This is a genomic window from Caballeronia grimmiae (genome assembly GCF_000698555.1).
In the GTDB taxonomy this organism is placed as follows: Bacteria; Pseudomonadota; Gammaproteobacteria; order Burkholderiales; family Burkholderiaceae; genus Caballeronia; species Caballeronia grimmiae.
On sequence record NZ_JFHE01000018.1, the window covers coordinates 56,221 to 102,729 of the forward strand.

Sequence of the window (46,509 nt, forward strand, 5' to 3'; positions counted from 1 at the left end):
TGTACTTGCGCGCACGGCCGCGGATCGCGTCCGGCCACCAGAACGCGGCTTCCAGATAGATGTTCGTGGTATCGAGCGAGACGGCCGTGCTGTCGCCGCCCATGATGCCCGCGAGGCTTTCGACGTGCGAGTCATCCGCGATGACGCCGACGGTTTCATCGAGTTCGACGATGTTGCCGTTCAGAAGCTTGAGCGACTCGCCCTTTCTGCCCCAACGCACTTCGATTCCGCCGTGAATCTTGTCGAGATCGAACACGTGCGACGGACGGCCGAGTTCGAGCATCACGTAGTTCGAAATGTCGACGAGTGCCGAGATGCTGCGCTGGCCCGAACGTTCGAGGCGCTCGACCATCCATTGCGGCGTCTTCGCGCGTGCGTTCACGCCGCGAATCACTCGGCCCGAGAACCGTCCGCACAGATCCGGCGCGAGCACCTTGACCGGCAGTTTCTCGTCGAGCGTGACCTTCACTGGGGGCATGTCCAGCGCCTTCAGCGGCGCGCCGGTGATGGCGGCCGTCTCACGCGCGACGCCGAACACCGAGAGGCAGTCCGCCTTGTTCGGCGTGAGCTTGATCTCGAAGACGGTGTCGTCGAGATTGAGCGCCTCGCGGATGTCCTGGCCGACCTTCGCATCGGCGGGAAGGATCAAGAGACCGCTGTGATCTTCCGACAGCTTCAGTTCGCGCGCCGAGCACAGCATGCCCTGGCTGTCGACGCCGCGCAGTTTCGTCGGCTTGATCGCAAACGGCTCGCCGCCCGCTTCGGCCGGCGGCAGCACCGCGCCGATCAGCGCGACCGGCACCTTGATGCCCGGCGACACATTGGGCGCGCCGCACACGATGTTCAATTGCTCGCCCGTGCCGGCATCGACCTGACAGACGTTGAGCTTGTCGGCGTTCGGATGCTTTGCCACTTCCAGCACTTGCCCGACAACGATCTTCGTGGTCGGCGGCGCCACCGGGCGCAGGTCTTCGACCTCGAGACCAGCCATCGTGAGCGCGTGCGCGAGTTCGCCGGTGGAGAGCTTGGGATCGACGAAGCTACGGAGCCAGGATTCGGGGAATTGCATGTGTGTCTACGTTCGAAATGTTTGGAGTCTCTCGTTCGGCCGCCTTCGCTTCTTTCGCAGCCGAACGCCGCGGGACGTGCGTCTTTAAGCGAACTGTCGCAGGAAACGCAGATCGTTTTCGAAGAACAGGCGCAGGTCCTGCACGCCGTAACGCAGCATCGTGAGACGCTCGAGGCCGCTGCCGAATGCAAAGCCGATGTAGCGCTCGGGATCGAGGCCCATGTTGCGGATGACGGTCGGATGCACCTGGCCCGAGCCCGAAATCTCCAGCCACTTGCCCGCGTTCTTGCCGTGCTCGAACATCATGTCGATTTCGGCGGACGGCTCCGTGAACGGGAAATACGAAGGACGGAAGCGCACCAGAATGTCGTCGCGCTCGAAGAATTTCTTGAGGAAGTCGGTGTAGACGCCCTTCAGATCCGCGAAGCTGATGTTCTCTTCAATCCACAGGCCTTCGACCTGGTTGAACATCGGCGAGTGCGTGGCGTCGCTGTCCACGCGATACGTGCGGCCCGGCACGATCACCTTGATTGGCGGCTTGTTCATGCGCGCGTAGCGCACCTGCATCGGGCTCGTGTGCGTGCGAAGCAGCAGCGGACGACCTTCGGCGTCCTTGCCGTCGACGTAGAACGTGTCCTGCATCGAGCGCGCCGGATGATTCTCCGGGCTGTTCAGCGCGGTGAAGTTGTACCAGTCGGTTTCGATCTCGGGGCCGTCGGCGACGTCGAAGCCGATGCTGCCGAAAATCTGCTCGACGCGTTCCCACGTGCGCATTACCGGATGAAGCGTGCCGACGCCCGCGCCGCGCCCGGGCAGCGTCACGTCGATGGCTTCCGCCGCGAGCCGCTGGTTCAGCAGTGCATCTGCCAGCGCCTGACGGCGCGCATTGAGCGCCGCTTCGACCTGTTGCTTCGCGACGTTGATGCGCGCGCCTTCGGTTTTCTTCGCGTCGGGATCGAGCTTGCCGAGGCCCTTCAGCAGCTCGGTGAGCGCGCCGGACTTGCCCAGGAAGCGCGCTTTCTCGTTTTCGAGCGTGGCGGCATCGCTGGCGTTTTCAAAGGCGCTTTTCGCGTCGGAGACAATCTGGTCCAGATCCATTGATCCCATCTTTTCAACGTCGAAGTTCTAACTGAATTACGGTTTTGCGCGTGCCCTGCCGCGTGTGCGCAAGTCATGCGCAAAACCGTCCGTCCAACGAAAACGGGGCTCGGTGAGAGCCCCGTTTTCTGCTTGAGCGCCGCCGTTGTTACGGCAGCGTTCAGGCAAACCACGCAGTACTAATTTCGCAATTAGGCTGCAACGGCGGCTTTCACCTGCTTGACGATCGCAGCAAAAGCAGCCTTGTCGAACACAGCCATGTCAGCCAGCACCTTGCGGTCGAGTTCGATCGAAGCCTTCTTCAGGCCGTTGATGAACACGCTGTACGTCATGTCGTGCTGACGCACCGCCGCGTTGATACGCGTGATCCACAATGCGCGGAACACACGCTTCTTGTTGCGGCGATCGCGGTAGGCGTACTGGCCTGCGCGCATGACCGCCTGCTTGGCGATGCGATAGACGTTATTGCGACGGCCGCGGTAACCCTTGGCCAGACGAATGATCTTCTTGTGACGGGCCCGTGCGGTAACCCCACGTTTTACTCGAGGCATGTTGCGCTCCTTGGAGTGTTAGTTGAGGTTAGGCGAACGGCAGCATTGCGCGGACGGAGTTCAGATCGGAATCGTGAACAGCCGTGGAGCCACGCAGATGGCGTTTGTTCTTGGTGGTTTTCTTGGTAAGAATGTGGCGCTTGAAGGCCTGACCGCGCTTGACGGTACCGCCCGGACGCACCACGAAGCGCTTTGCAGCACTCTTCTTGGTCTTCATCTTCGGCATGAAACTACTCCAGTTTATTAGATGGTCATGGGTGTGCGGCTGATCCCTCCGTAGTGGCCAGAACCGCTTTCCGCCCTTCGAAACCCACGCTCCACTTATGTGCAGACAACCTTCTCAGGCTGCCGCTTTTCATGAGCGGCGCCGTTGATACGACGCCCCTCTGAACCTTCCGGCGATGCCGCGCTGCCGCCTTGCGACGGCGCGCGATCCATCGTCTTGCTGCTCGTGCTTACTTGGCCGCCTTCTTCTTCGGAGCCAGCACCATGATCATCTGGCGGCCTTCCATCTTCGGCATCTGCTCGACCTGACCGACTTCGTCGAGATCCGTCTTCAGACGTTCGAGCATGCGCATGCCGATTTCCTGGTGCGCCATTTCGCGACCGCGGAAACGCAATGTGATTTTCGTCTTGTCGCCGTCTTCGAGAAAGCGCGTGAGGTTGCGCAGCTTGACGTTGTAGTCACCGTCATCCGTGCCGGGGCGGAATTTGACTTCCTTCACCTGCACGATCTTCTGCTTGAGTTTCGCCTCGTGCTGCTTCTTCGCTTCCGAATACTTGAACTTGCCGTAATCCATCAAACGGCAGACAGGCGGCGAAGCCTGCGGCGCAATTTCGACGAGATCCACGTCGAGCTGTTCCGATTGACGGAACGCATCGGCCAGTTTCACGATTCCGAGCGGCTCGTTGTCCACTCCGACCAAGCGCACTTCCGGTGCAGTAATTTCACCGTTGATGCGATGTGACGACTTATCAGTAGCGATGTTACGTTTCCTCTAAAAATGAAAAAACAAGCCGCGCTGCGAGTGACTTACTTGAACGCCCGCACTTCCTGCTGCAGACGTTCGAGGAATGCGTCGACCGGCATCACGCCCAGATCGACACCGCCACGAGCACGCACGGCTACGGTTTGCGCCTCACGCTCCTTGTCCCCGACAACCAGCAAATACGGGATCTTTTGCAGCGTGTGCTCGCGTATTTTATAGCTAATTTTCTCGTTGCGCAAATCGCTCTCTACTCTAAGCCCTTGTTTTTGCAACGATTGGGCCAAAGATGCCGCATATTCGGACTGACTTTCGGCAATATTGAGCACGACGGCCTGCACCGGCGACAGCCACGGCGGCATTGCGCCGGCGTGATGCTCGATCAAAATGCCGAGGAAACGCTCCATCGAGCCGACGATCGCGCGGTGAAGCATGACCGGACGGCGACGGCTGTTGTCCTCCGACACGTACTCCGCGCCGAGGCGCTCCGGCAGCACCATGTCGAGCTGCAGCGTGCCGCACTGCCACGAACGGCCGAGCGCGTCCTTGATGTGGTACTCGATTTTCGGACCGTAGAACGCGCCCTCGCCCGAAAGCTCTTCCCATTGCAGGCCGCAAGCGGTCAGCGCTTCGCGCAGACCCTGCTCGGCGCGATCCCAGATTTCATCGGTGCCCGCGCGCTGCTCGGGACGCAGCGACAGTTTGATGTCGATGTGATCGAAGCCGAAGTCCTTGTACACGCTCATCGCGAGCGTATTGAACGCAATCGACTCCGCGATGAACTGGTCTTCGGTACAGAAAATGTGTGCGTCGTCCTGGACGAAGCCGCGCACGCGCATGAGGCCGTGCAACGCGCCCGACGGCTCGTTCCGATGGCACGAACCGAACTCCGCGTAACGCAGCGGCAAGTCGCGATACGAGCGCAGGCCGTGATTGAACACCTGCACGTGACCGGGGCAGTTCATCGGCTTGATGGCGTAGTCGCGCTTTTCCGATTCGGTCGTGAACATGTTTTCACGATAGTTCTGCCAGTGGCCCGATGCTTCCCACAGCGAACGGTCCATGACCATCGGGGTCTTGATCTCCAGATAGCCGGCCTCGTTCACGCGACGGCGCATGTACTGCTCGACCTGCTGCCAAAGCGACCAGCCCTTCGGATGCCAGAACACCATGCCCGGCGCTTCGTCCTGCAGGTGGAACAGGTCGAGTTGCTTGCCGAGCTTGCGGTGATCGCGCTTTTCCGCTTCCTCGAGCATGTGCAGGTACTGATCCTGGTCTTCCTTTCTGGTCCAGGCAGTGCCGTAAATGCGCTGCAGTTGCTCGTTCTTCGAGTCGCCACGCCAGTACGCGCCCGCGACCTTCATCAGCTTGAAGACTTTCAGCTTGCCGGTGGACGGCACGTGCGGGCCGCGGCACAAGTCGATGAAATTGCCGTGCGAGTACAGGCGAATCTCGTCGCTTTCCGGAATCGACTGGATGATTTCGGCCTTGTACCCCTCGCCGATGCTCTTGAAGTACTCGACCGCTTCATCGCGCGACACGACACGGCGCGACACCGGCTCGTTCTTCTGCGCGAGCTCCTGCATGCGCTTCTCGATCTTCTCGAGATCGTCGGGCGTGAAAGGACGGTTGTACGCGAAGTCGTAATAGAAGCCGTTGTCGATGACCGGCCCGATGGTCACCTGCGCCTCGGGGAACAGATCCTTGACCGCGTACGCCAGCAAGTGCGCGGCGGAATGACGAACGACATCGACGCCTTCAGGGTCCTTGTCCGTGACGATGGCAAGCGACGAATCCTGGTCGATGACGTAAGAGGTATCGACGAGTTCGCCATTCAGCTTGCCGGCGAGCGCCGCCTTGGCCAAGCCCGCCCCGATCGATGCCGCGACTTCCGCGACGGTCACCGGGTGGTCGTATTGGCGGACCGACCCATCAGGCAATCGTACCGAAACCATTTCGTTCTCCAAGACGCCGGCCGTGGCCTGGCGAGTTCGACTAAGCACTGCCCCGCGATATCGATATCAGAAACCGGGGGACAAAAAAAATGCGGCCCCGCTATCGAGGGGCCGCATTCACTTTTCACACATACCGCAAAATAGAAAAGGGCAGAAGGCGAAAGAGGTCCTCGACTAGCGTCGCTCCGAATTTGTTTCGGTCAACGTTCGAAGTGCCATTTCGCTGTTCGCCTTTTGCGCCGAAGCGCTTTTGCGGAGTGAAACTTCGTGAACCGGGATTCGCCGAAGTTTCGTTTTCGTTGGTAGGCTCGATTGGACTCGAACCAACGACCCCCACCATGTCAAGGTGGTGCTCTAACCAGCTGAGCTACGAGCCTGAAAGAAGTGAGATTATATGGAGCGTTTCGAATCTTGGCAAGTGTTTCTGCGCAATGAAATGAAAAAGATTCGTCGATCGTTCACTTCGACGCGCAATATCGCTCATGCGCGCCGCGATGCGCGAATAACGCCCTGCACTTCACCGAGCAGCGTGCACGCGCGCTGAATCTGCGCCGAATTCGATACCTCCACCGTGAATTGCATATATGCAATGTTCCGGCGGCTTTGGCTCTTCACGCCGATCACGTTGATCTTTTCACGCGCGAACACTTCGGAGATATCGCGCAGGAGCCCTTGCCGATCCGCCGACTCCACCGACAGATCGACCGGATATACCGACGATCCGCGCCCGTTCATCACCTCGGCGGACCATGTCGTATGCAGCACGCGTTCGGGCGAACGCTGCGCCATGCGCTGGAACGTCGTGCAGTCCGCGCGATGAATCGACATGCCTTTGCCGCGCGTCACGAAGCCCGCGATCGGATCGGGCGGCGCGGGACGGCAGCAGCGCGCGAGCTGCGTGAGCAAGGCATCCACGCCGACGACCAGCACGCCCGTCGATGCCCCTTGCGCCACGCTCTGCCCGCTGCTGCGCTTTTCGAATTGCGCGGGCGCTTCCGGCTCGGGCTCGGGCGGCGGCGCATCGGACAACGCGTGCTCGATGTTGCGCACGCTGAACTCGTCCTTAGCGACGACCGCGTACAGATCTTCCGGCGCCTTGAAGCCGAGCTTGGCCGCGAGCTGATCGAGATTGACCGACGTCTTGCCTTCGCGCTGCAGCGTCTTTTCGACGATCGCCCGGCCCTGCGCCACGTTCTCGGCCGCGTCGACCGTGTTGAACCACGCGCGCACCTTCTGCCGCGCGCGCGGGCTGTGCATGTAGCCAAGCTGCGGATTGAGCCAGTCGCGCGAGGGTCCGCCTTCCTTCACCGCGATGATCTCGACCGTCTGCCCGTTCTGCAGCGGCGTGTTGAGCGGCACCATCGCGCCATCGACACGCGCGCCCCGGCAGCGATGCCCCAGCTCGCTATGCAGGTGATACGCGAAATCGACCGCCGTCGCGCCGTGCGGCAACGCCACCACGCGAGCCTGCGGCGTCAGCACGTAAATATGGTCGTCGTCGAGCGTGGCGTCGCGCAGATGCTGCCAGCCCGGATGCTCGCCTTCGACGTCGTCCTTCCAGGCGAGAAGCTGACGCAGCCACGCGATCTTCTCGTCGTATTTCTCGCTCGCCGTCACCTGGCCTGCGTAGCCTCGCGCGCCCGCCTCCTTGTAACGCCAGTGCGCGGCCACGCCATACTCCGCGAACTGATGCATTTCATGCGTGCGAATCTGCACTTCGAAGGCGCGGCCATCGTCGCCGACGACGACCGTATGCAGCGACTTGTAGCCGTTCGGCTTGGGCCGCGAAATATAGTCGTCGAATTCGCGCGGCACCGGCTGCCACAGGTTATGCACGATGCCGAGCACCGTGTAGCAATCCTTGATGTCCCCGACGATCACGCGAAACGCGCGCACGTCGTTCAGCTCGGCGAAGTCGAGTTGCTTGCCGCGCATCTTCTTCCAGATGCTGTAGATGTGCTTCGGCCGGCCGCTCACTTCGGCCTTGATGTGCGCGGTGTCCAGTTCCTTCTGCAGCCGCGCGATGGCCCCGGTCACATACGACTCGCGCTCGACGCGCTTTTCGTCGAGCAGCTTCGCGATCCGCTTGTACGTGGCGGGGTCTTCGAAGCGGAACGACAGGTCCTCCAGTTCCCACTTCAGTTGCCAGATGCCGAGACGATTCGCGAGCGGCGCGTAGATTTCGAGCGTTTCGCGCGGCACGTCGGGCGATGGCTCCATCTTGTGCGCCGCGTAGTAGCGCAGCGTCTGCAGCCTGGACGCGAGCCGGATCAGCACCACGCGAATGTCCTGCGCGAACGCGAGCAGCATCTTGCGCAGCGATTCGACCTGCGCGCGCCGCGCCGCCTGCGCATCGCGGGTGTTGTCGGACACCGCCGCGAGCGTCGCGCGCGAGCTGACGGAGCCGAGACGCAGGAGCTTGCGCACATCGCCGACGAGCCGCTGCACTTCCGTCCCGAAGCGCTCCGCGATGACCTTCTCCGGATCGTCGAGATGAGGCGCGAGCGCAAACAGCGCGGCGGCGGCGATCGCGTACGGATCGACGTTGAGCGTCTGCATGATGCGCGCGGTGCCGGCAGCGTGATCCACCAGCGACTCGCCCGTCGAGACCCGCGCGTCCTTCGCGTGCTCGCGCACGAACGCGAGCGCGTCGTCGATGGACGGCTCCGGCAGCGTGTCGGCGAGGACGGGGGTTTCGGTCATACGGATAAAGCGACTGCTATCGGTTCATTGACGGCTTAGCTGCGTTGAGCCGCCACCACCACGACTTCGACGAGGCAATCGGGGTTGGCCAGCTTCGCCTCGACGGTGGCGCGCGGCGGCGTGTTGCCCGGCGCGACCCATGCGTCCCACACGGCGTTCATGCCGGCGAAATGCACCATGTCCGAGACGTAGATTTGCACGGACAGCAAATGCGACTTGTCGCTGTTCGCCTCTTCCAGCAGGCGGTCGATGTGACCCAGCACTTCGCGCGTCTGGCCGGTGATGTCCTGGTTCGTGTCCTCGGCGATCTGCCCGGCGAGGTACACCGTGCCGTTGTGAATCGCGATCTCGGAAAGCCGTGCGCCGACGTGGTGACGAGTGACTGCCATGTGTATGTCGATCCTTTGAAATGGTTCAAGAACAAGACCGAGCGTGAGGCGCTCAGCCCGATATTATGCCCCGCTGGCATTGTTTTCGAGAAAGAACGCCCGGGCGGTCGCGATCTGGTCGTCCGCAAGAAAGGCGGGCGCGTGGCCTGTATTGGGCACTTCCACGCTCGACACCGCCTGACCCGTCTCCTCCATCTTTCGCACCGTCTCGCGCGAGAGCAGATCGGAGCTTTCGCCGCGCACGACCAGCACCGGCGTCGCGATTGCCGCGAGCGAGCGCCACATGAACGCCTCGCCGGCCGCGTTCTGTTCCGCCGTGGTCGCGGAGAACGGCGCGGCGATGCCGGGGTCGTAGCGGAAGGTCCACGCGCCATCGTGCTCGTGCAGCAGCGGGGTGTTGATGCTCGTCCATTCGTCGCCGGTCAGCGGGCCGAACGATGCCGCGAGCGCCGCCGCATGCCGCACGCCTTCATCGAGCGATGCGAACCGCGCCGGCTTGCCGAGGTATTCGCGGATGCGCTCCAGCGCAACCGGTTCGATATGCGGTCCGACATCGTTGAGCAGCATCTTGCGGATCGGCGTGCCGGGCAGCCCGCCGAGCGCCATGCCGATGAGCCCGCCCATCGACGTGCCGAACCAGTCGACCGTTTCGACGTTGAGCCGCGCGATCAGCGTCACCATGTCGGCGACATATTGCGCGACGCCGTAGTAGCGCGAGTCCGCGAGCCAGTCCGACAGCCCGCGCCCGACGACATCCGGACACACCACGCGATATTCGTTTGAAAACGCCCTGGCGAGCCGGTCGAAGTCGCGGCCCGAGCGCGTAAGGCCGTGCACGCACAAGAGCACGCGCGGGTTCGCCGGATCGCCCCATTCCGTGTACGCGACGCGATGCAGCCCCGCCGGACTCGCGCACTGCACGAATCGCTGACGCGGCTGGTCGAGCGTGTAATGCGATGCTTCGGCAACGATGGATGCGCTCATGGGATTTCCTCGTGGAAGGTGTCGGAACGATTGTAAAGCGCCCGGCTCGCAGCCGAACGTGCGTTAGCCGAACGGCCGATGCCCGGCGCTTCGCGCAGGCTCGCAAAAAGCAAAACGGGCGAAGCCTTGCAGCCCCGCCCGCTTATCACGACGCTATATCGCCGCGTCAGCTCACGCTGCTGACATCGAGCGGCGCGCCCGTCTTGCGCTGGATTTCGTCGACGGTGACGCCGTCGGCCAGTTCGACGAGCTTGAGGCCTTGCTCGGTCACGTCGATGACGCCGAGATCCGTGATGATGCGATCGACCACACCCACGCCCGTCAGCGGCAGCGTGCACGCTTCGAGAATCTTGTGCTGATCGCCCTTCGCGACATGCTCCATCAGCACGACGACGCGCTTCACGCCCGCGACGAGGTCCATCGCGCCGCCCATGCCCTTGATCATCTTGCCGGGGATCATCCAGTTGGCGAGATCGCCGGTCTTGCTGATCTGCATCGCGCCGAGGATCGCCAGGTTGATGTGGCCGCCGCGAATCATCGCGAACGAATCCGCCGACGAAAAGATCGACGAGCCCGGCAGCGTCGTCACTGTCTGCTTGCCGGCATTGATGAGATCGGCGTCGACTTCTTCTTCATACGGCGACGGGCCGATGCCGAGCAGTCCGTTCTCCGACTGCAGCCACACTTCGACGCCCTGCGGCACGTGATTGGCAACGAGCGTCGGCAAGCCGATGCCCAGATTCACGTAGAAGCCGTCCTGCAATTCCTTCGCCGCGCGCGCGGCCATCTGGTCACGAGTCCAAGCCATGGTCATTCTCCTTTCGCGCGGACGATGCGTTGTTCAATGCGCTTTTCCGGATGCGCGTTCAGGACGAGCCGTTGCACGAAGATGCCCGGCGTATGGATTGCGTCTGGATCGAGTTCGCCGACTTCGACGATTTCCTCGACTTCCGCGACGGTGATCTTGCCGGCCATCGCGCACATCGGATTGAAGTTGCGCGCCGTGCGGCGATAGATCAGATTGCCCGACTTGTCGGCCTTCCACGCCTTGACGAGACCGACGTCCGCCGTCAGCGAATGTTCGAGCACGTAGTGGTTCTCGCCGAACTGACGCGTTTCCTTGCCGTCCGCGATCACCGTGCCGTAGCCGGTGTTGGTGAAGAACGCCGGGATGCCCGCGCCGCCCGCGCGCAGCTTCTCCGCGAGCGTGCCTTGCGGCGTGAATTCGAGTTCCAGTTCGCCGGCGAGATATTGCCGCTCGAACTCCTTGTTCTCGCCCACGTACGACGAAATCATTTTCTTGATCTGGCGCGTTTCGAGCAGCAGGCCAAGCCCGAAGCCATCGACGCCCGCGTTGTTGCTGATGCAGGTGATGTCCTTCACGCCCGAGTCGCGCAGCGCCGCGATGAGCGCTTCAGGGATGCCGCACAACCCGAATCCGCCGACGGCGAACGTCTGCCCGTCCTTGACGATGCCATCGAGCGCTTCTTTCGCGCTGGGATAGACCTTGTTCATCTGTTCGTCCCTTCCATGTGTGAACCCGACTGAAAACCGTTTTTTTCTCCGCCGTCCGGATCGATCCGGCGGCGTTTTGATTGGCGAAAAGAGTACGCTGCGCAGTCCATCCGGCACAATACGCAAAAATACATAAGTCATTGCCCGCGCGCGTTGGTTCCTCGAGCGGCCGGGCGCCCGATTCCACATGCGTGCACTGGATTATCAAACCGCGTTTCACCTCGCGCCCGTCGGCCTCGTCCTCTCGCGGGAGCGGATCATCGAGGATTGCAACGAGCAGGTCTGCGCGATCTTCGGTTTTGCGCGCGAGGCGCTGATCGGCCAATCGTTCGAGGTGCTGTATCCGACGCCGGACGAATTCGCGCGCATCGGCGAGCGCATCGCCGCGCACATCGTGGATCGCGGCACGTATGGCGACGATCGCATCATGAAGCGCTCGAACGGCGAACTGTTCTGGTGCCACGTCACCGGCCGCGCGCTGGATCGCGCCGCGCCCCACGCGGCCGGCGTGTGGACGTTCGAGGATTTGAGCGCGACACGGCGCGTCGCGATCGAACTGACGCCACGGGAACGCGAAATCGCCGCGCAGCTCGTGACGGGCAAGACGAGCAAGCAGATTGGCCGCGTGCTCGACATCAGCCCGCGCACGGTTGACATCTACCGCGCGCGCCTCATGCGCAAATACGACACCGGCAACGCGACGGAACTGCTGCAGCGGCTGCTCGGCAACTGAACGGGGCGCTGCCGTGCCCGGTTACTGCGCGACGGGCGCGCCGGTCTCGATGATCTGCCGCAACAGATCCGGAATCGGCACCGACTTTTCCGCCGCATAGTCGATCCACACGATCTTTGCCGCGCCCCTCGCGTAGAGCACGCCGGGCGCGTCCGCGCGATACAGCTCGAAGCGCGTATCGAAGCTGCTGCGGCCGGGCTTGCCGGCCGACATCCGCGCCACCACGTCGCCGGGATAGTGCAATTGCTTCAGAAACTCCATCGATGCATTGACGATCACCGGCCCCTGCCCTTCGCCGTTGCCGCCCGCGATGCCGATTTCCTCGAACCACGAAATCCGCGCCTGCTCCATGTAGCGGAAATAGACGGTGTTGTTGACGTGGCCGAAAGCGTCCATGTCGCCCCAGCGGATCGCCATGGACATCTCGAAAACGGTGTGAAAGTCGCTGTCGTTGCTTGTGTTGCTCATCGGGTGATGGTTCCAGTGTCGAAAAAGGCGTCGCGCCGCGGCACTGGAAAAAGCAACCCGTGCGCCCGGCGCGTCAGAGCGAGAAACCGTCGTCCGCCGATATCACCGAGCCGTTCATGAACTGCGATTCGTCCGCCGCGAGCAGCAGCAGCAGGCCGTCGAGGTCCTCGGGGGAGCCCACGCGGCGGCGCGGCAGCATCGAAACGAGCCGCTGGCCCTGTTCGGTCTTCCAGTGATGATGGTTGATCTCGGTATCGATATAACCCGGGCAGATCGCGTTTACGTTGATGCCGTGGCGGCCCCATTCGAGCGCCATGGCCTTGGTCATCTGCACGACGGCGGCCTTGCTCATCGAATAAAGACCGATCTGCGGAAAGGCGCGCAGACCCGCCACCGACGCCACGTTGATGATGCGGTAAGCCGGCTTGGCCGCGCCGTTGCCGCGCATGATCATGCGCTTGGCCACTTCCTGCGCGACGAAGAACGCGCCGCGCACGTTGGTGCCGAAGACGAATTCGAAGTCGGCGGGCGTGGCGTCCGTCAGCTTTTGCGTGGTCGAGACGCCCGAGTTATTGACGAGAATGTCGATGGTACCGGCTTCCGTCTCGGCGTGCGCAACCGCCGACTTGACGCTCTGATAGTCGGTCACGTCGAGCGCGACGACATGCGCCGCGCCGCCCGACGCCTCGATTTCCGCGCGCAGTTCCTTCAGGCGCTCCGTGCGGCGGCTGGCGAGCACGACTTTCGCTCCCGCCTGCGACAACACCTGCGCGAAACGCTTTCCGAGTCCACTGGACGCGCCGGTGATCAGCGCGACCTTGCCTTCCAGGTTGATCGAACGGCCCATTGTGCTTCCTTGTTGTACGGTTGATTCAGCCTCGGCGGATGCCCCGTCAGCGCGATGCACGCCGCCGCGGCACTTGACGAAGATACCCATACCACGGCATCACGCAAAATAGTACGATCGTGCCAAATGAGTGACCTTCGGTTGCAGCCCGCCTGACGTTCGCTGACAATACGCGATCTTGAAAGGCCATTCTAACGGTAGAGAGGAGCATTGATGACCCCGGCGAGCCTTATCGAGCAGTACGGTCCCCGCGAATCGATGGAATACGACGTCGTGATCGTCGGCGGCGGGCCAGCCGGTTTGTCGGCTGCCATTCGCCTGAAGCAACTGGCCGAGGAGCGCGGCGTCGAAATCGGCGTCTGCGTGCTGGAAAAAGGCTCGGAGATCGGCGCGCACATTTTGTCCGGCGCGGTCATGGACCCGCGCGGCCTGTCCGAGCTGATCCCCGACTGGAAGGAAAAAGGCGCTCCGCTCGACGTCGAAGTGACGGAGGATCGCTTCCTGTTCCTGTCGCCGACCGGCGCCAAGCAGGTGCCCAACTGGCTGCTTCCCGACAACTTCAAGAACCACGGCAACTACGTCATCAGTCTGGGCAACGTCACGCGCTGGCTGGGACAACAGGCCGAAGCGCTCGGCGTCGAAATCTTCCCCGGCTTTCCGGCAGCCGAAGTGCTCTACGGCGACGACGGCGCGGTCAAAGGCGTGATCACCGGCAACATGGGCATCGGCAAGGACGGCGAGCCGACCGAGAACTTCCAGCTCGGCATGGAGCTGCACGGGAAGTACACGATCTTCTGCGAAGGCGCGCGCGGGCATCTCGGCCGTCAGTTGATGGAGAAGTTCAAGCTGAACCAGAACGCCGATCCGCAGGTGTACGGCATCGGCATCAAGGAGCTGTGGGAGATCGATCCGGTCAAGCACAAGCCGGGGCTCGTCATTCATACGGCCGGCTGGCCGCTCGATCCCGACACGTACGGCGGCTCGTTCCTCTATCACATGGACAACAACCAGGTGGTCGTGGGCTTCGTCGTGGGACTGGGCTATTCGAACCCGTATCTTTCGCCGTTCGAAGAATTCCAGCGATACAAGACGCATCCGTCGATCCGCGCGTTCCTCGAAGGCGGCAAACGCATCTCTTATGGCGCGCGGGCAATTACCGCAGGCGGGCTGATGTCGCTGCCAAAGCTCGTGTTTCCGGGCGGCGCGCTTGCGGGCGATGACGCCGGTTTCCTGAATGCATCGCGCATCAAGGGCAGTCATGGCGCGATCAAGTCGGGCAAGATGGCCGCCGAAGCCGCGTTCGAAGCCGTTCAGGCTGGCCGTCAGGGCGACGAACTCGCCGCGTATGCCGAAGCCTTCGACAATTCATGGCTCAAGACCGAGCTCTACCGCGCGCGCAACTTCAAGCAGTGGATGAGCAAGGGCCTGTATCTCGGCACGTTCATGGTCGGGCTGGAGCAGAAAGTGATGGGCGGCAACGTGCCGTGGACGCTGCATCACCAGCATCGCGATCACGAGATGCTGAGGCCCGCGTCGCAATGCAAGCCGATCGTCTATCCGAAGCCGGACGGCAAGCTCACGTTCGATCGTCTCTCGTCCGTGTTCATTTCGAATACGAATCACGAGGAAAATCAGCCGCCGCATCTGACGCTGAAAGATCCGAGCGTGCCCGTCAACGTCAATCTGCGCACGTATGCCGGTCCCGAAGCCCGCTATTGCCCGGCTGCGGTCTACGAATTCGTGAAAGCGGAGGACGGCGGCGAGCGCCTGCAGATCAACGCGCAGAACTGCGTGCACTGCAAGACCTGCGATATCAAGGACCCGACTCAGAACATCGTCTGGGTGACGCCTGAAGGCGGCGGCGGGCCGAACTATCCGAACATGTAAACGACAAAGGGCGCCGGTTGATGAAACCGGCGCCCTTTTCTCTTTTCCTGGCGATTACTTGCCCGGCGCGTGCGCCGCGATTTTCGGCGTGCCGACGACGACATCGCCGCATTGCGCGCGATGCCGCAGCGCGTGATCCATCAGCACCAGCGCAAGCAGCGCCTCGGCGATGGGCGTCGCGCGAATGCCGACGCACGGATCGTGTCGACCGAAGGTTTCGACGGTTGCGCTCGCGCCTGCCTTGTCGATGGAGTGGCGCGGCGTGCGGATGCTCGACGTCGGCTTGATCGCAAGCGATACCGTGATGTCCTGCCCGCTCGAGATGCCACCCAGAATGCCGCCGGCGTTATTGGTCGCGAAGCCTTCCGGCGTCATCTCGTCGCCGTGCTGCGAGCCGCGTTGGGCGACGCTCGCGAAGCCCGCGCCGATCTCGACGCCCTTCACCGCGTTGATGCCCATCATCGCGTGGGCGATGTCGGCGTCCAGTCGATCGTAAAGCGGCTCGCCCAGTCCCACGGGCACGCCGCTCGCCACGACTTCGATGCGCGCACCGACCGAATCGCCATCGCGGCGAAGGCTGTCCATGTACGCTTCCAGTTCGGGCACGACATCGGCGTTCGGCGCGAAGAAAGGATTCTCCGGCACGTGGCTCCAGTCGACGAACGGAATCGGGATCTCACCCAGCGCGCCCATATAGCCGCGCGTCTCGATGCCGAACTTCTCGCGCAGCCACTTCTTCGCGACCGCACCCGCCGCGACCGTCGGCGCAGTCAGCCGCGCCGATGACCGGCCGCCGCCGCGATGATCGCGCACACCGTACTTCTGCCAGTAGGTGTAGTCCGCGTGGCCGGGGCGAAAGGTCTCGACGATATTGCCGTAGTCCTTGCTGCGCTGATCCGTATTGCGGATGAGCAGCGCGATGGGCGTGCCGGTCGTCACGCCTTCGAACACGCCCGACAGAATCTCGACCTGATCCGGTTCCTGCCGCTGCGTGACGTGCCGCGACGTGCCCGGACGGCGGCGATCCAGTTCAAGCTGAATGTCGGCCTCCGTGAGCGCCATGCCCGGCGGGCAGCCGTCGATCACACAGCCGATCGCCGGACCGTGCGATTCGCCGAAGTTCGTGACGGTGAAGAGCGTGCCAAGGGTGTTGCCGGACATGAGCGTCGACCTGAAAAGAGTGTCGGGGAGACCGCCATTATGCCAGCGGCGCCGGGTTTATCGCCTTGCCCCGCGCAGCGCGGAGACGAGTTCGTGCAGGTGCTGGGGCGTTGCGTCGGCGGGCGCGATCGGCTCGCCGACCGCAAGCGTGAGCCGGGTCATCACGCCGCGCTTGATCGGGCGCGGCCATCGGGCGTCCTCGTGGCGCGAGAACACGCTGCCCCACAGTCCGCGCAGCGCCATCGGCACGACGGGCGCGGAATGGCGCCGCAGAATCTCCGAGACGCCATGCCGGAAGGGGTTGATCTCGCCAGTACGCGTGAGCTTGCCTTCCGGGAAGATGCAAACCAGTTCGCCGTCGTCCAGCGCGCGCTGACACGCCTGATACGCGCGTTCGAGCATGTCCGCGTCCTCGTGCGCGGGGGCAATCGGAATGGCCTTCACATGACGGAACAGCCAGCCGACGAACGGCGTGCAAAAAATCCGATGATCCATCACGAAGCGGATCGGGCGCGGGCTTTCGGCCATGATGACGACGGCATCGACGAAACTCACGTGGTTGCACACCAGCACCGCCGCGCCCTCCGGCGGGATGCGCGCCGCGTCGACGAGCCGGATGCGATAGAACGTGTGCACGAGAATCCACGCGATGAACCGCAGCAGGAATTCCGGCACGAGCGAATAGATATACACGGCGACCACCACGTTGAGCAGCGCCGTGACGAGAAACAGGCCGGGAATGCCGACGCCCATCGACGTGAGCGCGAGCGCCAGCAGCGCCGAGGCGATCATGAAGGCCGAATTGAGAATGTTGTTCGCCGCGATGATGCGCGCCCGGTGCGTCGGCTGACTGCGCGCCTGAATCAGCGCGTAGAGCGGGACGCTGTAGAAGCCGCCGAACATCGCGAGCAGGAACAGATCCGCGAGGATGCGCCAGTGCGGCATCGCGAGCAAGAATTCACTGACGCGGAGCAGATGCGACGCCGGCGCAATGCGATGACTCGCGAAGAACAAGTCGATGGCGAACACGCTGATGCCGATCGACCCCAGCGGCACCAGCCCGATCTCCACGCGTCGCTTGGACAGCCGTTCGCACAGCAGCGACCCGGTGCCGATGCCGAGCGAGAACGTCGCGAGCAGGATGGTCACGACATCGGGATTCGCGGACAGCACGTCTTTCGCGAAGTTGAAGAACGAGGTAAGGAAGGTTGCGCCGACGAACCACAGCCAGGAAATCCCGAGCAGGCTCAGAAAGACGGTGCGGTCGGACTTCGCGAGCCTGAGATTGCGCCAGGTCTCGGAAACCGGATTCCAGTTGATGCGCAAGTCCGGCTGCGACGCCGCCGACTTCGGCACGAACGCCGACGCCACGCGCCCGACGACCGCGAGCGCCACACACACGATCGCGAGCAGCAGCGCGCCATGTTCGGACGCGCCCGCCGCCGCCCCGCCGACGATCGTCCCGATGAGAATTGCGACGAAGGTGCCCATCTCGACGAGTCCGTTCCCGCCGACGAGTTCAGACGCACGCAGATGCTGCGGCAGATACGCATACTTGACCGGGCCGAACACGGTCGAATGCACGCCCATCAGGAACGTGCAGAGATACAGCAGCGGCGCGCTATGGAGCAGAAAACCCGCGCCGCCGATCAGCATCACGACGATCTCGAAGCTCTTCACGAGGCGCGCGAGCACGGCCTTGTCGTACTTGTCGGCGATCTGGCCGGACGTCGCCGAAAACAGCACGAACGGCACGATGAAGATCGCGGAAATAAGGAACGCGGCGGTCTTCGGATCGACACCCGAGAAGCGCGCGGCCTGAAACGTCACGAGCGACGTGAAGCCGACCTTGAAGACGTTGTCGTTCATTGCGCCGAGAAACTGCGTCCAGAAGAACGGCGCGAAACGGCGCTCGCGCAGGAGGCCGAACTGACCTTCTCCGTCTTCGTGCGGCCGGCGGGAATGGCGCGCCGTCTTGTCTTGCGGGGCGTCCAGAGGATTGTCACTCATGACTATCGATGTAGTTGATCCGGTGTTGATCGCCATTGCGATCGAATCCGGATGGTAACGAAACGAGATGGCGGAGAAGAGCCCGCGCCGCGGAATGTGTCTTTACGTGCGATGGCTCCAGGCGAAAAAAAGCGCGCCGCTCGGGCGCGCTGCGCATCGCCGGCTCGGGCATCGCCTGGGCGACGCCCCGAGTGTCAGCGAGCGTCCTGCTGCTCTTCCGGCCAGTCGCGAATGTAGGCCTTCAGCATGCGATTCTCGAACCCCTGCTCTTCCACGACCGCACGGGCCACGTCATAGAACGAGATCACGCCCATCAGCGCGCGATTTTCCATGACAGGCAAATAGCGGACATGGTGCTCGAGCATCATGCGGCGTACTTCGTTCACGTCCGTTTCCGGCGTGCAGGTGAGCGGGTGATCGTCCATGACCTTGCGGATGGTCGTCGCGCCGACGCCGCCGCCGTTATCGCGCAGCGTCAGGATGATCTCGCGGAATGTCAGCATGCCGACGAGATCGCCATATTCCATGACGACGAGGGAGCCGATGTCGTGCGCGGCCATGACGTTGATCGCGTCGGAGAGCGGCGTATCGGGCGTAACGGTGAATAGCGCGTTGCCTTTCACCTTCAGAATGTCGCTGACTCGCATCACTTTCTCCTTGCGAAATGCCTGTCCAGATGTCAAAGCGTTTGTGAAACCATGGGTCGATGCTATCGGAAAGGCCCGCAAAAGGAAAGCGAGGCAAGCCCGCGTTAGCCTTTCGGACAAGGCTTTGCGGCCGGGCGCACGCGTTCACCCTAGTTCGCGCGCCCCCAAGCCCGATGCTAGGATGACCGACCCCTATCCCGCCGGAGGCCAGGCGCCCCGGCCGACGACGATGCCAGCCAACCGTTTCGATACGCTCGCGCTGCATGCGGGCGCCGCACCCGATCCCGCCACCGGCGCGCGGGCCACGCCGATCTATCAGACCACCTCGTTCACCTTTCGCGACACCGATCACGCCGCCGCGCTCTTCAATATGGAGCGATCGGGGCACGTCTATTCGCGCATTTCGAACCCGACGGTGGCGGTGTTCGAGGAACGCGTCGCGGCGCTCGAAGGCGGCGCCGGGGCGATCGGCACGGCGAGCGGTCAGGCGGCGCTGCATCTGGCGATCGCGACGCTGATGGGCGCGGGCTCGCATGTCGTCGCGTCGAGCGCGCTGTATGGCGGCTCGCACAATCTGCTGCATTACACGCTGCGGCGCTTCGGCATCGAAACGACCTTCGTGCCGCCGCACGACCTCGACGCCTGGCGCGCGGCGGCGCGGCCCAACACGCGGCTCTTCTTCGGCGAGACGCTCGGCAATCCGGGCCTCGACGTGCTGGATATCGCGGCCGTCGCCGAAATCGCGCACGCGCACGCCGCGCCCCTGCTCGTCGATTCCACCTTCACGACGCCTTACCTGCTGCGCCCGTTCGAGCATGGCGCGGACCTCGTCTATCACTCGGCGACGAAGTTTCTCGGCGGTCACGGCACGACCATCGGCGGCGTGCTCGTGGATGGCGGGACGTTCGATTTCGCGGCGAGCGGCCGCTTTCCCGAATTCACCGAGCCCTACGACGGCTTCCACGGCATGGTGTTCGCCGAGGAAAGCACGGTTGCGCCGTTCCTGCTGCGCGCCCGCCGTGAAGGATTGCGCGATTTCGGGGCGTGCCTGCATCCCCAGGCGGCGTGGCAACTGCTTCAGGGCATCGAAACCTTGCCGTTGCGCATGGATCGGCATGTCGCGAATACGCGCAAGGTGATCGACTTTCTGCTCGGCTCGCCGGCGGTCGAGGGCGTGGCTTATCCCGAACTGCCGACGCATCGCGACCACGCGCTGGCCCAGCGTCTCTTGCCGCGCGGCGCGGGCGCGGTGTTCAGTTTCGACCTGCGCGGCGGGGTGCCGGCCGCGCGACGGTTCATCGAATCGCTGACGCTGTTTTCGCATCTGGCGAACGTGGGCGATGCCCGCTCGCTCGTGATCCATCCCGCCTCGACGACGCACTTTCGCATGGACGCCGCCGCGCTGCTCGCCGCGGGCATCGGGCCGGGACGGATTCGGCTGTCGATCGGACTGGAAGACCCCGACGATCTCATCGACGATCTGAAACGCGGGCTGAAAGCCGCGCAGAAAGTCATCGAAAGCGGCGATTCGAATGCCGCACCGCTCGGGAGCCGCGCATGATCCTCGATGTCGGTGGCCATCGCGCCTATGTCTACACCGGCGGCAAAGCCTTCGATCCGGCGCGTCCCGCGATCGTCTTCGTTCACGGCGCGCAGCACGACCACAGTGTGTGGGCGTTGCAGACGCGTTACTTCGCGCATCACGGCTTCGGCGTGCTTGCGGTCGACCTGCCGGGCCACGGCCGCAGCGACGGCCCCGCGCGGCGCGACATCGGCGCGCTCGCGGACTGGCTGATCGACGTGCTCGACGCAGCCGGCGCGCCCCGCGCGATTTTCGCCGGCCACAGCATGGGCTCGCTCGTCGCGCTGGATGCCGCCGCGCGTTATCCCGAACGGACCGCGGGCCTCGCGCTCGTCGCCACCGCGGCGCCGATGACCGTCTCCGATGCGCTCCTCGATGCCGCCCGCGAGCGCGAGCCGCAAGCGATCGGCATGGTCAACCAGTGGTCGCATTCAACGATCGCCGCGAAACCTTCGAGCCCCGCACCCGGCTTCTGGCTGCAAGGGATGAACCAGCGGTTGATGGAGCGCATCGGCGCATTGGGCGAAGCGCAGCTCTTTCATACGGATTTCAGCGCATGCAACGCCTACACCGATTCGCTCGAGCGGGCGGCTTCCGTGCGCTGCCCGGTGTGCGTGCTGAGCGGCAAGCGCGATGTGATGACGCCGCCGCGCGCCGCGCGCCCGCTCGTCGATGCGTTGCGCAAGGCCGGCGCATCGGTGCGGACGATAGAACTGGAAGGCGGCCACGCGCTGATGTCGGAGGAGCCGGATGCAGTCCTCGACGCGCTGTTTTCATTCGCCCTCGCCTGCGCGAAGCCGGCTTGAGCGCGCCGCTTGCACGCGTGTGCGCGCCGCCGCAGAATGGTTCTTGCTGACGTTATCGCGTCATGCAGAACATGTCGCACGGGAGGCCGTCATCATGGCGCACACCGCACACGGCGAGCATTTCGCCAGCTTCGCCGAGTTCTACCCGTACTATCTCGACGAGCATCGCAACCTGGTCTCGCGCAGGCTGCATTTCATCGGCTCGCTCGGGGTAATCGGCTGCCTCGCGATGGCGCTCGCGACCGGCGACTGGCTGTGGCTGCCGGCCGCCGTCGTCTGCGGATACGGCTTTGCGTGGATCGGCCATTTCTTCTTCGAGAAGAATCGTCCCGCGACGTTTCGCCATCCGCTCTATAGCCTGATGGGCGACTGGGTGATGTTCAGGGACATCTGCGTCGGAAAGATAGCGCTGTGAGTCGCCGCGAGTACACGCTTCAAGCCGGCTGCTGCGGCATTGACGAAGACGGCGCTTCGCGCAGTCGCGCATTGGCTTGCGCCTGCGTGCGCGCGGCGATCAGCGTGCTGAGCGAAATGCCGAGCTTTTCGTTTTCGAGCGCGTTCATCAGTGCGTCGCGGTCGATCTGGGTGGCGTCGAGGCACAACTGATAGTCGAGTTCCTCGCGGTCGATGACGAATTCCTGGAACAGCATCGTCAGCGTGATCTGGCTCGGATTGGCGATCAGCACGTAACGCGGCATGTGCGCGTCCTCGAGCCGTCCGATCCAGCCGAGCGAATCGAGGCGCGCGATCAGGCGTGTTGAAGTATCGACCTCGCATCGGACCATCTTCGACAATTGCAGCGCGGTGTAGCCGGGCTTGCCTTCGTCGCGCGCTTCGACGAGACGCGCGAGGATTTCGAGGGCATCCAGCAGATCGCTGCCGGGAAACTCGCGCCGATGATATTGCCCGATGCGGATGGCGGGCAGCGCGGATGTCACCATTGCGCCGACGAGGGCGATCATCCAGCACAGATAGACCCACAGCAGGAACACCGGCAGCGACGCGAACGCGCCGTAGACCGCGGTATAGGTCGGAATGCTGCGCACGTAGAAGCCGAAACCGCGCTTGCTGATTTCGAAGGCGACGGCCGCGATCAGCCCGCCGACGACGGCATCGCGCCACTCCACCTTGCAGTTCGGCATGTAGACATACATGATCGTGAAGCCGAATACCGTGAGCGGCAGCGAAACGCCGGTCAGCAGCCATTCGACGACGGGCGGCATCAGGTTGTGCGAGCCCGCGAACGCGACGGAATGCGCGAAGACGTACGACGAGATCGACAGGCTGCAGCCGAAGAGAATCGGCCCGAGCGTGATGATCGACCAGTAGACGAGCACGCGCTGCGCGAACGGTCGCGCCTTCTTGACGCGCCAGATGACGTTGAACGCGGACTCGACCGTCATCATGGTCATGACGGAGGTCACGAGCAGGATGATCATGCCGACGGTCGTGAGTCCTTTTGCTTTCGATGCGAATTCGTTGAGGTACTTGAAGATCTGGCTGTTGATGGTCGCGGGCATCAGATGGTCCGCGAGAAAGTCCTGCAGCGACGCCTGGAACGAGGCAAAGATGGGGAACGCGGTGAACAGCGCGAAGGCGACGGTAGCGAGCGGCACGAGCGACAGCACGCTCGTGAACGTGAGGCTGCCGGCCACTTGCGCGACGCGATCTTCGCCGATGCGCCGCGCGACGAAACCGGCGAGGCGCTTGATTGCTGCGAGATCGATTGATAGGTGCTGCAAAACGTAATCTCCTGTCGGCCGGAGTTGGCGCTTCAGCGCCTTACTCCGGCCCCATGCAAAGCTGTCGACCACAGTTGGCGCTTTAGCGCCTTACTGTGGTCCCATGCAACGCGGTCGGCCAGAGTTGGCGCTTTAACGCCTTACTCTGGTCCCATGCAACGCGGTCGACCGGACTTAGCGCTTCACCGCGTCCCCCGATCCCACACAAAACCGCCCGTGTAACCATCACCCCGCGTCCAGGCAAATTCACTGCCGTCCCGGCTACGCCGTCCCGCCACCAAATCCACCCCAATACCTATAATAGCCGTTCACTAAAAAGGCTTTATGAACGACATCCTCGTGCTTTATTACAGCCGCCACGGCGCGACGCGCGAACTGGCGCTCGCTATCGCCCAGGGCGTCGACAGCGTGCCCGGCATGCAGGCGCGCGTGCGCACCGTGCCGCCGGTCTCGACCGTCTGCGAAGCGACGCAGCCCGACATTCCCGCCGACGGCCCGCCGTACGCCGAACTGCGCGATCTCGAAGAATGCGCGGGCCTCGCGCTCGGCTCGCCCACCCGCTTCGGCAACATGGCGGCTTCGCTCAAATACTTTCTGGACGGCACCACGCCGCAATGGCTGTCAGGCGCGCTCGCCGGCAAGCCCGCGAGCGTCTTCACGTCGACGGGCAGCCTGCACGGCGGCCAGGAAAGCACCCTGCTCTCGATGATGCTCCCGCTTCTGCATCACGGCATGATGATCGTCGGCATTCCGTACACCGAATCGCGCCTCACGACGACGCAAAGCGGCGGCACGCCCTACGGCGCATCCCACCATGCGCGCACCGGCGACGACGCGTCCCGCCAGGGCATCACCGCGGACGAGAAAGCGCTCGCCATCGCGCTCGGTGCGCGCCTTGCCCGCACGGCGCGCGATCTCGTGCGCGGCGCGCAGGCCGGCTGACCGCGATGAACGCCCGCCCAGCCGTCGACACTCCTGCACGCGGCGCATGCGCCATCGGTGCGATTGCGAGCCTCGGCGCGCTCATCGCGCTGTCGCTCGCCTGGGAATTGTGGCTCGCGCCGTTGCGTCCCGGTGCGTGGGCGCTGGCGCTGAAGGCGCTGCCGCTTGCCTGCGCGCTGCCGGGCGTCGCCAGGCGCAACGTCTATACGCTGCAATGGGCGTCCATGCTCGTGCTGCTCTACTTCGCCGAAGGCATCGTGCGCGGCATGACGGATACGGGCCTCTCCGCACGGCTCGCCTGGCTCGAAACGCTGCTTTCGCTGACCTTCTTCGTCTGCGCGATCGCTTACGTCGCGCCGTTCAAGCGCGCCGCCAAATTGCGCGGTCGATCGCAGAACGGGCAGCGAACGTGATGCTTTGTAGCACGATTCGGCCGAAGTGAGCCGCGCATCGCCCGCGCCTATGCCATTCGGCAGAGGCTCGCGCAACGCCGTGCTGCGCGATACTGTCGTCTACGCCCCAACGCACTTTTTTCCTCGCCCATGACCGCTCCTGCCGCCTCTTTCGTCGACGCCTGCATCCGCTTTCTTGGCCCGTCCCACGTTCTGACCGACCCTCGCGACACCGAGCCTTACGTCGTCGACTGGCGCAAGCGTTATCGCGGCGATGCATGCGCCGTGCTGCTGCCCGCCGACGTGCAGGAGGTGGCCGCCGTCGTGCGGCTCGCACATGAGCATCGCATCGCGATCGTCCCGCAAGGCGGCAACACCGGCCTCGCCGGCGGCGCGACACCCGATTCCACCGCCACACAGGCGGTCGTGAGCCTGAAGCGGCTGAACCGCGTGCGCGACATCGATCCGCACAACAACACCATCACCGTCGAAGCGGGCGTCGTGCTCGCGGAAGTCCAGGCCCGCGCGAAAGGCGCACAGCGCCTCTTCCCGCTGAGTCTTGCGGCAGAAGGCAGTTGCACGATCGGCGGCAACCTTTCGACGAACGCAGGCGGCACCGGCGTGCTGCGCTATGGCAACACGCGCGAGCTCTGCCTGGGCCTCGAAGTCGTGACGCCGCAAGGCGAAATCTGGGACGGCCTGCGCGGACTGCGCAAGGACAACACCGGCTACGACCTGCGCGATCTGTTCATCGGCGCGGAAGGCACGCTCGGCATCATCACGGCTGCGGTGATGAAGCTGCATCCCGCGCCGGTCGCGAAGGTGACCGCGCTCGCGGGACTCGCGTCGCCGCACGCCGCGCTGGACTTCCTGTCGATGGCCCAGCGTCACGCCGGTCCGCTTCTGACCGGCTTCGAACTGATGTCCGATTTCTCGATGCGCCTCGTCGGCCGGCACTTTCCGCAACTGCGCTATCCGTTCGGCGAGCCGCACGCGCAGACGGTGCTGCTCGAATTGTCCGACAGTGAAAGCGACGACCACGCCCGCGCCCTCTTCGAACGCATGATGGAAGAAGCGCTGGCGGAAGGCATCGTCGAGGATGCGGTGGTCGCGGAGAATCTCGCGCAATCGCAGGCGTTCTGGAATCTGCGCGAGCACATTCCGCTCGCGCAGGCGCAGGAAGGGCTCAACATCAAGCATGACATCGCCGTGCCGATTTCGAGCATCGGCCGCTTCATCGACGAAACCGATGCGATCATCGCGCAAGCCGTGCCCGGCGCGCGCATGGTCACGTTCGGCCACCTGGGCGACGGCAATCTGCACTACAACGTGCAGGCGCCCGAAGGCGTGGATCAGAAGGCGTTTCTGACCGAGTTTCAGACGCCGATCAACGCGCTCGTCTACGAGCAGGTGCACAGGCATCGCGGCAGCATCAGCGCGGAGCACGGCCTCGGGCAATTGAAAGTGGACGAAGCGATGCACTTCAAGTCGCCGGTCGAAGTGCGCCTCATGCAGACGATCAAGGCCGCGCTCGATCCCGACAACCTGATGAATCCGGGCAAGGTCGTGCGATGGAACGCGCACGCCGGCAAGGAGAACACCGCATGAAAATCCGAGTGCTGTCCGACTTGCATCTGGAATGCGACGAGCCGCTCGCCATTCCCTATGCCGACGCCGATCTCGTCGTGCTCGCGGGCGATATCCACAACCACGCCGAAGGACTGCGCTGGGCCGCGGAGAACTTCGATAACGGCGTGCCCGTCGTCTATGTCCCCGGCAATCACGAGTATTACGACGGCGAGTTCGGCGCGATGGAAGCCGCGATGCACGACGCCGCGCGCAGCGTCGACAACGTGCACTTTCTGAACAACGCGTCGCTCGTGGACCGCAGAGGTGCGTGGCGCGTGCTCGGCACGACGCTGTGGACGGACTTCGCGCTGTTCGGATCGAGCGAGGCGCAAATCGCGAAAGCGCAGGAAGCCTGCACGAAAGTCATGCTCGACTATCGCGGTCTGATTCAGCTTGCTTGGCCCGAACCCGAAGGCGAGCCACGCTCGTTCACGCCCGACGACTCGCTCGCGCTGCATATCCAGTCGCGCGCGTGGCTCGAAAGCGAGCTGGCGAAACCGTTCGCGGGACAGACGATCGTGGTCACCCATCACGCGCCGATGCGCGAGAGCCTCGCGCCGCGCTATGCGGAAGACATCGTGTCGGCGGGCTTCATCAATCACCTGCCGACGCTCGCGCGTTCGCCCGTCGCGCTCTGGATTCACGGCCACACGCACACCGCGTTCGATTACACGGTGAACGGCACGCGCGTCGTGTGCAATCCGCGCGGCTATACCGACAGGCGCACCGGGCGGCTGGAGAATCCGCAGTTTGCATGGGATAAAGTCGTCGAAATCTGATGCTTCGAAGCGAGGATAGTCATGTGCGGCCGAATCAGCCAGTACCGACTGCCGGCGCATTACGCGCAGCGCCTGCATCTGAAAGATCCATTCGTGCTCGTCGATGCCGCCGACCGTCGCCCCGGCTATAACCTGTCGCCCGGCACGCATCCGCTCGGGATTTTCCCGGACGAAACCATCCGCGCCGTGCATTGGGGATATTGCCCGCCGTGGGCGGTGCGCAAGAAGCTGCCGCAGACAATCAACGCGCGCGTCGAAACAGCGTCGACCAGTGCGTACTTCAAGGACTTGTGGAAGAAGGCGCGCATTCTCGTCCCCGCCGATGGCTGGTTCGAATGGCGCATCGAGCCTGCGCCGGGCGATGCGGCCGGCAAGCCGTTCAAGCAGCCGTACTTCATCCAGCGCGCCGACGGCGAGGCGATGTTCCTCGCCGCGCTCACGAGCGTCTTGCGCGAGCAGGACGCGGCGGCGCCGGGCGCGGGCTTCGTCATCGTGACGTCGAAGGCGGACGAAGGGCTCGTCGATGTGCACGATCGCCGCCCGCTCGTCTTCTCACCGGCGGCTGCACGCCGATGGCTCGACGCGGGCGCATCGTCCGACGATCTTCATTCGCTCGTGAGAACCGACGGCGTGCCGGCGTCGCATTTCGTCTGGCATCGCGTGACGAGCGACGTCAATCGCACCGTCAACGACGAACCGCGCCTCATCGAGCGGCTGGAAACGTGAATGGAATCAGCGCGGGTGACGATCGCGCCGGCCGTCGTCGATGCGCACCGGTACGAGCCGCTGCTTCGCCTGACGCTCGGACTGGGCGCGCATGGCGTTGAAGAGATCGCGCGAAGCGGGGATGGCGATCAGGACGAGAAGCGCGGCAAGGGCGAAGAGAAGAGGCGTGCTCATGTGACGTTTTCCCGAAGAAGCGGTGAGGACGAGTGCAAACGGTATCAAAGCTGCGGCCGAAACGGGAGTAAGCAAGTGTTGCGCCGCACGAAATTTCGTAACCGAAGCTGCGCGGCCGCCAAATCAGGCCGCAACGAACTCCTTGAGTGATTCCGCGTCGGCGTCGAGCGTCGCTGGCAACGCCTCGCGCAGGAATTCCACCCACGTCCGGATTTTCGCGTCGAGATACTGGCGCGACGGATACAGCGCGTAGACATTCAGCTCCTGCATCGTGTATTGCGGCAGCACGCGTACCAAGGTGCCCGCGCGCAGCCCCGGCAGCGCCGAAGATGTCGGCAGCACGCCGATACCCATGCCCTCGCGAACCGCGACGGCCATCGCTTCGGCCACGTTCACGGTGAAGTTCGCCGGGCCGAGCGTCACCGTTTCCTGACCGTTCGGGCCATCGAAGACCCAGTGGCCAGGTGGAAACACCGGCGTCATCAGATGCAGGCACGTATGACGCGCGAGATCCGACAGCACTTGCGGCGCGCCATGCATCTCGATGTACGCCGGCGACGCGCACGCGATGCTGAACACCGTCCCGAGCCGCGCCGACACGAGGCCCGAATCGGGCAGATCGGACGCCAGCACGAGCGACACGTCATAGCCCTCGTCCAGCAGATCGGGCACGCGCTGCGCAAGCGTCAGATCGACCTGCACCGAGGGATGCCGCTGCTGATAACGGCAGATCATCGGCACGATGTAATGCTGGCCGAAGCTCGTCATCGAATGCACCTTGAGCTTGCCGGCGGGCCGCGCGTGCGCGTCGCTGGCTTCGGCTTCGGCCTGATCGACATAGGCCAGTATCTGCTCGCAGCGTTGCAGATAACGCTCGCCCGCTTCCGTCAGCGCGATGCGGCGCGTCGTGCGGTTGAGCAGGCGCGTGCGCAGATGCGCTTCGAGATCCGATACGGCCCGCGAAGCGTACGCCGTCGTCGTGTTCAGATGTTGAGCCGCGCCGGTGAAACTGCCGGCTTCGACCACGCGTACAAAGACGCGCATGTTTTGAAGCGTATCCATAGAGGCTTTCGACTCGCTCTCGTCTTGATTCCGAAGGCATTGTTGCACGGCCTGTAAGGTCGATTATCACGCCCTGCGTAAGAATGCTTTGCCGGACGACCGGTTATTCGCGAATCGTTGCAAAAATATAATCGGCGCTTGATCGTCTTTATATTGGAGCAGTGACGTGCAAGGCCGGGGGTCCAGATACGCTGCTTGCGCTGCGGTTCTTACAGCAATATTAATCATCGCCGGCTGCGCGAGCACCGGCAACATCGCGCCGAATGACTCCCGGACGGATGCCGCCACGCTCGATGTCGGCAGCGCGATCAGGGCCGCCAACGCGGATGCCGCCTGGCCCGATGCGCAATGGTGGCGCGCCTACCGCGACCCGCAACTCGACGGCTGGATCGAGCGCGCGACGGCCGGCAGCCCGACGCTCGCCATGGCCGCCGCACGCGTGCGCGAAGCGCAGGAGCAGGCGGGCGTCGCGCGCTCGGCGCTCTTGCCGCACGTGGATGGCAGCATGGGCGTGCAGCGCAAGAACTGGCCGAACAACGCGTTTTACGGCCCCGGCCCGTTCGCCGATACGACGACCTGGGACAACACTGCCGGCCTCTCCCTCTCCTATAACCTCGACCTCTGGGGCCGCGACGACAACGCCGCCGAACGCGCGCTCGACGTGGCCCACGTGCGCGCCGCCGATGCCCGCGCCGCTCAGCTCGAACTCGAAGCGAACATCGTGCGGGCGTATATCGGCCTGTCGCAGGCGTTCGCGCAACTCGACATCGCCCGGGAAACGCTCGAACAGCAGGAACGGCTCGCTGAACTGGCCCGCCGGCGCCTGAAGGGCGGCCTCGGCACGCAGCTCGAAGTGAGCCAGGCCGAAGCGCCGCTGCCGGAGTACGAACGCCAGGCCGACGTCTTCCAGGAAGAGATCGAGCTTGCGCGCCATCAGCTTGCCGCGCTGGCAGGCGAAGGCCCCGGCGCGGGGGAAGCGCTTGCGCGGCCGCAACTGTCGCTGGCGACGCCGCTGCCGTTGCCGTCCTCCTTGCCGGCTGAACTGGTCGGGCATCGGCCGGATATCGTCGCGGCGCGGTGGATGGTCGCGGCGCAGGCGCGCGGCATCGACGTGGCCAAGGCGGAGTTCTATCCGAACATCAATCTGGCGGCGTCGCTCACGCAGGCGTTTGCGGGCGGCGCGCTGCTGAGTTTTCTGACGAGCAAGGCGACCGGCTATTCGTTCGGCCCGGCGATCACGCTGCCGATCTTTGAAGGCGGACGGCTCCGTTCGCAACTCGGCGCGGCATCGGCGCAATACGATCAGGCCGTCGATCACTACAACGCGACGCTCGTGGGTGCGCTGAAGGACATCGCCGATCAGGTGGTGCGGGTGAAGTCGCTCGATACGCAGATGGACGCGTCCGCGCGCTCGGTCGCCGCCGCGCGCAAGAACTACGATCTCGCGAACGAAGGATACCGGCGCGGTCTCACCGATTACGTCAACGTGCTGCTCGCGCAATCGCAACTGCTGCGCGCGCAGGACGCACAGGCGCGCGTGCGGGCGCAGCGGCTCGGCGCTTATGCGACGCTCACGGCGGCGCTCGGCGGCGGCATCGACGATCCCGCGAACGGGCCGAAGGACGCGAAGCTCGCGCCCGCGCAGCACATCGGGCCGTTCAGCCGCGCGGCCGAAGCAAAATGAGGCCGGCCTTGTCTGCTTCCCTCTCGGCATCGGGCGATTCGCTGCGCGCGTCGATCATCGACTGGGCGCGCACCGATGGCCTGGCGTGGGTCTACATCTTCAAGGCGGTGCTGGCCGCCCTGCTCGCGCTGTGGATCGCGATGCGCTTCGACATGCAGCAGCCGCGCACCGCGATGACCACCGTTTTCGTCGTGATGCAGCCGCAGAGCGGCATGGTGCTCGCGAAGAGCTTCTATCGTTTCTGCGGCACGATGATCGGTCTTGTCGTGATGCTCGCGCTCATCGGCCTGTTCGCCCAGCAGCCGGTGCTGTTTCTTTCCGCGACCGCGCTGTGGGTCGGCATCTGCACGGCGGGCGCGGCGCGCAATCGCAACTTCCGCTCTTACGGCTTCGTGCTGGCGGGCTACACGGCGGCGCTGATCGGCATTCCGGCGGCGCAGCATCCGGATGGCGCGTTCCTGTCGGCGCTCACGCGGGTCGGTGAAGTCACGCTCGGCATCGTCTGCGCGGGTGCGGTGAGCGCGCTCGTCTTTCCGCAGCACGCAGGCGAGCAGATTCGCACCACGGTGCGGCGGCGCTTCACGCAGTTCGTCGATTACGTCTGCCGCGCGATGTCCGGCACGATGGACCGCACGCAGATCGAGCGGGCGAATCTTGGTTTCGTCGCGGATGTCGTCGGTTTCGAGGCGGCGCGCAGTGTGGCCGTATTCGAGCATCCCGAGTCGCGGCGGCGCAGCGGACGGCTCGCGCGGCTCAACAGCGAATTCATGAGCGCGTCGACGCGCTTTCACGCGCTGCATCAGTTGATGAACCGTCTGCGCGAAAGCGCATCTGCGATGACGATCGCGGCGCTCACGCCGTTCATCCACGAAGTGCCGCCGCTGCTGTTGCGAGCGGGCGATCCCGTGCGCAACGCTGCCGACGCCGCGCATGCCGCCGCGCAACTGCGCGATTACAAGGCCGCTCTGCCGAAGCGCGTGCGGGCCGCGCGGGCCGGCATCGAAGCCGAGCCGGCTTTCTCTTCGCTCGAATTCGATACCGCGACCGAACTGCTCTACCGCTTCGTCGACGACATGCTCGCCTACGCCGAGACCTACGCGTCGCTCGGCGCGCCGTCGCATGAACGCGAACGCTGGGTCGCGCGCTATGTGCCGAAGACCAACATGCTCGCCGCCGCGATCTCGGGCTTGCGCGGCGCGATGGTGATGTTCGCGCTGAGCGCGTTCTGGATGCTGAGCGCGTGGCCGAGCGGCGGCACGATGGTCCTCACCGCGGCCGCCGTGTGCGCGCTCGCGTCGTCGTCGCCGCGCCCGACGCTGATGTCGATGCAGATGGCGATCGGCACCGCGCTCGCGAGCGTCGTCGGGATGATCGTCGTGTTCGGCGCGTATCCGCATATGGACGGGTTCGTGCTGATGGGCGTCGCGCTCGTGCCGGCGCTGCTGCTCGGCGCGTTCATCAGCACGCGGCGCGCGGTGACGGGCGTGGGTATCGGCTATTGCATCTTCTTCTGCTTTCTCGCAGGGCCGGACAATCTCGTTCACTACGATCCGGCCAGCTTCATGAACGACGCGCTCGCGCTCATGCTGTCGATGATCGTCTCCGCGATCGCGTTCGCCGTCATCCTGCCGACCGACGCGCCGTGGCTGCGCCGCCTGTTGCTCGCGGACTTGCGCCGCGAAGTCGTGCTTGCGCGGCGCGAACGCCTCGCGCGGGTGGCGACGCACTTCGAAAGCCGCACGCGCGATCTGCTGTCGCAGATCAACGCGCTCGCCGCCGGCAAGCCGGACGTGCAACGCGAGGCGCTGCAGTGGCTCTTCGCGGTGCTGGAGACCGGTCGCGCGGTGATCGATCTGCGGCGTGAAATCGCCGCTTTGCCGGATGCCCCGCATTACGCCGCATCGACGCCCTGGCGACGCACGTTGAAAGCGACGCTCGATGCCGTCGCGCGTCTCTTCGACCGGCCTAACGCGCCGCGTTTCGAGGCCGCGCTGGACAGCACCTCGCGCGCGATCGCGGATGCGCAGGCGATGCTGGCGGCGGTGAATCCATCGCGCGAGGAGCGGCACCGGCTGCAGCGGATCGTCAGCCATCTGCATTTCATCCGCACGGCGCTGCTCGATCCGGCCTCGCCGCTCGCGCATTTCGCTCAGTCAGATTCGCCTTCAGTCAAAGGAGCGCCGCATGCCGCGTGATACCGCGATCCTCGAAGCCTATGTCCCGACGCTGCTCGTGCTGTTCGTTGCCGGCGCGCTGATCACGTGGGTGATCGACCGCGCGCTCGCGATGACCGGCCTTTATCGCGTGGTCTGGCATCCGGCGCTCTTTCGCGCGAGTCTGCTCGTTTGTATTTGTGGCGCGCTCGGGCTCGCGGTGTATCGCTGATAGCAGGCACTCGTTCTTACAGGTTCAGAAGACTCATCATGGTTCTTAGAAAAATCATCGGCTTCGTCATGACGATCGCCATTTTTGCGGCCGCCCTGCTGATCGGCCGCGTGTTGTGGGTGCATTACATGGACGAGCCATGGACCCGCGATGGCCGTGTGCGCGCGGAGGTTGTCAACATTGCGCCGGACGTGTCGGGCGCGGTCGTGCAGTTGCCCGTTCGCGATAACCAGTACGTGAAGAAAGGCGACCTGCTGATGGAGATCGATCCGTCGCACTATCAGATTGCCGTCGAGCAGGCCGAGGCGAACGTCGCCGCGCGCGCCGCTGAATTGCGGATGCGGCGCGCGGACGCTGCGCGGCGTGCGGATATGGATAGTCTCGTGGTGTCGCGCGAGGCGCGCGAGAATGCGTCGCAGACGGCATCGACGGCGGCGGCGCAATTGCAGCAAGCGCAGGCCGCGCTGGATGCGGCGAAGCTGAATCTTGCGCGCACGAAGGTGTATTCGCCCGTCGACGGCTACGTCACGAATCTCAGCGTGTTTCGCGGCGATTATGCGACGGTGGGCGCGGCGAAGCTCGCGATCGTCGATAGCCATTCGTTCTGGGTCTATGGCTATTTCGAGGAGACGAAGCTGCCGCGCGTGCGCGTGGGCGACCGGGCGCAGATTCGGCTCATGAGCGGCGGGGAACTGAAGGGGCACGTCGAGAGTATTTCTCGCGGCATCTACGATCGCGACAATCCGCAAAGCCGCGAATTGCTCGCCGATGTGAACCCGACGTTCAACTGGGTGCGTCTTGCGCAGCGCGTGCCGGTGCGGTTGAAAATCGATGAGGTCCCGAACGGGATGCTGTTGGCGGCGGGCACGACGTGCACCGTGGTGATCACGCCGTCGATGTGAGTTCGCCCGCCCCGGCCATCGCCGGGACGGGCCAAGCGGTTACTTCAATACGACCTTCACGTCGAAGTACTTCGCGGCCAGACGGTCGATCGAGCCGTCGTCCTTCAGTTCCTTCAACGCGCGGTTCATCGATTCCTTGAGCGCCTTGTCGCTCTTGCGCACGCCGAAGCCCACGCCCGAGCCGAGCAGCTTGTCATCGGCGACCGCCGGGCCCGCGAACGCGTAACCCGCGCCCTGCGGCTGCTTCAGAAAGCCCTTCGACGCCGCTTCGGCATCCTGGAACGCTGCATCCAGACGGCCCGACGCCAGGTCCGCATAGATCTGGTCCTGCGCCTGATACGACTCCACGTCGATGCCCGCCGGCGCCCACTTCGCCTTCGCGTACGTTTCCTGGATCGAGCCTTGCAGCACGCCCACGCGCTTGCCCTTCAGTCCGTCGACGGTCGGCAGCACGCCGCTGCCCTTCTTCGCGATGAGCTGGTTCGGGATCGAGTAGATGGGATCGGTGAAGTCGATCGCGAGCTTGCGCTTGTCGGTGATCGTCATGTCCGAGTTGATGCCGTCGAACTTGCGCGCCTGCAACGCGGGAATCAGGCCGTCGAACGAATTCTCGACCCACACGCACTTCATCTTGAGCTTCGCGCAGACCGCATTGCCGATGTCGATATCGAAGCCCGTCAGTTCCCCGCTCGCGGTCTTCGACTCGAACGGCGCATACGATGCCTCCACGCCGAAGCGCAGCGTCTTCGTTTCATCGGCGGCGTGCGCGGCCATCGATGCAGCCAGCGTTCCGAGCACCGCGACGGCGGCGAGCTTGCGAATGATCCATTGTGATTTCATCTACTGCCATCTCCTTGCATTGCGTTCGTGTTTCGTGATCTGTGTCCGATGCGGCCAGTAGCCGGCGAATCAAGCATCGCGGCGTCAATAAAAACGCTCAAACAGCGCGAGCGGTTTTGGTGCGGTGCATCAGGCGCAGCGCCGGGATTGTAGCGCGCGTGTTCACGCGTCCGTCCGGGCGCGGACAGGCGCCGCGGGCCTGGGCGGCGTATCGAACGAAAAAGGAAATTGGCAAACGGATGTCGCGCTCGTGCAAGCCCGGGCGCGAATCACTCGAGCGATGCGAGCGTGGCGTCGGTCGTGTCGACGACCATCAGGCCGGCGCGCAGGCCCGGCTTCACCTTCGGATTCGGAAACACGATGCGTTCTTCTTCGTGCGTCACGCGATAAGCGTAATCGCCATCGCGCGCGAGTTCGGCGCCGGCGGGAAACGGCGTGAAATTGGGCACATCGCTCGCGACGTTGAGGAAGAACTGTTCGCTCTGCTTGTCGATTTGCGCGACGACCGTGAATACGCGTAGCGGCGTCGGGTGGCTCGCCGCCTCGCCCGCGATCAGCCTGCGCAACGCCGCATCCGATGCCGCGAAGCGCGCGAGGTCGTTCTCGCCGAACGGCCGCACCTTGCCGAGTTCGAGCGTGCAGGCGAGCGCGCCGCACTGCGCGGCGGTGTAGTGCGTGAACGTCATGCCTTTTTCGCGATGCAGCAGCACCGCTTCGAGACGCGCATCGCGCAGCCAGTCGAACATTGCGCGGGCGAGCGGCGCGCCGGTGTGCGGCAGCAGCGCGAACCGCTCGAAGACCGACGCGCGAATGGCCGTGTGCATGTCGATATGCCACTTCGGATGCGTCACATTCTCGAAGAACGCCGCCGCCACGCGTTCCAGTTCGGCGGCGCGCGGGGCTTCGACGCTCTGCGGCAAGCTCGCATGACGGCCGCTGAAGAGACGATTGAGGTCATCGTCGATATAGCGCACGCCCGCACGCATCGCGCCGGCGTTGCCAAGAACCACGAGCATCCGCGACGCGAGCCGCGCGTCGCCACTGGCGATATCCGCGATCAGCCGCGACAGCATTTCGATCGGTGCGGTCTCATCGCCATGAATGCCGGCTGACGCGAGCACGCTATGCGCCGGCGCCTGCGCCGCCCGAGGTTCGAGCAGCAGCACGCCCTCGCCTTGCCACGTCCATCGCACGCCGGAAGCCGCCGCGCCGGATGTCGCCGATGGCCGCGCGCCCGCGAGCGTGAACGCGAGGAAATCGCTCAGAAGCGATGCATCAGCGCTGGAAGTCATAGACGGCGCCTAGTCCCAGAATGGTCGTCAGTTCGTCGAGCGCGGCACGCGATTCCGTCAGCAGCCGCGGATCGGCGAGGTCGCCGGGCGCGAGCGAATCCCGGTAATGCGCGTCGATCCACGCATCGAGGCGGGCGAACAGCGTGTCGTTCATCCACACGTTCGGATTCACGGCTGCGCGCTCGGCGTCGTTCAGCACGACGCGCAGACGCAGGCACGCGGGACCGCCGCCGTTCTTCATGCTTTCGCGCAGGTCGAAGACGAGGACTTCGTCGATCGGCGTCGTGCGCGTGGCGAGCGAATCGAGATACGCCGCGACGCGGGCGTTCTCGCGGCATTCCTGCGGCACGACGAGCACTTGCGTGCCGTCCGCACGCGACAACAACTGGCTGTTGAACAGATACGACGACACCGCATCCGCGACGCTCACCTCGTTGTCCGGCACTTCGAGCGCCGTGAACGATGCGCCCTGCGCGTGCAGCTTCGCGCTCAGTGCGTCGTAGACCCTGGCCTGATCGACAAACGCGCGCTCGTGACAGAACAGCGTCGTGCGATTGCCGACCGCGATCACATCGTTGTGGAACACGCCGGCATCGATGACATCGGGCGATTGCTGCGCGAACACGGTCGACGCTTCATCGAGGCCGTGCAGGCGCGCCACCGCGCGGCTCGCCTCGAGCGTTTGCCGCGCCGGAAAGCGTTGCGGCTGCGGCCCTTGCCCGTATTCGCTGCGTCCATACACGAAGAATTCGACGCCCTTGTCGCCGTACTCGCGTGCAAAGCGCGTGTGATTGGCCGCGCCTTCGTCGCCGAGCGCGGGCGTGCCGGGCAGCGCGTGATGAATCCGAAAGCGCGATTCATCGGCGAAGATCGCGGCGAGCGAACGGCGCGTTCCCCCATGTTCGATTGCGCGATGCAGCTTCGCCGCGAGATTCGCGGGCGTGAAATGGACGCGGCCATCGGCGGTGTCGGCGGACGGGCTGACCGTCGCGGCGTTGGCGGTCCACATCGCCGAAGCGGAACTGGCGGCGGCGAGCAGTTCGGGCGCATCGAGGGCGGCGCGCTGGATCACGGCGGCGTCATCGCCCGTGAAGCCGACGCTGCGCAACAGCTTCACCGACGGCCGTTCGAGCGGCGGCAACACGCCTTGATGAAAGCCGAGGTCCGCGAGCCGCTTCATCTTGCGCAAGCCCTGCTTCGCGGCGGCCTTCGGATTCGCGACGGACTTTTCGTTGCTGCGCGACGCGACGTTGCCGAACGACAAGCCCGCGTAGTTGTGCGTCGGGCCGACCAGCCCGTCGAAGTTCGCTTCGTATGCCTGCATGTCGAGTCCCGATGCTTAGAACGTGAGCCCCGGCGATACGCTCGCCGGCATCTGCAATTGCGCGCTTTCTACCGACGCCATCGGATACGAGCAGTAATCCGCCGCGTAGTACGCGCTCGGCCGGTGATTGCCCGAGCGCCCGATGCCGCCGAACGGCGCCGCCGACGATGCGCCATTGGTCGGCCGGTTCCAGTTGACGATGCCCGCGCGGATCGTGCGCTGGAAGTGCGTCCACGCGGCTTCGTCGTCGGCGAGCAGGCCGGCGGACAGGCCGTAGGCGGTGTCGTTGGCGCGCTCGATCGCTTCATCGAACGTCGTGTAGCGCGTAACCTGCACCATCGGGCCGAAATGCTCTTCGTCGGGCACGTCGCGCGCGTCCGTCACGTCGAGGATCGCGGGCGTGACGAAACCGAGGTTCGCCGCGCGCTGCTTCATCTCCAGCACCGGCTTCGCGCCCGCATCGATCAACTGCGTCTGGGCCAGCACGAGCCGTGCCGCCGCACGCGCTGAAATGACCGCGCCCATGAACGGCTGCGGGTCTTCGTCATAAGCGCCGACGCGGATGTTCGCGCTGACTTCCGCAAACCGCTGCATGAAGCGCTCGCCGAAGGCATCGTCCGGAACGAGAAGACGCCGCGCGCACGTGCAGCGCTGGCCCGCCGAGAGAAACGCGGATTGTATGGTGTGATGCACGGCGGCGTCGATGTCGTCCACCTGCGCCACGACGAGCGGATTGTTGCCGCCCATCTCCAGCGCGAGGATGATTTCCGGCCGCCCGCCGAACTGGCGATGCAGCAGCGTGCCGGTATCCGAGCTGCCGGTGAAGAACAGCCCGTCGATCTGCCGATGATTCGCCAGCGCGACGCCCGTGTCCTTCTCGCCCTGCACGAGATTGAGCACGCCCGCAGGCAGCCCCGCTTCGATCCACAGCGCGACGGTCGCCGCCGCGACGCCCGGCGCGAGTTCCGATGGCTTGAACACCACCGCGTTGCCCGCGATCAGCGCCGGCACGATATGCCCGTTCGGCAGATGCCCCGGAAAGTTGTACGGCCCGAACACCGCGACGACGCCATGCGGCCGGTGCCGCAGCACCGCGACGCCATCGGCCATCGGCGCGCGCTTCTCGCCGGTGCGCTCGTGATAGGCCTGCACGGAGATATCGACCTTCGCGGCCATCGACGCCACTTCTGTGCGCGCTTCCCACAGCGGCTTGCCGGTTTCGCGGCCGATTGCGTGCGCGAGCGCTTCCTTGTTCTCGTTGAGCAGCGCGGCGAAGCGTTTGGCGATCGCCACGCGCTCGTCGAACGTGAGCGCGGACCACGACGCAAACGCGCGCCGCGCCGACGACACCGCGCGATCGACGTCATCGGCGGATGCGCTCTTGCCCTGCCACACGTTTTCATCGCTCGCGGGATTGCGCGAAGCGAACGCCGCGCCGTTGCCGTCCTGCCATTCCCCGCCGATGTACAGCTCGTTCCGGATATCCATGACTTGTCTCAACTTGATTTTTAGCGCGGCTGCGATGTCAGCACGCGCACCGTGTCGCCCGCCTTCACGCGCAAGGCGGCGGCTTCGTCGGCGGTGAGGAGGAACGCGCCGTCTTCAACCGCGCCTGTCGTCGCGCCGCAGCGGAAATCTTCGAGCGACGTATTCGATACGAGACTCTTCGCCTCGCCCTCTTTCGCAACCCGCTCGCCGATGCGCACCGTCGCCAGCACGCTCTCGCGCACCGTGCGCAAATCGGAGGTGTGGCATTCGAGCACCGGGCCGGCATCGAAGATATCGACGTGATTTTCGTAACGCAGCCCTTCCGCTTCGAGCATCTTGCGCGCGGGCGCGGTATCGCGATGCGTGACGCCGACCGTCCGTTGCGCGTCCTCGGGCAGCAGATCGAGGTACACCGGATAGCGCGGCATCAATTCCGCGAGGAACGACTTCTTGCCGTGCGAACTGAGATAGTCGGCTTCGTTGAAATCGATCTGGTAGAAATGCGAGCCGACCGCGTTCCAGAACGGCGATTCGCCGTTCTCGTCGAAATGGCCGCGCAACTCCGCGCAGAGCCGCTCTGGAAAACGCTGCTTGAATTGCGCGATGAACATGAAGCGCGAGCGCGACAGCAGCCCGCCCACCCCCGCCGTGCGATAACGCGGGCTCAGGAACAGCGAGCAGACTTCGGCGTAACCCGTGAGATCGTGCGAGATGTTGAGCAGGGACATGCGCGTCCACACGCCGAGATCCTTGCTCGCATGCACGACGGTTGCGACGCGATAGTTATAGAACGGCTGCTCCAGCCCGACTTCCGTTTCGATGCCGCACACGCCGGCGACATCGCCGGTCGCGGTGTCTTCCATCACGAAGAAGTAACCGGCTTCGTAGGGCGCGGCATCGTCGGCGAGCGTGCGGCGCGCGCGCTCGATGCGCGCCGCCAGCGCCTCTCTATCCGGCTTGAACGTGGTGAGCCCCGGGCCCGTTTCCTTTGCCAGCGCGACGAGCGCGTCGACATCTCCCGGCTGCACGCAGCGCACGACGATCATTGCATTTCTCCCGAGGCTTGATGCAGCGGCACGCAACGCACCGTGTCCTTCTCATGCACGCCGAGGGCGTCGCGTGCGGCGGCGGTCAATGCGGCGCCATCGGAGCGCGTGCCGTTCAGATCGGCGAGGATGCAGCGGAAGCCGTGCGCCCCGCCCGCTGCGATCAGATACGGCGCGCCGCCCGCGACGACGCCATCGCGCACCGGGCGCAATTCGCCCGAACCCGCCGATGCGCTCTTGTCGACGGCCAGCGTCAGCACCGGGCCGGCATCGAAGATATCGACGAAACGGTCCGGCTCGAAGCCTTCTTCCAGGTGAATGTCATACGCGAGCAGCGTGCTGTCGTTCGGCTCGCCCAGCACGCGCTGCGCTTCGCCCGGCAGAAGCGGCACGTAGATGGGATACGTCGGCATGACTTCGGCGATGAAGGTTCGGCTGCGCCCGCCGGATTCGAGCTCGACCTGCTCGAAGTCGCGCCCGAAGAACTTGCGGCCCACTGCCTCCCAGAAGGGCGACGAGCCGGCATCGTCGGTGACGCCGAGCATCAGCGAGAAGACTTCGCCCGAAAATCGCTTGCGGTTCGCGACGACGTACATCATCCGCGCGCGCGACAGCAGATGCGCCGCCGCTTCGCCTTCGGGCGTGCGCAAGGACGGATCGATATAGAAGCCCGTCAGGCGGCTCTTGCCCGTCAGCTCGTGCGACATCGTGAGCGCGTGAATCTTGCGATTCACCTTCAGCTCGCGCGATGCGTGAATGAGCGCGTCGTTGCGAAACGTGTAGAACGGCTCGGAATAGCCCGCCGACGCGACGATGCTCGACGTGCCGAGCAGCCGGCCCGTGTCCGTGTCGTCGAGCACGAAGAGATAGAACTCCTCACCGGGGAAATCGACCTCGGCGCGAAACGAATCCTCGGAGAGCGCGACGCGCCTCGCGAGTTGTTCGCGGTCGCGCGGCAGCGAGTGCAGCACGGGCTGGGCGGTGCGCGCCATCCGTTCGAGTTCGTCGAGATCGGAGAGTCTTGCGGGACGAACGAATAGCATCGTCGTTTCCTCGTCGTTTGCGGTGAGGCGATGAATCAGCGCGCGACGGCCGCCGCGCCCGCGACCTGCTCGATCGCCTTCTCGATGCGCGCGAAGCCTTCGTCGAGATCGGCCATCGGCATGATGAGCGAGGGTGCGAAGCGGATCACGTTCGGCCCGGCGATCAGCATGATGACGCCGTTCGCCGCCGCCGCGTTGAGCACGTCCTTCGCGCGGTCCTTGTAGGCATCGGCCAGTTCCGCGCCGATCAGAAGGCCGCGACCGCGCACCTCCCTGAACATGCCGAAGCGCTCGTTGATGCGTTCGAGATGCGCCCGGATGGCCGCGCCGCGCACGCTAACGCCTTCGAGAAGCTTCGGATCGCTGATCAATTCGACGACCTTCTCCGCAATCGACGCGCCGAGCGGATTGCCGCCGTATGTCGTGCCGTGCACGCCGACCTTGAAATGCTGCGCGATGGCGTCGGTGGTGAGCATCGCGCCGATCGGGAAGCCGTTGCCGAGCGCCTTCGCGGTGGTGAGGATGTCGGGCGTCACGCCGTATTGCATGTACGCGTACAGGGTGCCCGTGCGGCCGACGCCCGTTTGCACTTCGTCGAAAATCAGCAGTGCGCCGTGCTTGTCGCACGCTTCGCGCAAGCCCTTCAGGAACGCGGGATCGGCGGGCAGCACGCCGCCTTCGCCCTGCACCGGCTCGACGATCACCGCGCAGGTCTTGTCGCTGATCGCGTCGAGCGCCTGCGCCAGATCGTTGTACGGCAGATGACGGATGCCTTGCGGCTGCGGGCCGAAGCCTTCCGCATACTTCGGCTGGCCGCCGACGCTCACGGTGAAGAACGTGCGCCCGTGAAACGACTGCGTGAACGAGATGATCTCGATCTTCTCCGGCCCGAACTTGTCGATGGCGTACCGGCGCGCGAGCTTCAGCGCCGCTTCGTTCGCTTCCGCGCCCGAGTTCGCGAAGAACGCGCGATCCGCGAAGGTGAGATCGGTCAGGCGTTTCGCGAGACGCAACACCGGCTCGTTGGTATAGCCGTTGCCGATGTGCCAGAGCTTGTCGCCCTGTTCGTGCAGCACCTTCAGCAATTCCGGATGCCCATGCCCGAGCGCCGTCACCGCGATGCCGCCGGCGAAATCGACGTAATCGCGTCCTTCGGTGTCCCAGACGCGCGAGCCGCGGCCCCGGTCGGGCACGAAACTGGCCGGTGCGAATACCGGAACCATTACTTCGTCGAACGTACCGCGATTCACATTGATGTCGGTCATGAGCCACTCCTTTTCTGGTTCGTGCTGCACGGGTCGTGCGCCGTGCTGATCGCGCACTGCAATGCTTCCGATATTAAGCAATCGCACGCGTTCCGTCTTGCGCGTTCGCGACATGCTTCGATGGCCTTCGACGCGCCTTCAGCGCGTGCCGGGGCGCTCGATCAGCGCGCCGCCGCGCGGCTCGTCCACTGCGCCGCCGCGCTGCTTCTCGATCCAGTTGCGGCGTTCCTCGCGCGGCGTCACGCCGAAGCGGTCGCGGTACGCATTGGAAAAATGCGCCGCCGATGAAAACCCGCACGCGAGGCTGATCTGCACGACGGACTTGCTCGTGCGCTGCAGTTGCGTGCGCGCTTTGGTGAGGCGCAGATTGAGGTAGTACTTCGACGGCATCGCGCCGAGATATTGCCGGAAGAGCCGCTCCAGTTGCCGGCGCGAAATGCCGACGAGCGTCGCGATTTCATCGGTGGCGAGCGGGTCCTCGATGTTCGCTTCCATCAGTTGCAACGCATCGTTCAGGCGCGGATGCCGCTCGCCGGGCGCGGTCACGAACGGAATCCGCTGACGCTCGGTGCCCGCGCGCAGCACGCCGATGCCGAGCGAATCTGCAATGCGCTCGGCGAGATCCTGGCCGTGATCGCGTGCGATCATCGCGAGCATGAAGTCGATGCTCGCCTGACCGCCCGCGCAGGTCGCGCGATCGCGGTCGATTTCGAAGATCTGCTGCGTGACGATGGTGCGCTCGAACTGCTCCGTGAACTGCTGATACGTCTCCCAGTTCACCGCGACGCGATATTGCGCGAGCTGCCCGGCCATCGCGAGCCACCAGACGCCATGATGAATGCCGGAAACGAGCGGCGTGCGCGGCGCGACACGCGCGAGGCTCGCGAGAAAAAGCCGGTAGTCCGCGAACTGCTGATAGCGTTCGGATACGACGATGAGCCAGTCGCATTGCAGCGCGTCGTTGAATGCGCAATCGGCGGGAAGCTGCGCGCCGCCGGAAAGCGGCACGGCGCGCCCGTCCCACGAACACACGCGCCACTCGTAGAGACGATGACCGTCGATTTCGTTGGCGAGCGCGAGACTGTCGATGACCGGCCCGATGCCGCTCATCGAGACCGGCGGAAGAGCGACGATCGCCACTTGCAGCGGCCCGCGCGCCGGGCCCGATGGACTTGCCACGTTACTTGAGGCTGCCCGACAGGAACTGCCGCAGACGCTCGCTCTTCGGCTGCGTGAGCACCTCGGACGGCACGCCCTCTTCTTCCGTGCGCCCCTGATGCAGGAACATCACGTGATTGGACACGTTGCGCGCGAAGCCCATCTCGTGCGTGACGACGATCATCGTGCGGCCCTCTTCCGCGAGCTTCTGCATGACCTTCAGCACTTCGCCGACGAGTTCGGGATCGAGCGCGGACGTCGGTTCGTCGAAGAGCATGACGTCGGGGTGCATCGCGAGCGCGCGTGCAATCGCCACGCGCTGCTGTTGCCCGCCCGACAGATGCGACGGATACTGCTTCTCGACGCGCGGCGGCAGGCCGACCTTCTCCAGATACTCGCGGGCGCGTTCCTCGGCTTCCTTCTTCGAGATGCCGAGCACGTGAATCGGCGCTTCCATCACGTTCTCGATGGCCGTCATGTGCGACCACAGGTTGAAGTGCTGAAAGACCATCGCGAGCTTCGTGCGCACGCGCTGAAGCTGCTTGTGATCGGCGACATCGAGGTTGCCGTGGCGATCGGTCTTCGTGCGGACGGCTTCGCCATCGACGACGATCTGCCCCGCGTTCGGCTTTTCCAGAAAATTGATGCAGCGCAGGAACGTGCTTTTGCCCGATCCGCTCGCGCCGATGATGCTGATGACATCGCCCGCACGCGCCGACAGCGACACGCCCTTGAGCACTTCGTTATCGCCGTAGCGCTTGTGAATGTCCTGTGCGGCGAGTTTCGTCGCGACGTCTGTGGGCTTGGGCTCCAACGCTTTCTCCTCGGGTAATGATGGGTACGCCACGATTGCGGATTCTAACGCCCGTCAATGCGCGGCCGGCCGCAAATAAGCAAGCCAGCGGCGCTCGGCCCGCCTGAACGCCGCGACGAGCGCGAATGAAACGGCGAGATACAGCAGCGCCGCGACGCCGAACGAGCCGAACGATTCATAGGTTGCCGAATTCACATCGCGCGCCACCTTCAGGATATCCGGCACGGTGGCCGTGAAGGCGACCGTCGTCGCGTGCAGCATCAGGATCACTTCGTTGCTGTACAAAGGCAAGGCGCGGCGCAGCGCGGACGGCAGGACGATGCGCCGGTACATCGTGAACGTGCCCATGCCGTACGCGCGTGCGGCTTCGACTTCGCCGTGCGGAATTGAGCGGATCGCGCCGGCGAAGATTTCCGTCGTATAAGCGCAGGTGTTCAGCGCGAACGCGAGCACCGCGCAGTTGAAGCCGCTCCGGAAGAACGCTTCCAGCAGCGACTGGCTGCGAATGAATTCGAGGCTATACATGCCCGTGTACAGCAGCAGCAATTGCACGTAGAGCGGCGTGCCGCGAAACACGTAGGTATAGAGGCGCACGGGCGTCGAGAGCCAGCGGCGTTTCGACACGCGCGCGCACGCGAGCGGCACCGACGCGCAGAAGCCGATCGCAATCGACACCGCCAGCAGCCACAACGTGACGACGAGACCCGAGGCGTGCATGCCATCGGAGTACAGGAACGGACGCCAGTATTCGGCGAGGATCGGGATCATGGCGGCTCCGTCGTCAGAGGTCGGCGTGACGCACGCCCGTCGAGTAGCGGCGCTCGAGCGTCATCAGCACGAGGTTGGATGCGGTCGTGATCGCCAGGTAGATGAGCGCGGCCACGAGTACGAAGAAGAACATGTTGAAGGTACTCTTGCCGGCGTCCTGCGCCGCCTTGACGACATCGGCGAGACCGATGATCGACACGAGCGCCGTCGCCTTCACCAGCACCTGCCAGTTGTTGCCGATGCCCGGCAGCGCGAAGCGCATCATCTGCGGAAACAGGATGCGGCCGAACACCCGCATGCCGCTCATGCCGTACGCGGTGCCCGCTTCGAGCTGGCCGCGCGGCACCGCGAGGAATGCGCCGCGGAACGTCTCCGTGAAATACGCGCCGTAGATGAAGCCGAGCGTAAGCACGCCGGCCGTGAACGGGTCCATGTCGAACTGCTCCCAGGCGAACGCGTCGGTGACGTGATTGATCGCGATCTGGATGCTGTAGAAGAGCAGCAGCATCAGCACGAGATCGGGCACCGAGCGAATGAGCGTCGTATAGGCAGTCGCGATGCCGCGCAGCATGCCGTGCCGCGACAGTTTCGCCGACGCGCCGGCGAGCCCCAGCAGCACCGATACCGCGAGAGAAAGCATCGCGAGCGCGAGCGTCTCTTTTGCGCCCGCCCAAAGCAGCGGGCCGTAGCCGTACAGCGTCACGAGCGCCTCCTTCGTTTCCGTCGTTCGATGGGAGGCGATCGTCGCAAGCCGAAATAAACGCTCAAACGAACCGGCGCTGGTTTATTGCAATGCAGCAAACGGTCATTCGTGAACGCGCGGGGCGCCCGGCCCCCTGCACACGCGCCGCCGCCGCCTTGCCGCCGTGGAAACGTCGATCCTCGCGGCGGGCGGAATCTGTGCTTTTGCGTCGCTTTTTCGATAGAAGATGCGCCGGCTAATCGCGCGCACTGCCCCGCACGACCTGCACCACGTGCCCGTTCGCCACGGCGATTTCCGGACTTTCCTGCAACAGCGGCAGAAACCGCTCCGCAAAGGCTGCGTCGCGGGTTTCGGCCCGGAACATCGCGGCGACCGCCTTCGCATGGGCGATGCGCGCGTCGGGCGTGGCTTCGCTGTCGTCGAGAACGTCGTCGATGGCCGCGATCAGCGTCGACAACGGAGCGAGCCAGCGATACGCGCTGCCGTTGATGACGATTTGCAGAAACTCGCCCGGCGACACCGGCCCGAACTCGGCCTCGTGCCGCGCGCGCAAGTGCGCCAGCACGGCGCGATGCAGTCCGAGCAGCGGATGCCGCACGTCGCGAAGGAAGGATACTGCGGTGTGATCGTCCATGAACTTTGCCTTGTTGGATTTAGCTGGTGCGCGTCTCGCCCGCATAGCGGACGAAGTCGGCGGCGGAAAGCGGCGGCGAGAACAGCCAGCCCTGCCCGAACTGCGCGCCGCGTGCGCGCAGATACGCGGCCTGCTCCTCGCGCTCGATGCCCTCGGCGATTACCTGCACGTCGAGGGTCGCCGCCATCTCGATGATATGCGACGCCACGCTGCTCGACGCGGCGTCCTGTCCGACGGTATCGACAAACGACTTGTCGATCTTCAGCCCGTCCACGCTGAACGACTGCAAGTGCGACAGGCTCGAATAGCCGGTGCCGAAATCGTCG

General features: G+C 64.5%; 46 protein-coding genes and 1 tRNA gene (1 of these 47 only partly in view). 14 read left to right on the plus strand and 33 right to left on the minus strand.

Features of this window, described 5'->3' with window-relative positions:
• From pheT to BG57_RS18650, 12 genes are all read right to left on the minus strand, one after another.
• Positions 1 to 1,069, minus strand: partial view of a phenylalanine--tRNA ligase subunit beta gene (gene pheT / locus BG57_RS18595; protein ID WP_035967005.1) — the start only. 1,364 nt of this gene lie to the left of the window's left edge; only the first 1,069 of its 2,433 coding nucleotides appear in the window; it begins with the start codon at positions 1,067 to 1,069; its stop codon lies beyond the left edge, outside the window.
• Positions 1,070 to 1,153: 84 nt separating this feature from the next.
• Complete coding sequence (pheS, locus tag BG57_RS18600) at positions 1,154 to 2,167, minus strand: phenylalanine--tRNA ligase subunit alpha (RefSeq protein ID WP_035967007.1); 1,014 nt, start codon at positions 2,165 to 2,167, stop codon at positions 1,154 to 1,156.
• 191 nt (positions 2,168 to 2,358) lie between these two features.
• Complete coding sequence (rplT, locus tag BG57_RS18605; protein WP_008350196.1) at positions 2,359 to 2,718, minus strand: 50S ribosomal protein L20; 360 nt, start codon at positions 2,716 to 2,718, stop codon at positions 2,359 to 2,361.
• 28 nt (positions 2,719 to 2,746) lie between these two features.
• Entirely contained in the window at positions 2,747 to 2,944 is a 198-nt protein-coding gene (gene rpmI, locus BG57_RS18610) for a 50S ribosomal protein L35 (RefSeq protein ID WP_006052501.1), read from the minus strand.
• Between the two features lie 229 nt (positions 2,945 to 3,173).
• The gene (gene infC / locus BG57_RS18615; protein WP_075583167.1) at positions 3,174 to 3,704 is read right to left on the minus strand and encodes a translation initiation factor IF-3; all 531 of its coding nucleotides are present in this window, start codon (positions 3,702 to 3,704) and stop codon (positions 3,174 to 3,176) included.
• A 47-nt stretch (positions 3,705 to 3,751) separates the two neighbouring features.
• Positions 3,752 to 5,659 (minus strand): threonine--tRNA ligase, encoded by a 1,908-nt coding sequence (gene thrS, locus BG57_RS18620; protein WP_035967074.1) that lies wholly within the window; start codon positions 5,657 to 5,659, stop codon positions 3,752 to 3,754.
• Positions 5,660 to 5,959: 300 nt separating this feature from the next.
• A tRNA-Val gene (locus BG57_RS18625) sits at positions 5,960 to 6,036 on the minus strand.
• A gap of 103 nt (positions 6,037 to 6,139) precedes the next feature.
• Positions 6,140 to 8,362 (minus strand): RelA/SpoT family protein, encoded by a 2,223-nt coding sequence (locus tag BG57_RS18630; protein WP_035967011.1) that lies wholly within the window; start codon positions 8,360 to 8,362, stop codon positions 6,140 to 6,142.
• A 35-nt stretch (positions 8,363 to 8,397) separates the two neighbouring features.
• Positions 8,398 to 8,751 carry a RidA family protein gene (locus BG57_RS18635; RefSeq protein WP_035967012.1) on the minus strand — a complete coding sequence of 118 codons (354 nt, stop codon included), beginning with the start codon at positions 8,749 to 8,751 and terminating at the stop codon, positions 8,398 to 8,400.
• Positions 8,752 to 8,814: 63 nt separating this feature from the next.
• Positions 8,815 to 9,735, minus strand: a complete 921-nt coding sequence (locus tag BG57_RS18640; protein WP_052005885.1) for an alpha/beta fold hydrolase — start codon at positions 9,733 to 9,735, stop codon at positions 8,815 to 8,817.
• A 166-nt stretch (positions 9,736 to 9,901) separates the two neighbouring features.
• Positions 9,902 to 10,543, minus strand: coding sequence for a CoA transferase subunit B (locus BG57_RS18645; protein WP_035967013.1), 642 nt, complete (start codon positions 10,541 to 10,543; stop codon positions 9,902 to 9,904).
• 2 nt (positions 10,544 to 10,545) lie between these two features.
• The gene (locus BG57_RS18650) at positions 10,546 to 11,250 is read right to left on the minus strand and encodes a CoA transferase subunit A (protein ID WP_035967015.1); all 705 of its coding nucleotides are present in this window, start codon (positions 11,248 to 11,250) and stop codon (positions 10,546 to 10,548) included.
• Between the two features lie 187 nt (positions 11,251 to 11,437).
• Here BG57_RS18650 and BG57_RS18655 point away from each other — a divergent pair, with 187 nt between their 5' ends.
• On the plus strand, positions 11,438 to 11,983 hold the full coding sequence (locus BG57_RS18655) for a LuxR C-terminal-related transcriptional regulator (protein ID WP_035967017.1): 546 nt from the start codon (positions 11,438 to 11,440) through the stop codon (positions 11,981 to 11,983).
• 21 nt (positions 11,984 to 12,004) lie between these two features.
• Here the strand turns inward: BG57_RS18655 and BG57_RS18660 are convergent, their stop codons facing one another.
• On the minus strand, positions 12,005 to 12,451 hold the full coding sequence (locus tag BG57_RS18660; RefSeq protein ID WP_035967019.1) for an acyl-CoA thioesterase: 447 nt from the start codon (positions 12,449 to 12,451) through the stop codon (positions 12,005 to 12,007).
• A gap of 73 nt (positions 12,452 to 12,524) precedes the next feature.
• Positions 12,525 to 13,298, minus strand: a complete 774-nt coding sequence (locus BG57_RS18665) for an SDR family oxidoreductase (protein ID WP_035967020.1) — start codon at positions 13,296 to 13,298, stop codon at positions 12,525 to 12,527.
• A gap of 213 nt (positions 13,299 to 13,511) precedes the next feature.
• On the opposite strand from BG57_RS18665, the gene BG57_RS18670 reads away from it, so the two are divergent.
• Positions 13,512 to 15,185: an electron transfer flavoprotein-ubiquinone oxidoreductase gene (locus tag BG57_RS18670; RefSeq protein ID WP_035967021.1), complete on the plus strand. Its 1,674-nt coding sequence runs from the start codon at positions 13,512 to 13,514 to the stop codon at positions 15,183 to 15,185.
• A 54-nt stretch (positions 15,186 to 15,239) separates the two neighbouring features.
• Here BG57_RS18670 and aroC read toward each other — a convergent pair whose 3' ends face one another.
• From aroC to BG57_RS18685, 3 genes are all read right to left on the minus strand, one after another.
• Positions 15,240 to 16,346: a chorismate synthase gene (gene aroC / locus BG57_RS18675; protein ID WP_035967023.1), complete on the minus strand. Its 1,107-nt coding sequence runs from the start codon at positions 16,344 to 16,346 to the stop codon at positions 15,240 to 15,242.
• A gap of 57 nt (positions 16,347 to 16,403) precedes the next feature.
• On the minus strand, positions 16,404 to 18,356 hold the full coding sequence (locus tag BG57_RS18680) for an MFS transporter (protein ID WP_035967024.1): 1,953 nt from the start codon (positions 18,354 to 18,356) through the stop codon (positions 16,404 to 16,406).
• A 194-nt stretch (positions 18,357 to 18,550) separates the two neighbouring features.
• On the minus strand, positions 18,551 to 19,003 hold the full coding sequence (locus tag BG57_RS18685; protein WP_035967026.1) for a CBS domain-containing protein: 453 nt from the start codon (positions 19,001 to 19,003) through the stop codon (positions 18,551 to 18,553).
• Positions 19,004 to 19,232: 229 nt separating this feature from the next.
• Here BG57_RS18685 and BG57_RS18690 point away from each other — a divergent pair, with 229 nt between their 5' ends.
• The 3 genes from BG57_RS18690 to BG57_RS18700 all read left to right on the plus strand — a co-directional run bounded on the left by BG57_RS18690 (position 19,233) and on the right by BG57_RS18700 (position 21,806).
• Complete coding sequence (locus tag BG57_RS18690) at positions 19,233 to 20,564, plus strand: O-acetylhomoserine aminocarboxypropyltransferase (RefSeq protein ID WP_035967078.1); 1,332 nt, start codon at positions 19,233 to 19,235, stop codon at positions 20,562 to 20,564.
• Positions 20,561 to 21,391: an alpha/beta fold hydrolase gene (locus BG57_RS18695; RefSeq protein ID WP_035967028.1), complete on the plus strand. Its 831-nt coding sequence runs from the start codon at positions 20,561 to 20,563 to the stop codon at positions 21,389 to 21,391. Before BG57_RS18690 ends, BG57_RS18695 begins: the two co-directional genes overlap by 4 nt.
• A gap of 94 nt (positions 21,392 to 21,485) precedes the next feature.
• Positions 21,486 to 21,806 (plus strand): Mpo1-like protein, encoded by a 321-nt coding sequence (locus tag BG57_RS18700; protein ID WP_035967080.1) that lies wholly within the window; start codon positions 21,486 to 21,488, stop codon positions 21,804 to 21,806.
• Between the two features lie 19 nt (positions 21,807 to 21,825).
• Here BG57_RS18700 and BG57_RS18705 read toward each other — a convergent pair whose 3' ends face one another.
• The gene (locus tag BG57_RS18705) at positions 21,826 to 23,133 is read right to left on the minus strand and encodes a YihY family inner membrane protein (RefSeq protein WP_035967030.1); all 1,308 of its coding nucleotides are present in this window, start codon (positions 23,131 to 23,133) and stop codon (positions 21,826 to 21,828) included.
• Positions 23,134 to 23,457: 324 nt separating this feature from the next.
• Between BG57_RS18705 and wrbA the strand changes: the two genes are divergently transcribed.
• The 5 genes from wrbA (at position 23,458) to BG57_RS18730 (ending at position 27,601) form a co-directional block, all read left to right on the plus strand.
• Complete coding sequence (wrbA, locus tag BG57_RS18710; protein ID WP_035967031.1) at positions 23,458 to 24,075, plus strand: NAD(P)H:quinone oxidoreductase; 618 nt, start codon at positions 23,458 to 23,460, stop codon at positions 24,073 to 24,075.
• Between the two features lie 5 nt (positions 24,076 to 24,080).
• Complete coding sequence (locus tag BG57_RS18715) at positions 24,081 to 24,488, plus strand: DUF2069 domain-containing protein (RefSeq protein WP_035967032.1); 408 nt, start codon at positions 24,081 to 24,083, stop codon at positions 24,486 to 24,488.
• Between the two features lie 129 nt (positions 24,489 to 24,617).
• The gene (locus tag BG57_RS18720) at positions 24,618 to 26,075 is read left to right on the plus strand and encodes an FAD-binding oxidoreductase (RefSeq protein ID WP_035967033.1); all 1,458 of its coding nucleotides are present in this window, start codon (positions 24,618 to 24,620) and stop codon (positions 26,073 to 26,075) included.
• Entirely contained in the window at positions 26,072 to 26,875 is an 804-nt protein-coding gene (locus BG57_RS18725; protein WP_035967082.1) for a metallophosphoesterase, read from the plus strand. Before BG57_RS18720 ends, BG57_RS18725 begins: the two co-directional genes overlap by 4 nt.
• 21 nt (positions 26,876 to 26,896) lie before the next feature.
• Positions 26,897 to 27,601: an SOS response-associated peptidase gene (locus BG57_RS18730; RefSeq protein WP_035967034.1), complete on the plus strand. Its 705-nt coding sequence runs from the start codon at positions 26,897 to 26,899 to the stop codon at positions 27,599 to 27,601.
• A 6-nt stretch (positions 27,602 to 27,607) separates the two neighbouring features.
• Here the strand turns inward: BG57_RS18730 and BG57_RS33080 are convergent, their stop codons facing one another.
• Both BG57_RS33080 and BG57_RS18735 read right to left on the minus strand, forming a co-directional pair.
• A complete protein-coding gene (locus tag BG57_RS33080; protein ID WP_160174739.1) occupies positions 27,608 to 27,775 on the minus strand; it encodes a hypothetical protein in 168 nt (55 codons plus the stop codon).
• A gap of 123 nt (positions 27,776 to 27,898) precedes the next feature.
• Positions 27,899 to 28,837 carry a LysR family transcriptional regulator gene (locus tag BG57_RS18735; RefSeq protein WP_035967035.1) on the minus strand — a complete coding sequence of 313 codons (939 nt, stop codon included), beginning with the start codon at positions 28,835 to 28,837 and terminating at the stop codon, positions 27,899 to 27,901.
• Between the two features lie 166 nt (positions 28,838 to 29,003).
• On the opposite strand from BG57_RS18735, the gene BG57_RS18740 reads away from it, so the two are divergent.
• From BG57_RS18740 to BG57_RS18755, 4 genes are read left to right on the plus strand one after another with little or no spacing between them, the layout of a single operon-like run.
• Positions 29,004 to 30,521, plus strand: a complete 1,518-nt coding sequence (locus BG57_RS18740) for an efflux transporter outer membrane subunit (protein ID WP_035967037.1) — start codon at positions 29,004 to 29,006, stop codon at positions 30,519 to 30,521.
• The gene (locus BG57_RS18745) at positions 30,518 to 32,716 is read left to right on the plus strand and encodes an FUSC family protein (protein ID WP_035967039.1); all 2,199 of its coding nucleotides are present in this window, start codon (positions 30,518 to 30,520) and stop codon (positions 32,714 to 32,716) included. The genes BG57_RS18740 and BG57_RS18745 overlap by 4 nt, the downstream gene beginning before the upstream one ends.
• Positions 32,706 to 32,906 carry a DUF1656 domain-containing protein gene (locus BG57_RS18750; protein WP_035967042.1) on the plus strand — a complete coding sequence of 67 codons (201 nt, stop codon included), beginning with the start codon at positions 32,706 to 32,708 and terminating at the stop codon, positions 32,904 to 32,906. The genes BG57_RS18745 and BG57_RS18750 overlap by 11 nt, the downstream gene beginning before the upstream one ends.
• Before the next feature lie 38 nt (positions 32,907 to 32,944).
• Complete coding sequence (locus tag BG57_RS18755) at positions 32,945 to 33,808, plus strand: efflux RND transporter periplasmic adaptor subunit (protein ID WP_035967043.1); 864 nt, start codon at positions 32,945 to 32,947, stop codon at positions 33,806 to 33,808.
• A gap of 39 nt (positions 33,809 to 33,847) precedes the next feature.
• Here BG57_RS18755 and BG57_RS18760 read toward each other — a convergent pair whose 3' ends face one another.
• The 13 genes from BG57_RS18760 to BG57_RS18820 form a co-directional block, all read right to left on the minus strand.
• Complete coding sequence (locus BG57_RS18760; RefSeq protein WP_035967044.1) at positions 33,848 to 34,648, minus strand: ABC transporter substrate-binding protein; 801 nt, start codon at positions 34,646 to 34,648, stop codon at positions 33,848 to 33,850.
• Between the two features lie 269 nt (positions 34,649 to 34,917).
• Positions 34,918 to 35,940 carry a succinylglutamate desuccinylase gene (astE, locus tag BG57_RS18765; protein ID WP_035967045.1) on the minus strand — a complete coding sequence of 341 codons (1,023 nt, stop codon included), beginning with the start codon at positions 35,938 to 35,940 and terminating at the stop codon, positions 34,918 to 34,920.
• Positions 35,924 to 37,264: an N-succinylarginine dihydrolase gene (gene astB / locus BG57_RS18770; protein WP_035967046.1), complete on the minus strand. Its 1,341-nt coding sequence runs from the start codon at positions 37,262 to 37,264 to the stop codon at positions 35,924 to 35,926. Before astB ends, astE begins: the two co-directional genes overlap by 17 nt.
• A 15-nt stretch (positions 37,265 to 37,279) precedes the next feature.
• A complete protein-coding gene (gene astD / locus BG57_RS18775) occupies positions 37,280 to 38,752 on the minus strand; it encodes a succinylglutamate-semialdehyde dehydrogenase (RefSeq protein WP_035967047.1) in 1,473 nt (490 codons plus the stop codon).
• 20 nt (positions 38,753 to 38,772) lie between these two features.
• The gene (gene astA / locus BG57_RS18780; RefSeq protein WP_035967049.1) at positions 38,773 to 39,798 is read right to left on the minus strand and encodes an arginine N-succinyltransferase; all 1,026 of its coding nucleotides are present in this window, start codon (positions 39,796 to 39,798) and stop codon (positions 38,773 to 38,775) included.
• On the minus strand, positions 39,795 to 40,841 hold the full coding sequence (gene aruF / locus BG57_RS18785; protein WP_035967050.1) for an arginine/ornithine succinyltransferase subunit alpha: 1,047 nt from the start codon (positions 40,839 to 40,841) through the stop codon (positions 39,795 to 39,797). Before aruF ends, astA begins: the two co-directional genes overlap by 4 nt.
• A gap of 35 nt (positions 40,842 to 40,876) precedes the next feature.
• Positions 40,877 to 42,106, minus strand: coding sequence for an aspartate aminotransferase family protein (locus BG57_RS18790; RefSeq protein WP_035967083.1), 1,230 nt, complete (start codon positions 42,104 to 42,106; stop codon positions 40,877 to 40,879).
• Between the two features lie 138 nt (positions 42,107 to 42,244).
• Positions 42,245 to 43,285, minus strand: coding sequence for a GlxA family transcriptional regulator (locus BG57_RS18795; protein ID WP_035967052.1), 1,041 nt, complete (start codon positions 43,283 to 43,285; stop codon positions 42,245 to 42,247).
• A 1-nt stretch (position 43,286) separates the two neighbouring features.
• Complete coding sequence (locus tag BG57_RS18800) at positions 43,287 to 44,078, minus strand: ABC transporter ATP-binding protein (RefSeq protein ID WP_035967055.1); 792 nt, start codon at positions 44,076 to 44,078, stop codon at positions 43,287 to 43,289.
• A 54-nt stretch (positions 44,079 to 44,132) separates the two neighbouring features.
• Positions 44,133 to 44,846 (minus strand): ABC transporter permease, encoded by a 714-nt coding sequence (locus tag BG57_RS18805; RefSeq protein WP_035967056.1) that lies wholly within the window; start codon positions 44,844 to 44,846, stop codon positions 44,133 to 44,135.
• A gap of 13 nt (positions 44,847 to 44,859) precedes the next feature.
• Positions 44,860 to 45,549, minus strand: coding sequence for an ABC transporter permease (locus BG57_RS18810; RefSeq protein ID WP_035967057.1), 690 nt, complete (start codon positions 45,547 to 45,549; stop codon positions 44,860 to 44,862).
• A gap of 235 nt (positions 45,550 to 45,784) precedes the next feature.
• A complete protein-coding gene (locus BG57_RS18815) occupies positions 45,785 to 46,183 on the minus strand; it encodes a hypothetical protein (RefSeq protein ID WP_035967058.1) in 399 nt (132 codons plus the stop codon).
• Positions 46,184 to 46,202: 19 nt separating this feature from the next.
• Positions 46,203 to 46,509 (minus strand): EAL domain-containing protein (locus BG57_RS18820; RefSeq protein ID WP_035967059.1); only part of this gene is annotated, 307 nt, incomplete at its 5' end.

Coding starts and splice junctions, on each gene's coding strand:
- pheS (WP_035967007.1), bottom strand. CDS start 2,167: ATGGATCTGGACCAGATTGTCTCCGACGCGAAAAGCGCCTTTGAAAAC.
- rplT (WP_008350196.1), bottom strand. CDS start 2,718: ATGCCTCGAGTAAAACGTGGGGTTACCGCACGGGCCCGTCACAAGAAG.
- rpmI (WP_006052501.1), bottom strand. CDS start 2,944: ATGCCGAAGATGAAGACCAAGAAGAGTGCTGCAAAGCGCTTCGTGGTG.
- thrS (WP_035967074.1), bottom strand. CDS start 5,659: ATGGTTTCGGTACGATTGCCTGATGGGTCGGTCCGCCAATACGACCAC.
- BG57_RS18630 (WP_035967011.1), bottom strand. CDS start 8,362: ATGACCGAAACCCCCGTCCTCGCCGACACGCTGCCGGAGCCGTCCATC.
- BG57_RS18635 (WP_035967012.1), bottom strand. CDS start 8,751: ATGGCAGTCACTCGTCACCACGTCGGCGCACGGCTTTCCGAGATCGCG.
- BG57_RS18640 (WP_052005885.1), bottom strand. CDS start 9,735: ATGAGCGCATCCATCGTTGCCGAAGCATCGCATTACACGCTCGACCAG.
- BG57_RS18645 (WP_035967013.1), bottom strand. CDS start 10,543: ATGGCTTGGACTCGTGACCAGATGGCCGCGCGCGCGGCGAAGGAATTG.
- BG57_RS18650 (WP_035967015.1), bottom strand. CDS start 11,250: ATGAACAAGGTCTATCCCAGCGCGAAAGAAGCGCTCGATGGCATCGTC.
- BG57_RS18655 (WP_035967017.1), top strand. CDS start 11,438: ATGCGTGCACTGGATTATCAAACCGCGTTTCACCTCGCGCCCGTCGGC.
- BG57_RS18660 (WP_035967019.1), bottom strand. CDS start 12,451: ATGAGCAACACAAGCAACGACAGCGACTTTCACACCGTTTTCGAGATG.
- BG57_RS18665 (WP_035967020.1), bottom strand. CDS start 13,298: ATGGGCCGTTCGATCAACCTGGAAGGCAAGGTCGCGCTGATCACCGGC.
- BG57_RS18670 (WP_035967021.1), top strand. CDS start 13,512: ATGACCCCGGCGAGCCTTATCGAGCAGTACGGTCCCCGCGAATCGATG.
- aroC (WP_035967023.1), bottom strand. CDS start 16,346: ATGTCCGGCAACACCCTTGGCACGCTCTTCACCGTCACGAACTTCGGC.
- BG57_RS18680 (WP_035967024.1), bottom strand. CDS start 18,356: ATGAGTGACAATCCTCTGGACGCCCCGCAAGACAAGACGGCGCGCCAT.
- BG57_RS18685 (WP_035967026.1), bottom strand. CDS start 19,003: ATGCGAGTCAGCGACATTCTGAAGGTGAAAGGCAACGCGCTATTCACC.
- BG57_RS18690 (WP_035967078.1), top strand. CDS start 19,233: ATGCCAGCCAACCGTTTCGATACGCTCGCGCTGCATGCGGGCGCCGCA.
- BG57_RS18695 (WP_035967028.1), top strand. CDS start 20,561: ATGATCCTCGATGTCGGTGGCCATCGCGCCTATGTCTACACCGGCGGC.
- BG57_RS18700 (WP_035967080.1), top strand. CDS start 21,486: ATGGCGCACACCGCACACGGCGAGCATTTCGCCAGCTTCGCCGAGTTC.
- wrbA (WP_035967031.1), top strand. CDS start 23,458: ATGAACGACATCCTCGTGCTTTATTACAGCCGCCACGGCGCGACGCGC.
- BG57_RS18715 (WP_035967032.1), top strand. CDS start 24,081: ATGAACGCCCGCCCAGCCGTCGACACTCCTGCACGCGGCGCATGCGCC.
- BG57_RS18720 (WP_035967033.1), top strand. CDS start 24,618: ATGACCGCTCCTGCCGCCTCTTTCGTCGACGCCTGCATCCGCTTTCTT.
- BG57_RS18725 (WP_035967082.1), top strand. CDS start 26,072: ATGAAAATCCGAGTGCTGTCCGACTTGCATCTGGAATGCGACGAGCCG.
- BG57_RS18730 (WP_035967034.1), top strand. CDS start 26,897: ATGTGCGGCCGAATCAGCCAGTACCGACTGCCGGCGCATTACGCGCAG.
- BG57_RS33080 (WP_160174739.1), bottom strand. CDS start 27,775: ATGAGCACGCCTCTTCTCTTCGCCCTTGCCGCGCTTCTCGTCCTGATC.
- BG57_RS18735 (WP_035967035.1), bottom strand. CDS start 28,837: ATGGATACGCTTCAAAACATGCGCGTCTTTGTACGCGTGGTCGAAGCC.
- BG57_RS18745 (WP_035967039.1), top strand. CDS start 30,518: ATGAGGCCGGCCTTGTCTGCTTCCCTCTCGGCATCGGGCGATTCGCTG.
- BG57_RS18750 (WP_035967042.1), top strand. CDS start 32,706: ATGCCGCGTGATACCGCGATCCTCGAAGCCTATGTCCCGACGCTGCTC.
- BG57_RS18755 (WP_035967043.1), top strand. CDS start 32,945: ATGGTTCTTAGAAAAATCATCGGCTTCGTCATGACGATCGCCATTTTT.
- BG57_RS18760 (WP_035967044.1), bottom strand. CDS start 34,648: ATGAAATCACAATGGATCATTCGCAAGCTCGCCGCCGTCGCGGTGCTC.
- astE (WP_035967045.1), bottom strand. CDS start 35,940: ATGACTTCCAGCGCTGATGCATCGCTTCTGAGCGATTTCCTCGCGTTC.
- astB (WP_035967046.1), bottom strand. CDS start 37,264: ATGCAGGCATACGAAGCGAACTTCGACGGGCTGGTCGGCCCGACGCAC.
- astD (WP_035967047.1), bottom strand. CDS start 38,752: ATGGATATCCGGAACGAGCTGTACATCGGCGGGGAATGGCAGGACGGC.
- astA (WP_035967049.1), bottom strand. CDS start 39,798: ATGATCGTCGTGCGCTGCGTGCAGCCGGGAGATGTCGACGCGCTCGTC.
- aruF (WP_035967050.1), bottom strand. CDS start 40,841: ATGCTATTCGTTCGTCCCGCAAGACTCTCCGATCTCGACGAACTCGAA.
- BG57_RS18790 (WP_035967083.1), bottom strand. CDS start 42,106: ATGACCGACATCAATGTGAATCGCGGTACGTTCGACGAAGTAATGGTT.
- BG57_RS18805 (WP_035967056.1), bottom strand. CDS start 44,846: ATGATCCCGATCCTCGCCGAATACTGGCGTCCGTTCCTGTACTCCGAT.
- BG57_RS18815 (WP_035967058.1), bottom strand. CDS start 46,183: ATGGACGATCACACCGCAGTATCCTTCCTTCGCGACGTGCGGCATCCG.